This is a genomic window from Variovorax flavidus (assembly GCF_030317145.1).
Lineage (GTDB): Bacteria > Pseudomonadota > Gammaproteobacteria > Burkholderiales > Burkholderiaceae_C > Variovorax > Variovorax flavidus.
The window spans coordinates 843634-898560 of sequence record NZ_JASZYE010000003.1; the positions used below are offsets into that span (position 1 = coordinate 843634).

At 66.7% G+C, this 54927-nt stretch carries 56 protein-coding genes (2 of these 56 cut by a window edge); 27 read left to right on the forward strand and 29 right to left on the reverse strand.

The window, feature by feature from the left end:
• The 3 genes in view from QTH90_RS19245 to QTH90_RS19255 are tightly spaced (at most 52 nt apart) and all read left to right on the forward strand, a layout consistent with a single transcriptional unit that may run on beyond the window.
• Positions 1–616 carry the 3' portion of a glutathione S-transferase family protein gene (locus QTH90_RS19245; RefSeq protein ID WP_286666157.1) on the forward strand. Its footprint begins 77 nt before the window's first position, so the window shows 616 of its 693 coding nt (coding positions 78–693); its start codon lies beyond the left edge, outside the window; its stop codon occupies positions 614–616.
• A 52-nt stretch (positions 617–668) separates the two neighbouring features.
• Positions 669–1544, forward strand: a complete 876-nt coding sequence (locus QTH90_RS19250) for a hypothetical protein (protein WP_286666158.1) — start codon at positions 669–671, stop codon at positions 1542–1544.
• A gap of 28 nt (positions 1545–1572) precedes the next feature.
• Positions 1573–2469: a RibD family protein gene (locus tag QTH90_RS19255; protein ID WP_286666159.1), complete on the forward strand. Its 897-nt coding sequence runs from the start codon at positions 1573–1575 to the stop codon at positions 2467–2469.
• On the opposite strand, the gene QTH90_RS19260 is transcribed toward QTH90_RS19255, so the two are convergent.
• From QTH90_RS19260 to QTH90_RS19275, 4 genes are all read right to left on the reverse strand, one after another.
• Complete coding sequence (locus tag QTH90_RS19260) at positions 2466–3215, reverse strand: class I SAM-dependent methyltransferase (protein ID WP_286666160.1); 750 nt, start codon at positions 3213–3215, stop codon at positions 2466–2468. The genes QTH90_RS19255 and QTH90_RS19260 overlap by 4 nt on opposite strands.
• A gap of 128 nt (positions 3216–3343) precedes the next feature.
• Positions 3344–4408 carry a glycosyltransferase family 4 protein gene (locus QTH90_RS19265; RefSeq protein ID WP_286666161.1) on the reverse strand — a complete coding sequence of 355 codons (1065 nt, stop codon included), beginning with the start codon at positions 4406–4408 and terminating at the stop codon, positions 3344–3346.
• Positions 4405–4818, reverse strand: a complete 414-nt coding sequence (locus QTH90_RS19270; RefSeq protein ID WP_286666162.1) for a 6-pyruvoyl trahydropterin synthase family protein — start codon at positions 4816–4818, stop codon at positions 4405–4407. Before QTH90_RS19270 ends, QTH90_RS19265 begins: the two co-directional genes overlap by 4 nt.
• 26 nt (positions 4819–4844) lie before the next feature.
• Positions 4845–5843 carry a zinc-dependent alcohol dehydrogenase gene (locus tag QTH90_RS19275; RefSeq protein ID WP_286666163.1) on the reverse strand — a complete coding sequence of 333 codons (999 nt, stop codon included), beginning with the start codon at positions 5841–5843 and terminating at the stop codon, positions 4845–4847.
• On the opposite strand from QTH90_RS19275, the gene QTH90_RS19280 reads away from it, so the two are divergent.
• The 4 genes from QTH90_RS19280 (at position 5842) to QTH90_RS19295 (ending at position 9249) form a co-directional block, all read left to right on the forward strand.
• Positions 5842–6693, forward strand: coding sequence for a CDP-alcohol phosphatidyltransferase family protein (locus tag QTH90_RS19280; RefSeq protein ID WP_286666164.1), 852 nt, complete (start codon positions 5842–5844; stop codon positions 6691–6693). The genes QTH90_RS19275 and QTH90_RS19280 overlap by 2 nt on opposite strands.
• Positions 6690–7283: a YceI family protein gene (locus QTH90_RS19285; protein WP_286666165.1), complete on the forward strand. Its 594-nt coding sequence runs from the start codon at positions 6690–6692 to the stop codon at positions 7281–7283. Before QTH90_RS19280 ends, QTH90_RS19285 begins: the two co-directional genes overlap by 4 nt.
• On the forward strand, positions 7280–8950 hold the full coding sequence (locus QTH90_RS19290; RefSeq protein WP_286666166.1) for a sulfatase-like hydrolase/transferase: 1671 nt from the start codon (positions 7280–7282) through the stop codon (positions 8948–8950). Before QTH90_RS19285 ends, QTH90_RS19290 begins: the two co-directional genes overlap by 4 nt.
• A 71-nt stretch (positions 8951–9021) precedes the next feature.
• Positions 9022–9249, forward strand: a complete 228-nt coding sequence (locus tag QTH90_RS19295) for a hypothetical protein (protein WP_286666167.1) — start codon at positions 9022–9024, stop codon at positions 9247–9249.
• Positions 9250–9259: 10 nt separating this feature from the next.
• Here the strand turns inward: QTH90_RS19295 and QTH90_RS19300 are convergent, their stop codons facing one another.
• The 7 genes from QTH90_RS19300 to QTH90_RS19330 are packed head-to-tail and all read right to left on the reverse strand — an operon-like array spanning position 9260 to position 16836.
• Positions 9260–10267 carry an XdhC family protein gene (locus QTH90_RS19300; RefSeq protein WP_286666168.1) on the reverse strand — a complete coding sequence of 336 codons (1008 nt, stop codon included), beginning with the start codon at positions 10265–10267 and terminating at the stop codon, positions 9260–9262.
• Between the two features lie 26 nt (positions 10268–10293).
• Entirely contained in the window at positions 10294–10890 is a 597-nt protein-coding gene (locus QTH90_RS19305) for an SRPBCC family protein (RefSeq protein ID WP_286666169.1), read from the reverse strand.
• Between the two features lie 42 nt (positions 10891–10932).
• Positions 10933–12138, reverse strand: coding sequence for a vWA domain-containing protein (locus tag QTH90_RS19310; RefSeq protein ID WP_286666170.1), 1206 nt, complete (start codon positions 12136–12138; stop codon positions 10933–10935).
• On the reverse strand, positions 12135–13064 hold the full coding sequence (locus QTH90_RS19315; protein WP_286666171.1) for an AAA family ATPase: 930 nt from the start codon (positions 13062–13064) through the stop codon (positions 12135–12137). The genes QTH90_RS19310 and QTH90_RS19315 overlap by 4 nt, the downstream gene beginning before the upstream one ends.
• A gap of 9 nt (positions 13065–13073) precedes the next feature.
• Positions 13074–13865 (reverse strand): FAD binding domain-containing protein, encoded by a 792-nt coding sequence (locus QTH90_RS19320; RefSeq protein ID WP_286666172.1) that lies wholly within the window; start codon positions 13863–13865, stop codon positions 13074–13076.
• Positions 13866–13886: 21 nt separating this feature from the next.
• Positions 13887–16331: a xanthine dehydrogenase family protein molybdopterin-binding subunit gene (locus QTH90_RS19325; RefSeq protein ID WP_286666173.1), complete on the reverse strand. Its 2445-nt coding sequence runs from the start codon at positions 16329–16331 to the stop codon at positions 13887–13889.
• Between the two features lie 10 nt (positions 16332–16341).
• Positions 16342–16836: a (2Fe-2S)-binding protein gene (locus QTH90_RS19330; RefSeq protein WP_286666174.1), complete on the reverse strand. Its 495-nt coding sequence runs from the start codon at positions 16834–16836 to the stop codon at positions 16342–16344.
• A 180-nt stretch (positions 16837–17016) separates the two neighbouring features.
• On the opposite strand from QTH90_RS19330, the gene QTH90_RS19335 reads away from it, so the two are divergent.
• From QTH90_RS19335 to QTH90_RS19345, 3 genes are all read left to right on the forward strand, one after another.
• Positions 17017–18153, forward strand: a complete 1137-nt coding sequence (locus QTH90_RS19335; protein WP_286666175.1) for a helix-turn-helix domain-containing protein — start codon at positions 17017–17019, stop codon at positions 18151–18153.
• A 166-nt stretch (positions 18154–18319) separates the two neighbouring features.
• On the forward strand, positions 18320–19480 hold the full coding sequence (locus QTH90_RS19340; protein WP_286666176.1) for an ABC transporter substrate-binding protein: 1161 nt from the start codon (positions 18320–18322) through the stop codon (positions 19478–19480).
• A 157-nt stretch (positions 19481–19637) separates the two neighbouring features.
• Positions 19638–19967, forward strand: coding sequence for a thioredoxin family protein (locus QTH90_RS19345; protein WP_286666177.1), 330 nt, complete (start codon positions 19638–19640; stop codon positions 19965–19967).
• A 23-nt stretch (positions 19968–19990) separates the two neighbouring features.
• Here QTH90_RS19345 and QTH90_RS19350 read toward each other — a convergent pair whose 3' ends face one another.
• From QTH90_RS19350 to QTH90_RS19375, 6 genes are all read right to left on the reverse strand, one after another.
• Positions 19991–20368, reverse strand: coding sequence for a nuclear transport factor 2 family protein (locus tag QTH90_RS19350; protein WP_286666178.1), 378 nt, complete (start codon positions 20366–20368; stop codon positions 19991–19993).
• A gap of 109 nt (positions 20369–20477) precedes the next feature.
• Positions 20478–21866: an FAD-dependent oxidoreductase gene (locus QTH90_RS19355; RefSeq protein ID WP_286666179.1), complete on the reverse strand. Its 1389-nt coding sequence runs from the start codon at positions 21864–21866 to the stop codon at positions 20478–20480.
• Positions 21867–21872: 6 nt separating this feature from the next.
• The gene (locus tag QTH90_RS19360) at positions 21873–22442 is read right to left on the reverse strand and encodes a phosphonate degradation HD-domain oxygenase (protein ID WP_286666180.1); all 570 of its coding nucleotides are present in this window, start codon (positions 22440–22442) and stop codon (positions 21873–21875) included.
• A 2-nt stretch (positions 22443–22444) separates the two neighbouring features.
• Positions 22445–23881, reverse strand: coding sequence for a phosphonoacetaldehyde dehydrogenase (phnY, locus tag QTH90_RS19365; RefSeq protein WP_444814738.1), 1437 nt, complete (start codon positions 23879–23881; stop codon positions 22445–22447).
• A 32-nt stretch (positions 23882–23913) separates the two neighbouring features.
• Positions 23914–25140: a phosphonoacetate hydrolase gene (gene phnA / locus QTH90_RS19370; protein WP_286666182.1), complete on the reverse strand. Its 1227-nt coding sequence runs from the start codon at positions 25138–25140 to the stop codon at positions 23914–23916.
• A gap of 1 nt (position 25141) precedes the next feature.
• Positions 25142–25870: a phosphonate utilization associated transcriptional regulator gene (locus tag QTH90_RS19375; RefSeq protein ID WP_286666183.1), complete on the reverse strand. Its 729-nt coding sequence runs from the start codon at positions 25868–25870 to the stop codon at positions 25142–25144.
• A gap of 143 nt (positions 25871–26013) precedes the next feature.
• On the opposite strand from QTH90_RS19375, the gene QTH90_RS19380 reads away from it, so the two are divergent.
• The 4 genes from QTH90_RS19380 (at position 26014) to QTH90_RS19395 (ending at position 31227) form a co-directional block, all read left to right on the forward strand.
• Complete coding sequence (locus QTH90_RS19380; RefSeq protein ID WP_444814739.1) at positions 26014–27060, forward strand: putative 2-aminoethylphosphonate ABC transporter substrate-binding protein; 1047 nt, start codon at positions 26014–26016, stop codon at positions 27058–27060.
• Positions 27061–27192: 132 nt separating this feature from the next.
• Complete coding sequence (locus QTH90_RS19385; RefSeq protein WP_286666184.1) at positions 27193–28323, forward strand: putative 2-aminoethylphosphonate ABC transporter ATP-binding protein; 1131 nt, start codon at positions 27193–27195, stop codon at positions 28321–28323.
• Positions 28320–30053, forward strand: a complete 1734-nt coding sequence (locus QTH90_RS19390) for a putative 2-aminoethylphosphonate ABC transporter permease subunit (protein WP_286666185.1) — start codon at positions 28320–28322, stop codon at positions 30051–30053. The genes QTH90_RS19385 and QTH90_RS19390 overlap by 4 nt, the downstream gene beginning before the upstream one ends.
• 43 nt (positions 30054–30096) lie before the next feature.
• Complete coding sequence (locus tag QTH90_RS19395; protein WP_286666186.1) at positions 30097–31227, forward strand: 2-aminoethylphosphonate--pyruvate transaminase; 1131 nt, start codon at positions 30097–30099, stop codon at positions 31225–31227.
• A 516-nt stretch (positions 31228–31743) separates the two neighbouring features.
• Here the strand turns inward: QTH90_RS19395 and QTH90_RS19400 are convergent.
• A complete protein-coding gene (locus QTH90_RS19400; RefSeq protein ID WP_286666187.1) occupies positions 31744–33054 on the reverse strand; it encodes a D-amino acid dehydrogenase in 1311 nt (436 codons plus the stop codon).
• A gap of 129 nt (positions 33055–33183) precedes the next feature.
• Between QTH90_RS19400 and QTH90_RS19405 the strand changes: the two genes are divergently transcribed.
• Positions 33184–33651, forward strand: coding sequence for an Lrp/AsnC ligand binding domain-containing protein (locus QTH90_RS19405; RefSeq protein ID WP_286666188.1), 468 nt, complete (start codon positions 33184–33186; stop codon positions 33649–33651).
• A gap of 22 nt (positions 33652–33673) precedes the next feature.
• Positions 33674–34183 carry a molybdopterin-binding protein gene (locus tag QTH90_RS19410; RefSeq protein WP_286666189.1) on the forward strand — a complete coding sequence of 170 codons (510 nt, stop codon included), beginning with the start codon at positions 33674–33676 and terminating at the stop codon, positions 34181–34183.
• Between the two features lie 9 nt (positions 34184–34192).
• Here QTH90_RS19410 and QTH90_RS19415 read toward each other — a convergent pair whose 3' ends face one another.
• Genes QTH90_RS19415 through QTH90_RS19430 form a run of 4 tightly spaced genes read right to left on the reverse strand, consistent with a single transcriptional unit; the run spans position 34193 to position 37314 of the window.
• A complete protein-coding gene (locus QTH90_RS19415; protein ID WP_286666190.1) occupies positions 34193–35020 on the reverse strand; it encodes a molybdate ABC transporter substrate-binding protein in 828 nt (275 codons plus the stop codon).
• Entirely contained in the window at positions 35007–35852 is an 846-nt protein-coding gene (locus tag QTH90_RS19420; RefSeq protein ID WP_286666191.1) for an ABC transporter substrate-binding protein, read from the reverse strand. Before QTH90_RS19420 ends, QTH90_RS19415 begins: the two co-directional genes overlap by 14 nt.
• Positions 35849–36568 carry an ABC transporter ATP-binding protein gene (locus QTH90_RS19425; protein ID WP_286666192.1) on the reverse strand — a complete coding sequence of 240 codons (720 nt, stop codon included), beginning with the start codon at positions 36566–36568 and terminating at the stop codon, positions 35849–35851. The genes QTH90_RS19420 and QTH90_RS19425 overlap by 4 nt, the downstream gene beginning before the upstream one ends.
• Entirely contained in the window at positions 36565–37314 is a 750-nt protein-coding gene (locus QTH90_RS19430) for an ABC transporter permease (protein WP_286666193.1), read from the reverse strand. Before QTH90_RS19430 ends, QTH90_RS19425 begins: the two co-directional genes overlap by 4 nt.
• A 128-nt stretch (positions 37315–37442) precedes the next feature.
• Here QTH90_RS19430 and QTH90_RS19435 point away from each other — a divergent pair, with 128 nt between their 5' ends.
• A complete protein-coding gene (locus tag QTH90_RS19435; RefSeq protein WP_286666194.1) occupies positions 37443–38543 on the forward strand; it encodes a substrate-binding domain-containing protein in 1101 nt (366 codons plus the stop codon).
• A gap of 6 nt (positions 38544–38549) precedes the next feature.
• On the opposite strand, the gene QTH90_RS19440 is transcribed toward QTH90_RS19435, so the two are convergent.
• A complete protein-coding gene (locus tag QTH90_RS19440; protein WP_286666195.1) occupies positions 38550–39842 on the reverse strand; it encodes an SUMF1/EgtB/PvdO family nonheme iron enzyme in 1293 nt (430 codons plus the stop codon).
• A gap of 161 nt (positions 39843–40003) precedes the next feature.
• On the opposite strand from QTH90_RS19440, the gene QTH90_RS19445 reads away from it, so the two are divergent.
• Genes QTH90_RS19445 through QTH90_RS19455 form a run of 3 tightly spaced genes read left to right on the forward strand, consistent with a single transcriptional unit; the run spans position 40004 to position 42613 of the window.
• Complete coding sequence (locus QTH90_RS19445) at positions 40004–40543, forward strand: TRAP transporter small permease subunit (protein WP_286666196.1); 540 nt, start codon at positions 40004–40006, stop codon at positions 40541–40543.
• Between the two features lie 55 nt (positions 40544–40598).
• Positions 40599–42134 (forward strand): TRAP transporter large permease, encoded by a 1536-nt coding sequence (locus tag QTH90_RS19450; protein WP_286666197.1) that lies wholly within the window; start codon positions 40599–40601, stop codon positions 42132–42134.
• Complete coding sequence (locus QTH90_RS19455; protein WP_286666198.1) at positions 42131–42613, forward strand: hypothetical protein; 483 nt, start codon at positions 42131–42133, stop codon at positions 42611–42613. The genes QTH90_RS19450 and QTH90_RS19455 overlap by 4 nt, the downstream gene beginning before the upstream one ends.
• Before the next feature lie 96 nt (positions 42614–42709).
• On the opposite strand, the gene QTH90_RS19460 is transcribed toward QTH90_RS19455, so the two are convergent.
• The 4 genes from QTH90_RS19460 to xseB form a co-directional block, all read right to left on the reverse strand.
• Positions 42710–43789: a TRAP transporter substrate-binding protein gene (locus tag QTH90_RS19460; protein ID WP_286666199.1), complete on the reverse strand. Its 1080-nt coding sequence runs from the start codon at positions 43787–43789 to the stop codon at positions 42710–42712.
• Positions 43790–43879: 90 nt separating this feature from the next.
• The gene (gene dxs / locus QTH90_RS19465; RefSeq protein WP_286666200.1) at positions 43880–45763 is read right to left on the reverse strand and encodes a 1-deoxy-D-xylulose-5-phosphate synthase; all 1884 of its coding nucleotides are present in this window, start codon (positions 45761–45763) and stop codon (positions 43880–43882) included.
• An 18-nt stretch (positions 45764–45781) separates the two neighbouring features.
• Positions 45782–46699, reverse strand: a complete 918-nt coding sequence (locus tag QTH90_RS19470) for a polyprenyl synthetase family protein (protein WP_286666201.1) — start codon at positions 46697–46699, stop codon at positions 45782–45784.
• Positions 46696–46962 (reverse strand): exodeoxyribonuclease VII small subunit, encoded by a 267-nt coding sequence (xseB, locus tag QTH90_RS19475; protein ID WP_286567250.1) that lies wholly within the window; start codon positions 46960–46962, stop codon positions 46696–46698. The genes QTH90_RS19470 and xseB overlap by 4 nt, the downstream gene beginning before the upstream one ends.
• A 257-nt stretch (positions 46963–47219) precedes the next feature.
• Here xseB and QTH90_RS19480 point away from each other — a divergent pair, with 257 nt between their 5' ends.
• The 7 genes from QTH90_RS19480 (at position 47220) to QTH90_RS19510 (ending at position 53465) form a co-directional block, all read left to right on the forward strand.
• Positions 47220–48356, forward strand: a complete 1137-nt coding sequence (locus tag QTH90_RS19480; RefSeq protein ID WP_286666202.1) for an aromatic ring-hydroxylating oxygenase subunit alpha — start codon at positions 47220–47222, stop codon at positions 48354–48356.
• A 133-nt stretch (positions 48357–48489) separates the two neighbouring features.
• Positions 48490–49425 carry a DMT family transporter gene (locus QTH90_RS19485; RefSeq protein WP_286666203.1) on the forward strand — a complete coding sequence of 312 codons (936 nt, stop codon included), beginning with the start codon at positions 48490–48492 and terminating at the stop codon, positions 49423–49425.
• 10 nt (positions 49426–49435) lie between these two features.
• Positions 49436–50341 carry a sulfurtransferase gene (locus QTH90_RS19490; protein WP_286666204.1) on the forward strand — a complete coding sequence of 302 codons (906 nt, stop codon included), beginning with the start codon at positions 49436–49438 and terminating at the stop codon, positions 50339–50341.
• Positions 50338–50892: a DUF2796 domain-containing protein gene (locus QTH90_RS19495; RefSeq protein WP_286666205.1), complete on the forward strand. Its 555-nt coding sequence runs from the start codon at positions 50338–50340 to the stop codon at positions 50890–50892. The genes QTH90_RS19490 and QTH90_RS19495 overlap by 4 nt, the downstream gene beginning before the upstream one ends.
• A gap of 7 nt (positions 50893–50899) precedes the next feature.
• Positions 50900–51604: an ABC transporter ATP-binding protein gene (locus tag QTH90_RS19500; protein WP_286666206.1), complete on the forward strand. Its 705-nt coding sequence runs from the start codon at positions 50900–50902 to the stop codon at positions 51602–51604.
• Positions 51601–52863: an ABC transporter permease gene (locus QTH90_RS19505; RefSeq protein ID WP_286666207.1), complete on the forward strand. Its 1263-nt coding sequence runs from the start codon at positions 51601–51603 to the stop codon at positions 52861–52863. The genes QTH90_RS19500 and QTH90_RS19505 overlap by 4 nt, the downstream gene beginning before the upstream one ends.
• Before the next feature lie 2 nt (positions 52864–52865).
• Complete coding sequence (locus QTH90_RS19510; protein ID WP_286666208.1) at positions 52866–53465, forward strand: DUF3299 domain-containing protein; 600 nt, start codon at positions 52866–52868, stop codon at positions 53463–53465.
• A 12-nt stretch (positions 53466–53477) separates the two neighbouring features.
• Here the strand turns inward: QTH90_RS19510 and QTH90_RS19515 are convergent, their stop codons facing one another.
• Together QTH90_RS19515 and QTH90_RS19520 are read right to left on the reverse strand one after the other, a co-directional pair.
• A complete protein-coding gene (locus QTH90_RS19515; RefSeq protein WP_286666209.1) occupies positions 53478–53933 on the reverse strand; it encodes a GNAT family N-acetyltransferase in 456 nt (151 codons plus the stop codon).
• Positions 53934–53950: 17 nt separating this feature from the next.
• Positions 53951–54927 carry the 3' portion of a glutamate carboxypeptidase gene (locus QTH90_RS19520; protein ID WP_286666210.1) on the reverse strand. The gene runs 286 nt beyond the window's last position, so the window shows 977 of its 1263 coding nt (coding positions 287–1263); its start codon lies off the right edge, out of view; its stop codon occupies positions 53951–53953.

Sequence of the window (54927 nt, forward strand, 5' to 3'; positions counted from 1 at the left end):
CGAGCTGCGCATGCTGCCCTTTCCGCCGCGCGCGCTGCAGCGCTCGTACCTCGACATCAACCCGCTGGGGACCGTGCCCTATCTGATCGACGGCGACACCCGCATGTCGGAGTCTGCCGCGACGTGCCAGTACCTGGCGCAACGCTGCGATCCGGCCAACACGCGAGGGCTCGCAGTTCGCGCAGACGAACCCGGCTTCGGCGCCTGGCTGAACTGGCTGCACCACGGCGAGGCCACGCTGACCTTTCCGCAGACCATCGTGCTGCGCTACGGCCGCTTCGAGCCGGACGAGCGCAAGCTGCCGCAAGCCGCCGACGACTACGCCAGGTGGTTCATTGCGCGCCTGCGCGGCATCGATGCCGTGCTGGCGAAGCACGAATTCCTCTGCGCCGACCGCTTCACGGCCGCGGACATCTCGGTCGGCTACGCGCTGATGCTGGCCGAAGAAACCGGCCTCCTCCCGCGCGTTCCTCCCGCGGTTTCGGCCTATTGGGAGCGCCTGAAGCTGCGCGATGGCTACCAGCGCGCGCTGGCCGCGCAGCACGAAGCGGCACTGGCGCAGGGTGTGTCGCCCTCGTCTTCGCCGGGTCCCTGGCCTTCCGCGCCAAGCGCTTGACGCGAGGCGCCGCCATTGACTGAACCGCCCTCGCGCCTGCATAACCGCGGGAATGGATTTCCACCACCCGCTCTTCCGGAGCCTTGCGCTGCCGCTGGTACTTGCGTTCGCGGCAGCCGGCCTGCTGCGGGGTGGACTGGGGCCGGTCCACGGCCGGCGCTGGGCCTCGGCCGGCACAGGCATCGCGATCGTCGTGGCATCCGTGTGGTTGCTGGGCTGGGACCTGTGGCCCCGCACCCTGACGGAGGAGCTGCCCTGGATCTACATGGCCGCCGCCTTGCTGGGCCTCGGCCTGGAAGCCATGCGGGCCGCCACGCGAACCACCTGGCTCGCCACCTGCGTCCTCTGGACGCTTGTGCTCGCAGGGTTGAGCGACCAGCCGCTCGCCGTGCAGGCCGCGACCTGGCTGGTCGGCATTGCGGTGATTGCGGCAGTGCTCGGCCAACCCCCGGAGAGCGCCCATGCATCGGCAAGCCTCGTCATCGCCGGCCTCGGACTGGCCGTGGTCGCCTTTGTCAGCGGCTCGGCGCTCCTGTTCGAACTGAGCCTGTCGATCGCCGCCGCAGTCGCGGGCTGTGCGCTGTGGCTCTGGCCCGTGGCGCGCATCGCCTTCGGCGCTTGCGGGGCGGTGGTCTCGGTGATCGCCTGGCTGGCCGTGGCGGAAGGCGTTGCGTTGCTGTCGCCCGTGCGGCCCCTGGTGCTCTTGCTGCTGGCGTGCGCCTTCCTGTCCGGGCCGATCGTGCAATGGGCGGGTCGATGGCTTCGGCAGGCGCCGCCCGGTGTCTCGAGACGCAAGGGGCTCGCTGCACTGATCGTGGCCGTGCTGGCCGCAATCTGGGTGACAGGCGCGGTGGCGCTGGCTTGGCACGACGATGCGAAGGCACCGGCCAGCGGCCTGGACGACCCCTACTACACGCCTCGATGGTAGAAGTGGCAAAGGACACGGATCGACGCCGATGATGCCCACCCAATCCTCCATTCCGGGCGTCGACGCCCTGTGGCCCCTGTGCCTTGACATCGTGGCTCAGCGCCGGGCGCGCGCTGCACCGCAGCAATGGGACGCGGGTTCGCCCCTCGCCTGGGACGCATCGCAGGGCTTTGCCCTGCGCGGCGTCTGGGACGCCGACGCGGTCGAGTTGTTCGACCTGCTCAAACCCCTGCTGGACCGCCCGCGCGAAGGCAGGCCCTGGCTGATCGGCCAACTCGGCCAGAGTCTCGACGGATGCGTGGCAACGCACGGGGGCGACTCCAACTACGTGAATGGCCGCGAGGTGCTGGTGCACCTGCATCGACTGCGCGCGTTGAGCGACGCGGTCATCGTGGGCGCCGGCACGGCCGCCATCGACAACCCGCAACTCACGACGCGTCATGTGGCGGGCGCCCATCCGGTGCGGGTGCTGCTTGATCCGGAACTCAGCCTTTCACCGACCTTGCGTGCTTTCTCGGACAGCGAGGCCGCCACCTTGCTCGTGTGCGATGCGGCCCGTGCGGTCGAAGCGGCAGAACGGGTCGGCGCCCATCAGGTCCTCGGCGTGCGCGGTCTGACGGGAGCCGACGGTTCGTTGAACCTCCACGCGCTGACGGCCGCACTGGAAGCGCGCGGCCTTCGGGTGCTGTTTGTCGAAGGCGGTGGCGTCACGGTCTCACGCTTCATCGCGCAGGGGTGCCTGGATCGGCTGCACCTGAGCATCGCACCGGTGATCATCGGCGCCGGTCGACCCGGGCTGCAGTTGCCGAGGAGCGCCGCGATGCGGGATTGCATGCGGCCCTCGGGGCGCATCTTTCACATGGGGGCCGACGTGCTGTGGGATCTCGACCTGCGCGCGGCCCAACCCGCAGCGCCGCGCAGCTAGGTCGCGAGAATTTCCTGGTGCCCGATGCACAGGGAGGTGTGATCGAGGACGTCGATCCGTCTCTGCATCCACTCGCTCACCGAGGCTCTTGCCGTCGGGTCCTGTTCGATCGCCGCGGCGCCCATGCCTTCCACCATGGCGGTCAGCATCGCCGTGCCGCTTGCGTTTTCGCCGGCATCGATGCGCCAGTCACTGGCGGCTTGAGCTACCTCATATTTCAACGCGCGGAGACGACTGACGGCAAAGCTCACCGCTGTGCCACCAAGCGCGGGTCCGAATCCCTTGTCTCGGCGCTGATGCGAAGCGAAGAGCCGATCGACCTCCGCGTCACCCGCAACCGGCGGATTCCAAGCGATCCGGCCGTCGACATTCAGGGCGAACAGCATGGCCGCGCCCGCCATTCGAGCATGAGCGAACAGCGCGTCGAGCCAGGATGCGGACACGAGGTCCAGCAGCGCAGATGCGGTGACGAGCCTCGTTCCCGCAAAGGGAACAGCGCCGAGTTCAAGCGCAAGGTCGATGCACACGGGCCGCACCTCTGCGTTCCAGCCCGGACCTTCGATGTGCATGCGCGTTGCGCCAGCCTCCAGGACGAAGCCGTTCGCCTGCGTCCATGCGGCGAGCACGCCGGGCAATGCGCCCAGCAGCGCCGGGTCGTGATCAACCAGAGTCCAGCATTGCGAACCGCCCAGACGCGGAGCGAGCTCGCGCAGATTGGCGCCCGTTCCGCAGGCCAGGTCGAGCACTGCGAGCGTCGGATCTCCACCGCGCAGGCGGGTGGCGAGTGCGTTTCGTGCCAGCGAGTGTGCCGCGCTGGCGCGTGCCTCGCGGTCAAAGGGTTCGCGCAGCGCGAGCCAGTCGGCGCTGAAGCCGGTCATGTGCGAGGCGCGCCCTGAAACATGCCAAGTGCCGTCGCGAAACGCCCGGCGCTTTCCGCCCAGCTCGGCAACCGTTGCCGCGCCGCGCGAGCGCCCTCCGACAGCTGCGCGCGCCAGTCGGCGTCGTCCATCACCCGCTGCAAGGCCGCCCGCAAGGCCAGGCCGTCACCGGGCGGAACCAGCACGCCCGCTTTGGCGGGCACGGTGTCCGGGATGGCGCCGGCGTTCGTGCTGATCACTGGCAAACCATGCGCCAGGGCCTCGGCCAGCGCCATGCCGTAGCCTTCGTGGAAGGACGGCAGCACGAACGCGTCGGCGTTTCCATAGAGCGCCCTCAAGCCGGCCTCGTCCTGCTCGCCGTGCAGCACGACTCTGTCGGCCATGCCATGGCGTTCGATGGCTTCGATCAAGGCAGCGGCGCATGCGGGGTCCATCGTGAGGCTGCCGGCGCAATGCAGCGTCCAGCGTCGGTCGCGCAATCCGGCAAGCGCTTCGATCAGCAGGGCGTGGCCCTTGCGCGGCGTCACGGTCGCCACGCAAAGCAGCGACAAGCCGGCAGCGTTGGACCCGATCGCGAGCGGTGCCGGCTCGGTCCCGGGCTCGACCACGGCGATGCGGGACGCGGGCACGTCGAACGCCGCGAGTGCGCGTGCGGTGGAGGGGCTGGTCACGATCACGCCGCAGGCGGTCGCGAGCGCACGTCGCTCGCTCTCGAACAGTGCGCGCTGCACGGCAGGGGCGAGACCGGTTTCGAGCGACAGCGGGTGGTGAACCAGCGCGACCCATCGGAGGCGTTGTGCGTGGGCTTCAGCCAGTGCAGGCATCGCTCCGAATGCAAGGGCATCGACCACCGCAAGTTCGCCATCGGGAATGGCCTCCACGATGCGATGCGCCAGCCCCTGCGACGATGCGTCCGGCATGGGCCAGCCCTCACCGAGCGAACGGACATCGACCTGCCACTGGCGCGCGCACAGCCCGTCGATGATGTGGCGGTCGTAGGTATAGCCACCGGTCCGGGTGTTCAGGTCACCCGGCACGAGGAAGCTGCAGCGACCGTTCAACCCGCACGCGCCGGCAAGGCGCCCTCGTAGGCCGCCCAGGCCACGTGCGATTCGTTGAGTCGCACGCGCATTGCCGAAAGACCGTTCGCATGGGGGCCCAGTTCGCCCTTGGCGATGCTGTCGGCGATGCGATCGAAGATCACGCGCGCCATGAACTCGGTGGTCGTGTTCTTTCCCTTGAACGCCGGATCGTCGTCGAGATTGCGCAGGTTGAGTTCACCCAGCACGCTGCGCAGCACCTCGGTCGCGAGCGCGATGTCGACCACCACGCCATCGGCGTCCAGCTCGGCGCGGCGAAGTTCGAGATCGACCACGTAGGTCGCGCCATGCAGGCGCTGCGCGGGGCCGAACGCCTCGCCGCGAAAGCTGTGGGCGATCATGAAGTGGTCGCGGACGTTGACGCTGTACATGGGGGCCTTTCGGGTTGCGATGGGGTTCAGGGGTAGTCGATACGCTGGCACAGGGTGTCGGGTGCACCTGCGGCAAGGCGCGCGAGCACATCCGGCAGCTCGTCGAATGGGGCGCTGTCGGTGATGAGCACGTCGAGCACCGGATCGCGCAGCAGCGACAAGGCCAGCGCGAGCCTGCGGTGATGGTTCCAGCGCGCGCGCTGGGCACCGGCCACATGGCCCACTTGTGAACTCTTCAGCGTGAGGCGCCGCGCGTGGAAGGCTTCTCCCAACGGAAGCGCGACTTCGCGACTGCCGTACCAGCTCATCTCGATCACGGTGGCCTCGAACGCCGCCAGATGCAATGCGGTGACAAGCCCTTGCGCACTGCCGCTCGCATGCACGACGAGGTCGGCTTCCGGCTTCGCATCCTGCGGGCTCGCAAATGCCAGGCCCAGTGCTTCCGCCACCCCGCGACGCGAGGGGTTCAAGTCGATCAACTCGACCGCGCAACCCGGCAACCGCGCAGCCAGCCACGCCACGAGAAGCCCCACCACGCCCCCGCCCACCACGGCGATGCGATCGCCGATGCGGGGCGTCGCATCCCACAGGGCATTGACGGCCGTTTCCATGTTGGCGGCCAGCACGGCACGCGCGGCAGGCACGCCTTCGGGAACCAGGTGCAGGGCATTGGCCGGCACGACGTAGCGGGTCTGGTGCGGATAAAGGCAGAAGATGGTACGGCCCAGGAGCGCGTCCGCCCCCTGCTCCACCACTCCCACACTGGCATAGCCATACTTCACCGGCGCCGGGAAGTCGCCCTCCTGAAACGGCGCCCGCATCCGGTCGAACTCGGTGGCCGGCACCTCGCCGCCATAGACGAGCATCTCCGTCCCGCGGCTGATGCCGCTGTGCAGCGCCCGCACCAGCACGTCACCGGCGGCGGGTGCATGGACTTCGGCACTGCGGATCGCCGCCCGGCCGGGCGCCTCGATCCAGCAAGCCCTTGACTCACCTGAAAACACGTGGGACGGATATGCTGGCATGCTGCTTTTGGCGCTCGCTGGCCGCGAGCGATCCCTGTTCAAGCCGATGGAAGGCGATCTTAAGACGATGACTTCGCAGTCCTCCAACGACCGTCGCGTATTCCCGTCGAGCCCCGCGGCAGCACTGCGGCATGACGCCTGGCGCGAGGCCCTGGCCTGCCTCGTGCTGCTGACGCTGCTCGCCGGCGGCGCCGGGCTGCTGGCTGGACTGGGTCCGTGGTTTCACGTCAAGGCTGTGGGGCTGTTCATCGCGGCCTTCGCCATCGTCCAGCGCGGTCTTCTGGAGCATTCGCCCAATCTGCGCTTCGGCCCCGCCAACCGGGTGACGCTGGTGCGCCTGGCGCTCGTGGCACTGCTCGCAGCCGGCGTCGGCGAACCGTCTGCCGACGCCGCTGCAATCGCCTGGGCGACCATCGTCATCGCCACGACCGCCGCGCTGCTCGATGCACTGGACGGACCGCTGGCACGGGCGCGCGGATTCGCCAGCGAATTCGGCGCGCGCTTCGACATGGAGACGGATGCGCTGATGGTGCTCGTCCTGTGTCTGCTGGTGCTTCATTTCGACAAGGCCGGCATGTGGATCATGGCGGCCGGTCTCATGCGCTACGTGTTCGTGCTGGCCGCCGCGGCCTGGCCCTGGCTGGCCCGACCGTTGCCGGCGAGCCAGCGGCGCAAGGCCGTGTGCGTGGCGCAGATCACCAGCCTGATCGTGTGTCTCGGCCCCATCGTCCCGGTCGCCTGGAGCCAGGTCATTGCCGCCGCCAGCCTGGCCGCCCTGAGCGCGTCCTTCGGAATGGACATCGTCTGGCTGGCCCGTCGTCGCCATTCCCCCCTGGAGGCTGCACCATGAATGCTTCGCCCATGCGGCTGCTGTGCCTTGCCCTGCTCCCGCTGATGGTGCTGGCCTCGCGGGCGCGGGCCGAACCGGCGCGCTACGAGCTCGACCCGAATCACATCACCGTCGCCTTCATGGTCGACCATCTCGGCTACGCCAAGGTGCTCGGGATGTTTCGCGCGGCGCGCGGCAGCTACAGCTTCGACGAAAGCACCGGCACGCTCGGCAACGTGCGCATCGAGGTCGACACGCAGAGCGTGTTCAGCAACTACGCCAGGCGTGACCAACATCTGAAAAGCGCGGATTTCCTCAACGCCAGCGAGTTCCCGCGCATGGTGTTCACGGCGGCCACCGCCCGGCGGACCGGCGACCGCAGCTTCGAGATCCCCGGCCAGCTCGAACTGCTGGGCCGGCCGCAGCCGCTGACGCTCACCGCGACCTGGAACAAGAGCGGCCCCTCGCCGATCGACAAGGTCTACACGATGGGCGTGTCGGCGCGCGGCAGTTTCAAGCGCAGCAGCTTCGGCATGAACTACGGCGTGAGCAACGAGTGGGTTGGCGACGAGGTGCCGCTCATCATCGAATTCGAGGCCCAGCGCAAGTGACTGCCGGCGGCCGGCATCCCCCGCCGCCTGGCGCCGTGCCCTGGCCCGGATGGGCGCGATGGCTCCTGCGCTTTGGCCTGCCCTTCGTGGTGCTTGATGCGATGTTCACGCTCGAGAACATCTGGCCGACGTTGTGGGCGCGACCGGGCCTGCGCCTGTCCTTCGAGTTGTGCATGGCGGCGCTCGCGCTCACGGCATGGCTGGCCGCGCGCGGCACCGCAAGCGCGCGGATGTTGCGCGCGCTGGCGCTCCTCACCACCTTCTGGGTCGTCACGCGCTATGTGGAGGTCACTGCATCGGCGGTCTTCGGCCGGCAGATCAACCTGTATTGGGACGGCCGTCATCTGTTCGACGTGCTTCGCATGGGCAACGTCGCGGGATGGCAGATCGCGCTGGGTGCGGCCGTTGCGGTGGCGGTGGTGTGGCTCGTGTACCGGATCGCTCACCGGTGCTGGGCGGCCATCGCGCGCGAACTCGCGTGGCGCCGGCCGCGTCCGGCGATCGGCGTCGTCGGCGTCCTTCTGCTGGCGACTTTCACGGCGCACGGCATGGGAGGACGCGACACACGCTGGTTCTTCTCGATGCCGGTGACGCCCATCATTGCCAGACAGGCCGGATTGCTTGCAGCCCAACTGTGGCCCGACGGCGGCTCGACGCGGCTCTCGCCCAGCCCGACCTTCGACACGCATCTGGGCGCACTCGGCGGCGCCGACGTTCTGCTGATCTTCGCGGAGTCCTACGGCGTCACGACACTCGACGACCCCGCCCAGGCTGCCGCGCTCGCACCGCACCGTGCGCGGCTCGCCGAAGCCCTGCGGGCAGGCGGACGACAGGTGGTGTCGGCGCGGGTGCGTTCACCCACCTACGGTGGCGCTTCATGGCTCGCCCACGCCGAACTCCTGAGCGGTGTCGACATGCAGAAGCCTGGGGACTACGAACTGCTGCTCGCTACGCAACGACCCACCCTCGTGCGGCACTTCAAGGCCCATGGCTACCGCACCGTGAGCTGGATGCCGGGACTGCAACGGCCCTGGCCCGAAGGCAGCTTCTATGCCTTCGACCGCTACGTCGATGCGAACAACATGGGCTACGGCGGCCCGGGTTTCGGCCACTGGCGCATTCCGGACCAGGCGTCGGTCGCGTTGATGCAGTCACAGGAGCTGGCCATCACACCCGCCCCGCGCGCACCGCGCCTGATTGTCTTCCCGACATTGGCCAGCCACGCGCCGTTTCGCCCCCTGGCGCCCTACGTGCCCGACTGGGACCGGCTGCTTGGCGCCGATGCCTTCACACCGGACCAGGTGGCGCGGGCCGTCGCCGAGCCGCTGTCATGGCTGGAGCCGGTCCGCGCCTATCTCGATTCGCTGGCCTACACCTTCGAGTGGCTCGGCGACTACCTGTCAGGCCGCGCCCCACCGAACATGCTGACGATCGTGATCGGCGACCACCAGCCGATGGCGAGCGTGAGCGGCCGCGGCGCATCATGGGATGTGCCCGTTCACATCATCAGCGACGACCCGCAGCTCCTGAAGCGATTCGAAGCTGCCGGCTTCACACGAGGCCTCCTGCCAATGCAGGCTTCCACCATGTCGATGCATGGCCTCACGTCCGTGCTGCTCCACGCATTCGACGACTCGGCGCGCCATCCTGCGGGCGCCGCCGAATAACCCGGAGGGCCTGCCGTTTTGTGCACTATTTCACGCGGTCTGCCGGGGCTTCTCTGATAGCCTGCTCCGCCATGCGCGCCATCATCCTGCTTGCCAATCTCGGCGTCCTTGCCCTGGCCTACTACCTGGGATCGTGGATGGGCCTGTTGATCGCGGCCGGCGTCTGCGTCGTGCTCGTCGCAGCCTTCTTCGTCTTCTCGATGGCCAGGCTCGAAGCGCGCGAATCCAAGGACACGCAAAGGGCCATGGGGCGGAGCAGCACCTTCCTCGGCGGGCTCTTCCACCCCAGCAAGCACTGATTCCCCGCGGTTATTCGACGGCCGCCTTGGCCACGGCAACGGCCGCCTCGCGCGGCAGCGCGACCGCATTCTTCACAGCCAGGATCTCCGCCATCACGCTCACCGCGATCTCGGGCGGCGTCTTGCTGCCGATGTAGATGCCGATCGGCCCGCGCAGGCGCGCGAGCGATGCCTCGGTCTGGTCGAAGTGATCGATCATGCGTTCGCGCCGCGCCTCGGCATTCCGGCGGGAGCCTATGGCGCCGACGTAGAAGGCCTCGCTGTTCAAGGCTTCGAGCAATGCGAGATCGTCGAGCTTGGGGTCGTGCGTGAGTGCGACCACGCAGGTCCGGCGATCGGGCTTGAAAGCCGTCACGGCGTCGTCGGGCATCTCGGTGGTGATCGCCACGCCCGGCAGGGACCAGGCGGTGTGGTACTCGGTGCGCGGGTCGCACAAGGTCACCGCGAAGCCGCTGAACTTCGCCATCGTCGCGAGGTATTCGGCCAGTTGGCCGGCGCCGATCAGGAGCATGCGGTACTCGGGGCCGAAGGTGTTGACCAGCTCGGTGTCGTTGACCGACAGCTCGGCAGGCGATGCTGCCTCGGCGAGCGTGACGGCGCCGTCGGCAAGCGCCACCGTGCGCTGCATGAGCAGGCCCTGCTCGAGCGCCGCGACCAGCTTCTCCAGCGAGGCGGGATCGGGGTCGTACTCGAGCAGCAGTTCCAGCGTGCCGCCGCAGGGCAGCCCGAAACGATGCGCCTCGTCGGCGGTGATGCCGTACTTGACGAGCGCCGGTGCACCGGACGGCATCGCGCCATCGCCACCGTGCGCACGGCTGTAGCGCGCGATCAGGTCGTCTTCGATGCAGCCGCCCGAGACCGATCCGACGACCGCGCCGTCCTCGGCCAGCGCCATGATCGAGCCAATGGGACGGGGCGACGATCCCCAGGTGCGAACCACGGTGGAGAGCAGCGCGCGACGACCGGCCAGACGCCAGTCGCGCAGGGTGCGAAGCACCATGACGTCGAGGTTTTCCATATCTGTATCCCGCTTTCCGAGGCGCCTTATTCGCCTGGCTTCTCGTCTGTCTTTTCGTCGGCAGCCTTGTCGGACTTCCTGCCGATGCCGAGCTTCTGCATGAAGCCGGCCACGGCGCCCGTCTTTTCCGCCGGCGCTTCCTCCGCGGGCGCTTCAGCGGGCGGCGGGCCGTAGCGGCTTTGCATCTCGGCTTCGAAGCGCTTGAAGAAATCGTCGGCGGTCGACTTGGCCGCGCCGTCGATCAGGCGCTGGCCGAGCTGGGCGATCTTGCCGCCGACCTGGGCCTGCACCGTGTAGTCGAGTTCGCAGCCTTCGCCGCCATCCGCGACCGGCTTGAGCGACACGCTCGACGCGCCCTTGGCGAAACCCGCGACGCCGCCCTGCCCTTCGAAGGACAGCTTGTAGCTGTCGGGCGGTGCGATGTCCGCCAGGCTGACCTTGCCGTTGAACTTGGCCGACACGGGGCCGATCTTGACGGCGAGCGCGACGGTGTACTGGTTCTCGCCGGTCAGCTCGAACTTGTCGCAGCCGGGGATGCATTTCTTCAGCGTTTCAGGATCGTTCAGTGCTTCCCACGCCTGCTGCTGCGTGACGCCAAGCCTGCGATTGCCGAGCATTTCCATGGTGGATTCCTTTTTTTGGTGGTGTGTTGCGCGGCGCCGCCGCTATCGGCCGGACCGCATCAACCTGGCCAGGCTCGTGGCCAGTTCTTCCAGAGCACTGAGATTGTGGACTGCGAGCATCGCGTCTGCATGGCGGTGCAACATGGCCGCGCCGCGCGCCAGCGGCGCGTAGCCCTCGTAACGCAGCAGCGGGTTGAGCCACAGCACGCGTCGCGAATGGCGCTTGAGCCAGAGCAACTCGTTCTCCAGCGTTTCGGGCTCGCCGGTGTCCAGGCCGTCGCTGATCACCAGCACGAGCGTGCGACGGCCGGTGAGGCGGCGCGCATGACGCCGGCGCAGCTCGCCGAGCGATGCCCCCAGGCGCGTGCCGCCCGCAAAGTCGTCGATGGCTTCGCTGGCCGCGGCCAGCATCGCATCGGTGTCGGCAATGCGGAAGGCCGGGGTCAGGTCGGTCAGGTGCGTGCCGAATGCGAAGACGTCGCGCCGACCGGAGCGCCGCGTCGAAGCGTGGAGAAAGGCGAGCAGCAAGCGCGCATAGCGCTCCATCGAGCCGGACACGTCGACCAGCACCAGCAGCGGCAGGGGTTGCTTGCGGCGCGACCACCGCGGCAGCCGCATGATCTCGCCGCCAGTGCGAGCCGCCTCGTGCAGCACGCCGGGCCAGTGCATGCGCGAATGGGCGCCGGCGTCACCGATCAGACGCAGGCGGCGCGCGGGCAGCGTCGGGATCGGCAGCGCGATGTCGCGGGCCAGACGCTCCACCAATCGGTACTCCGCAGCGCCGAGCGCGTTGAAGTCGGCGTGGTGCACCCGCAGCCGGTCGCTCGCCGTCATGGCGGCATCGAAGTCGACCTCGCGATCGGTCTGTGCGGGCTTGACGGTATCGCGCGGCGCAGCGAGCGCCTCGCGAACGCGTGGCCGGCGCTTCGACGGCTCGGCCTTGCCTTCGGCGCTCGGCAGCATCTGGGCCAGCAGCTTGTTGGCAAGCTCCGGGTCGCGAAACCAGGCATCGAAGAGTTCGCGGAACACCAGCCGGTCCTCCTCGCGGCTGATCATCACGGCCTCCATCGCGGCCGCGAGGTCGAGACGGTTCTCGACGCCGACCAGCGTGGCCGCCTCGGCGGCGAGCGCGATGCGCATGGAATCGGTGCGCACGCCGGCACGCCGCAGCGCGCGGCCGAAGCCCAGCAGGTTGCTCGCGAGCTTGCCTCGCCGCGCATCACCCAGCTGCTGGACGCGGGTGCTCAAGGGGCGGCCTCCTCCTCGGGCTTGAGGAGATCCGACGCAAGCTCGTGCGTCAGCGCGGCGACGTCGTCGCGCTGCTTGAAAAGGATGCCGGCGGTGTCGACCACGATCTCGGGATCGAGCTCGATGGTGTCGAGCGCGACCAGCGCCTTGGCCCATTCGACGCTCTCCGCGATGCCCGGTCCGCGCTGGAATGCGCTCGCGAAGGGGGCGCTGCGCAGCCGTCCGACGAAGGCCGCGACCTGCCCGGAAAGCACTTCCCCCGCCTGCGGCACCTGCGCCCGCACGATCGCCAGCTCGCGCTCGCGCTCGGGGTAGTCGAGCCAGTGGTAGAGGCAGCGCCGCTTGACGGCATCGTTGAGTTCGCGCGTGCGGTTGCTGGTCAGCAGCGTGACCGGCGGCACCAGCGCGCGCACCGTCCCCAGTTCGGGAATGCTGACCTGGTACTCGCCCAGGTATTCGAGCAGGAAGGCCTCGAAAGGCTCGTCGGCACGATCGACCTCGTCGATCAGGAGCACAGCGCCGGGTGCCGGCGCCTGCAACGCCTCCAGCAGCGGCCTGCGGATCAGGTAGCGCGGCTGATAGACCTCGGATTCGATGTCGCTCGAAGCACCGTGGGCCTCGGCCGCGCGCATGTGCAGGAGCTGCGCCGCGTAGTTCCATTCATAGAGTGCCTCGCGCTGCTCGAGCCCGTCATAGCACTGCAGGCGCAACAGCTCCCGCTGGAGCGCAGTCGACAGCGCCTTGGCGAGTTCGGTCTTGCCGACACCGGGCTCGCCTTCCAGCAGCAAGGGACGCTGGAGCTTGAGCGCGAGATACACCGCCGTCGCAAGCCGCCGATCAGCGTAATAGCCGGCGCCTTGCAGCGCCTGCACAACCGCGTCGATGGTGGGGAACGGTGCGGTCGTGGCAGGCGTGGTCTCGGTCATTTCTACAGCTTAGCCGAGCGCCTTGGCGACCGCTCGCTGCGTCAGCACGCTGATCAGGTTGCCACGGTAGGCGGCCGAGGCGTGCAGGTCGCTGTTGAGATCGCTCGAATCGATCTTCACGGCGGCCGCCGATTCGGACGTGAAGCTCCTTGCCAGCGCGTCTTCCAGACCCTTGTGCCGGAACACGCCGTTGCCCGCACCCGTGACCGCGACGCGCACTCCGCCGTCGTACTGTGCGACGAAGACGCCGACCAGCGGGAAGTTCGAGGCCTTCTGGCGCAGTTTTTCATACGCGGCGCGCTTCGGGATCGGAAAGCGGATGGCCTTGATCAGCTCGCCATCCGTCAGGGCGGTGGTGAAGAGGCCCAGGAAGAAATCGTCCGCAGCGATTTCCCGCTGCGTGGTGACGATGGTCGCTCCCGAGCCGAGCACCGCGCTGGGATAGCAGGCGGCCGGATCGTTGTTGGCAACGGAACCGCCCAGGGTGCCCATGGCGCGTACCTGCCGGTCGCCGATGCGCGAAGCGAGATCGGCCAGCGCCGGGTAAGCGGCCTTGATCTCGGCGTTGTTCGCGACATCGAGATGCCGCGACATCGCGCCAATCAAGAAGGCGTTGCCCTCCTTGGTGATGCCGGTGAGCTCCTTGACGCCGCTCAGGTCGGCGAGTTGCTCGGGCGCAGACAGGCGCAGCTTCATCGAGGCCAGAAGGGTCTGGCCGCCGGCCAGCGGCTTGGCACCCGCAGCGGCGAGCTTGACGGCGTCCGCCAGGGTGGTGGGGCGTTCGAGGGTGAAGGCGTACATGGTGTTTTTTCCTTCTGGTGTTCAGGGCGCGGGACGGCCTTGGGTGCTGGCGGCCAGCGACGGCTGCTGCGGCTGCTGCGTGGCGCTCACGCTGCCCTTCTGCATCGCCTCCCAGACGCGATGCGGCGACGCCGGCATGTCGAAGTCCTTGACGCCGAGCGGCGCCAGCGCGTCGAGCACGGCATTGATCACCGCCGGCGGCGAGCCGATGGCGCCGGCTTCACCGCAGCCCTTGGTTCCGAGCGGGTTGTGGGTACAGGGCGTGCACACCGTGTCCAGCTTGAACATGGGGAAGTCGTCGGCACGCGGCATGGCGTAGTCCATGAAGCTGCCGGTGAGCAGCTGGCCGGTCTCGTTGTCGTAGACGCAGTTCTCCATCAGCGCCTGGCCGATGCCTTGCACCAGCCCACCGAGAACCTGCCCTTCCACGATCATCGGATTGATGATGGTGCCGAAGTCGTCGACCGCGGAAAAGCGGTCGATCTTGACTTCGCCCGTCTGCTTGTCGATCTCAACTTCACAGATATAGGTGCCGCCCGGGAAGGTGAAGTTGGTCGGGTCGTAGAAGGCGGTTTCGTTCAGGCCCGGTTCCAGCTTGTCGAGCGGATAGTTGTGCGGCACGTAGGCTGTCAGCGCAACCTGGCCGAAGGGGATCTTTTTGTCGGTGCCCTTCACCGTGAACTCGCCATTGGCGAACTCGATGTCGGCATCGCTCGCCTCCATCAGGTGCGCCGCGATCTTCTTGGCCTTGGCTTCGATCTTGTCGAGCGCCTTCATGATCGCCGCACCGCCGACCGAGATCGACCGCGAACCGTAGGTGCCCATGCCGAAGGGCACGCGGCCGGTGTCGCCGTGCACCACGTCCACCGCCTCGACGGCGATGCCGAGCCGCGCTGCGACGACCTGCGCGAAGGTGGTTTCGTGGCCCTGGCCATGGCTGTGCGAGCCCGTGAACACCGTGACGCTGCCCGTCGGATGCACGCGGATCTCGCCGCACTCGAACAGGCCGGCGCGCGCACCGAGCGCGCCCGCGATGTTCGACGGGGCGATGCCGCAAGCCTCGATGTAGCTGGAGTAGCCGATGCCCCTGAGCCGCCCCCTGGCCTCGCTCGCGGATTTGCGTTGCGCAAACCCCGCCACGTCGGCCAGCGCCTTGGCCTTGTCCATGCAGGCATGGAAGTCGCCCGTGTCGTACTGCAGCGCCACCGGCGTCTGGTAGGGGAAGCTGCTGATGAAGTTGCGCTTGCGGATCTCGTCCTGGCCCTGGTTCATTTCCCAGGCGCAGCGCGACACCAGCCGTTCGAGCAGATAGGTGGCTTCAGGCCGGCCCGCGCCGCGGTAGGCATCGACCGGCGCGGTGTTGGTGAACCACGCATCGACCTCCACGTAGATCTGCGGCGTGGCGTACTGCCCCGCGAGCAAGGTCGCGTAGAGGATGGTCGGCACCGCCGTCGCGAAGGTCGACAGGTACGCGCCGAGATTGGCGTCGGTGTGCACGCGCAGCGCGAGGAACTTGCCTTGCGCATCCATCGCCATCTCGGCATGGCTCACATGGTCGCGGCCATGCGCGTCGGAGAGGAAGCACTCGGAGCGCTCGGCTGTCCACTTGATGCTGCGGTTGAGCTGCTTCGCGGCCCAGGTCAGGCACACGTCTTCCGCGTAGAGGAAGATCTTGGAACCGAAGCCGCCGCCCACGTCGGGAGCGATCACCCTCACCTTGTGCTCGGGCAGGCCGAGCACGAAAGCCGTCATCAGGAGCCGCTCGACGTGCGGGTTCTGGTTGGCAACGTAGAGCGTGTACTCGTCGTTTCCGCGGCTGTAGTTGCCGATGGCGACGCGCGGCTCGATCGGGTTGGGGATCAGGCGGTTGTTGACCAGGTCGAGCTTGGTGACGTGCGCCGCGGTGGCGAATGCGGCATCGACAGCCGCCTTGTCGCCGATTGCCCACTTGTAGCACTGGTTGTCGGGCGACTCGTCGTGGATGGTGACGCCGCTCTGCTTCTTCGCGGCATCGGCCACGCTGACCAGCGGGGTCAGCACTTCATAGTCGACGACCACGGCTTCGGCGGCGTTCTTCGCCTGCTCCACGGTCTCGGCCACCACCATCGCGACGTGGTCGCCCACGTAGCGCACCTTGTTGATCGCGAGGATCGGGTGCGGCGGTTCCTTCATCGGCGTGCCGTCAGGATTGTTGATGAGCCAGCCGCAAGGCAGGCCACCCATCTTGCCCTCGATGTCCTTGCCGCTGAAGATGCCGACCACGCCCGGCATCTTCGCGGCTTCGGCGATGTCGACGGACTTGATCTTCGCGTGCGCATGCGGCGAGCGCACGAACACGGCGTGGCTCTGGTTGCCCATCGTCACGTCGTCGGTGTACTGGCCTGCGCCAGTCAGGAAGCGATAGTCTTCCTTGCGCCGGAGGGCCTCGCCGATGTGCGGGAGGCCTGCGAAATCGGATGCACCCATGTCGTGCTCCTCAGGCCGAAGCCGTTGCCTTGGCAGGGGCAGCGGCCATCGCTTCGCCGCCCATCTGCACGGCCTTCACGATGTTCTGGTAGCCGGTGCAGCGGCACAGGTTGCCGTCGAGCAACTCGCGGATTTCGGTTTCGCTCGACTTGGGATGGTGCGTGCAGAGGTCGATGGCACTCATCACCATGCCGGGCGTGCAGAAGCCGCATTGCAGGCCGTGGCACTCCTTGAAGGCGGCCTGCATGGGATGCATCGTGCCGTCGGGCTGGGCGATGCCTTCGATGGTGGTGATGTGAGCGCCAGCCACCTGCGCGACCAGCACGTTGCACGACTTGATCGCGCGTCCGTTGACGTGCACGGTGCAGGCGCCGCACTGCGCGGTGTCACAACCGACATGCGTGCCGGTGAGGTGCAGATGCTCGCGGATCGCGTGCACGAGAAAGGTGTTGGGGGGCGCGTCGACCGTGACCTCGCGGCCGTTGACCGTGAAAGGAACCTGCATGTGGCTGTCTCCGTTGTAGGTGATGGCTGATTTCGGCCAATTGAATCTTGGCCGTGCGACCTGACCATCATCCTAGGCAAAACCCTAGCCGCTTGCGCCTTGGTCCTTAAATTCTCAAAATGAAACAGCTCGCTCTTCGGCGAGCCCAGACACGGCGCCGCTTCAGGCCCGAACCACACGATGACCGTTTCCTCCGCTTCGCCCCTGCCCGAGCGTTCTCTCTCCATCGCCCAGGCACGGCGCGAATGGATCGAAGGCGAACCCGCGTCCGGCATGCCGGTTGCACGGGTGGAGCCCTGGCTGGTGCGCTCGTGGCAGCGCTGCCTGGCGGTGGGCCACGACCCCCGGCAGCGCGTGAGCTTCGATCCGGTCTCGGCATCGTCAGCGCGGCATGTTGCCGAGCGCAACCGGGCGCTGGTCGCGGCCGCACGGCCGGTGCTCGACCGCTTGTCCCGCGCGATCGCCGACACGCGCTACTTCGCGATCCTGACCGACGCCGACGGCATCGTGGTCGACGTCGGCGCCCTGCCGGGCGGCAGCGACGCGGCGGCCCAACATGCGCGCGACATCGCGCGGATCGGGGTCGACCTGTCGGAGCGCGCGGTCGGCACCACGGCGATCGGTGCGGCACTCGCCGAGCATGAGTCCGTATGGCTGCACCGCGGGGAACACTTCTTTCATGACACCAGCATCTACAGCTGCGCGGGCGCCCCCCTGTTCGGGCCGCAAGGCGAATGCATCGGCATGCTGGACCTGACCGGCGTGCAGGTGGTCGAACGGCCCGAGTTGCGACACCTGGCTGCGCTGTCGGCACGCAGCATCGAGAACACGCTCGTGCAGAGCCATTCATGCGACCTGCTGCTGCGCATCGGCTGGCCGGGCTGCGCGACCGGCGCGGACACCGAAGGGCTGCTCTGCATCGATGCAGACGGCAATGTGACGGGCGCCAACGCCGCGGCGCGCCACATGCTCCATCAGCCGCTGGGCGCTCGTCCTGCGCTGAACTGCAACGACCTCTTCGCACTGCCGCCGCAGATGCTGTTCGACGCAGCACGACGCGGCGACGCGGTGCTCGAAGTACCGCTCTGGTCGGGCCTGCGCGTCCAGGCCCGGCCACAACTCGGCAACCGGTCCTTGCCGGCGTCGGCTGCGGTTGCCGGAACGCCCCGGCCGCGCCTGCGCGACGTCGAAACCGAGCTGATCCGCAAGGCGGTGGACGACGCGCGCGGCAATGTCGCGGAAGCGGCGCGCGCGCTGGGCATCAGCCGCGCGACCGTCTATCGCAGGCTGTCACCGAGCCGGCGCCCGGGTTCCTGAGCCTCACGGCCGCCGTCGCCGGCGGAAATCTCACACTTTGGTTCGTGCTCTTCGCCACACGGCACTTTCCTTCCGCGCTCGACTCATTTACATTTAGTTTCTATTGTTATCGTTTGTCTATAACTACCTGCGCGCCGGATCGGCGGCATGACTGGGACGTTTGACCATGAGCGCATCCGAGGCCCGTACCTTTTCCTTGTCGCCCAAGCCGACGAGGCGCCAAGTCCTGACCCGGATGACCGGCGTCGCCGCGGCGGCCAGCATGGGACTGCCGGTGTTTGCGCAGGCCAAGTCCATCCGCATCGGCGCGACCTTCGACAACAGCAGCGTCGAGAAAGCCAACGGCACGGGACTGTTCCTCGGGTCGTCTGCATACTTCAATGCGCTCAATCGCGCAGGCGGGATCAACGGCACCAAGGTCGAGCTCGTACTGGCCGACGACCAGTTCAAGCCCGACCTCGCCAAGTCCAACGCGCTGGCCTTCCACGCCGACAACTCGGTGCTCGCCATGATCCATCCGCTGGGCACGCGCCAGACGGCGGAGGTGAGCGATGCGGTTCCCGGCATGGCGGTGGTCGGCCCGAACACCGGAACGGTGTCGCTGCGCAAGAAGGCCGCGCCCAACACCTTCTGGGTGCGCGCCAATTACGACCAGGAAATCGACAAGCTCATCGCGACCGCAGCCGTGCTCGGCCAGTCGCGCATCGGCATCGTCTATTCGAACGATCCGCTGGGGCAGTCGCTGCTCGCCGGATTCAAGGCTTCGCTGGCCAAGGCCAAGCTCGAGCCGGCGGTGATCGCCAGCACGCCGAGCACCACCAGCATGGAAGTCGAGGCCGCGGCGAAGCAGATCGCCGAGGCAAAGCCGCAGATCGTCATCATCGGCCTGGCCGGCACCGCGCCCGCCTTCGTGCGTGCATTCCGCGCCGCGGGCGGCAAGAGCAGCGCCTACGGCCTGTCGATCACGGCCGGCTCGCTGGGCGCGATGGGCGACCTCGCCCATGGGCTGGGCTTCGCAATCGTCGTGCCCTCGCCTTACGCGACCAAGTTCGAGCTCGTGCGTCGCTATCAGGCCGACATGCTGGCGAGCGGCGCCAAGGAGTTTTCGCTGCCGAGCCTGGAGGGCTACATGGACGCGTACGTGCTGGCCGAAGGCCTGCGCCGCGCGGGCCCGTCACCGACGCGCGCCGCCGTGCTGGCGGGTCTGGAACGCATCGAGGGCTTCGACCTTGGCGGCGTCAAGATCAATTTCGGGCCCAGGAACCGCGAAGGCAACCAGTTCGTGGATGTGGCGGTCATCAGTGCCAATGGAAGACTGATCAGTTAGGCTCGCCCCCAGGCTTGCCCACTTCGTGTGGCCGCCTACCCCCGACCGGGGGCAACGCCTGCGGACCGGCGGAGCCGGTTCCGCGGCGTTTCCTGATGGGGCCGGGCATTCGCCGGCCGGGCGAGCGGGGTTGCTGATGGTCGCGCAGAATCTTGCGATGAATCAAAGCTACGCAAACGTTGAACCTTCGCGCGCCGAGGTCGACGCCCTTCCTGGTCTCACGTTGGTCGAATTTGGAACGCCGTGGTGCGGGTTCTGCAAGGCGGCGCAACCGCTGCTCGCCGATGGACTGGCCGACGCGCCAGGGCTGCGTCATCTCAAGATCGAGGATGGGAGCGGGCGGCCTCTGGGTCGGTCGTTCCGGGTCAAGTTGTGGCCCACGCTGATCTTCATGCGGGATGGCAAGGAGGTCGGGCGCCTGGTGCGGCCGGAGAGCGCTTCGCTGATCCGGCGGGAACTCGAACAGGCGCAAGCCGTCGGGCTGTAGATCCGACCGCCTGCGCCCTTGCATCAGGCTCCGGTCGGCACCTTGTCGAGGAAGCCCGTGACCGAGCGCAGCTTGCCGGCCTCGAGTTGCACGAAGTCGGTTCCCTCGATCAGATCTTCCGAGCCGCTCGGGCCGAGGGTCCACGAGAAGCGCAACTGGTCGCCATGGCCGTCGGGCTGGCCCTTGAGTGCAAAGCGGAAGCCCGGGTAGCGCTGGTGCACGCCGCCGACCAGCGCGCTGATCTGCGTGCGGCCGCTGCCCTGCATGATGGGATCGACGTACTGCGCATCGTCGGCCCAGTGGGTTTCGAGCAGCTTCAGCCGACGGGCTTCGTCGGTCTCGTTCCAGACGGCGATGTAGTGCTCGGCGACATGGCTGGCATCGGGAGTGGCGGTGTTCATGGCGATTCCTTTCGGTGTTCACGACCCGCAACGGCGCGGGGTGAATGAATGGTCGCAACGACAGCGCCGCGGGTCGATGACGTGGGAGGTCATGTCCCTCCCTCGAGGCTCAGGCCTTGTCGGACTTGCCCGCAGCGTTCGCGAACTTGCTGAGCATCCGGTCGACGAGCCACGGTTGGCGGTTTTCGTCTTCCGCCCGCTCCTTGCGGCGGATCGCGTTGCGAACCACGATCGATCCGACATAGCGGATCGGCTCCGGCGGAAAGTGCCCGAGCGGCCCCTTCGTCAGGGGGCTCCGGGTCCAGGCGTTGTCCTGGTCGAGCAGCATGGACGACAGGATCTGGCCGCCCATGTAACTCGGCCCGACGCCGTTGCCCGAATAGCCGAACCCGTAGAGGATGTGCGGCGCGCCATCCAGCTTGCCGAAGAAGGGGAATCCCGTGACGGACCGGTCCGACGGACCGTTCCAACTGGCAGTGATGGGCGTGTCCCGCAAGGCCGGGAAGAACGAATGCAGCGCATCCGTCAGCTCCGCCTCGTAGGGCGACCGCTGGTCGAAGACCGGCGCGATGCGCCCGCCCCACGAGAAGGTGTTGCCGCCCTTGCCCAGCATGAGCCGCCCGTCGACCGTGCTGCGGTAGTAGTAGACAAAGGTGCGTGAATCAAGAACGGAGACACCGTCGACCAGACCGCTCTGCCGGAGCAGCTCCGGGCATCGTTCGGTGATCACCATGTCGCTCGACACAACTGCGATCGTGCGCTCGAACTGCGGGAAAGTGCTCGCCATCCAGGCGTTGATCGCCAGGACCAGCTTCTTCGCCTCGATGCTGCCGCAGGGCGTTCGCACTGTGACGGGATGGCCGGTGCTGAAATCCAGCATCGGGCTGCGCTCGTAGATCCGGATGCCCATCGCCAGCGCGGCGCGACGCAGGCCGCGGACCAGCTTGCCGGGATGCACGGTCGCGGCGATTGGTGAATACACGCCCGCCAGGTTGCGCGCAGAGCCCGAGCGGCGCGCAACCTCTTCCGGCGGGAGCGCGTGGTAGGACTTGATGCCGCAACTCTCCAGCGCCTGCATCACAGGGTCGAGGGTGCCGATCTGGGCCTGCGAGGTCGCGGTGTAGAGCGTGCCGTCCTGGCGCAATTCCGCATCGATGCCGTGCTCGCGGCAGAAGCGGGCGATGTGATCCACCACCGCCTCCGAGGCCTTCACCAGACGGATTGCCTCCGCTTCGCCGAAGAGCCGGCGCAGGGTGAAGAACTTCGCCGACCAAGTGAGGAGGCAGCCGCCGTTGCGCCCACTGGCGCCAGCGCCGCAGAGATCGCTCTCGACGATCGCGATATCCAGGGAAGGGTCCTGCTGCTTGGCCTGGATCGCCGTCCAGAGCCCGGTGAAGCCGCCTCCGACGATGCAGATGTCTGCACGCTGCGCGCCTTGCAAGGCCGGCGCCAGTTCGCCATCCTTGAAGAGCGCCTGCTCGATCCAGAAGGGACGCATGCCGGACTAGGCCGCTACGGCACGCCGATGATCGGCAGCGCAGGATTCCATGTGCCGGACGAAGTGCGCCAGGTCCGGCACCATGGCGTCGGCGGACTTGGCCGTGTCGTCCCAACGGCGCAGGCGCACCGCATCGCTGGCGAAGGGCTGAGCCTCGAAGGCCTTGGCCTGCGCGTCGTCGAACACGCCACCTTGCAGCGCCAGGCTGCGCTTCGAGTCCGGCGACAGCGATTCGAGATATCCGGCCACGCGGGCGCAGAGGAAGCGCTTCGCGTCCACGTGCATCCGGATCGGCTCCAGCGTTGCCGGACCGAACAGCGGACGGAGAAAAGGCAGGCAGCGGTACTGGTGCAGATCGTCCAGGCCCTGCTGCGTCGGCGTACCGCCGAAGTCATGCAGCAGATGGCCGAGGTCGTGCAGCAGCGAGGCCGTGATCAAGGCGCTGCCGGCGCCCTCCTGCTCGGCCAGATGGGCGGACTGCAGTGCATGCTCCAGTTGCGTCACGGGCTCGCCGTCGTACTGGGCGTGGCCTTTCGATTCGAACAGGCCGACGATGTCGGAAATGGTGAGGCTCATGGTTACCAGGGGAGCGAATAGGTCTTGCTGTTGGTGAAGCTCTTCATCGCCTCGAGCACACCTTCCTTGTAGCCCAGGCCCGAGTCCTTGATGCCGCCGAAGGGCGTGAGTTCCAGCCGGTAGCCCGGCACCTCGCGCACATTCACGCTGCCGACGTTGAGCTCGCGGATGAAGCGCGTGATGTAGTCGAGCCGGTTGGTGCACACCGACGACGACAGGCCGTAGGCCGTGCCGTTGGAAATGCGGATCGCCTCCTCGATGCTGCCGAAGCGGATGACGGGCGACACCGGGCCGAAGGTCTCGTGTTTGGCCACGGTCATTTCCGGATCAACGCGGTCGAGCACGGTCGGCGAATAGAGTGCGCCGCGGCGCACGTTGCCGCACAGCAGCTTGGCGCCCGCGGCGATGGCTTCGTTGACCACCGATTCGAACTGGATCGCGGCGGCTTCGTCGATCACCGTGCCCATGTCCATGTTCGTATCCATGGGGTCGCCGTACTTGAGCGCCTTGGTCTTCTGCACCAGCAGTTCGACGAAGCGGTCCGCCACGGCCTCGTGCACGAGCATGCGCTTGATCGCCGTGCAGCGCTGGCCCGAGTTCTTGTAGGAGCCGCTGGCGGCGAGCGTCGCAGCCTCCTCGATGTCGGCGTCTTCCATGACGATGATGGGATCGTTGCCGCCGAGTTCGAGGATCTGGCGCTTGTACGTGGCCTTGCCCGCGATGTACTTGCCGATCGCGACGCCGCCGGTGAAGGTCACGAGATCGACGTCGGGGTGGGTCAGCATCTCGTCGGCGATCTCGCGCGGGTCGCCTGTGATGACCGAGAGCATCTCCGGCGGCAGCCCCGCTTCGTACAGGATGTCGGCGAGGACGAAGGCCGTCAGCGGTGTCTTCTCGCTGGGCTTGAGCACGATGCGGTTGTTGGTCGCGATGGCCGGCGCCACCTTGTGGATCACCTGGTTCAACGGGTGGTTGAAAGGCGTGATGGCCGTGATGACACCCAGCAGCGGCTCGCGCAGCGTGTAGACCTTGCGGCTCTTGCCGTGGTGCGTGAGATCGCAGGAAAACACTTGCCCGTCGTCGACCAGCGCCTGGTTCGCGGCGAAGAGCAGCACATCGGAGGCGCGGCCGACCTCGTACAGCGAATCCTTGCGGCAGAGTCCCGATTCGAGGGTGATCGTGCGCGAGATCTCGTCGAGGCGCGAAGCGATGAGCTCGCCGGCGCGCATCAGGATCTTGTAGCGCTCGTAGCGCGTCAGCGTCGGCTTGTAGTCCCGCGCGATGCGGTAGGCGCGGCGCACATCTTCCAGCGTCGCCTTGGGCACGGTGGCGACCACCTCGCCCGTGTACGGATAGGTGACCTCGATCACCTCGTCGCGATAGACGCGCTCGCCGGCAATGCGCAGTGCTTCGATGTGGATGTCGGCTGGCTTCGGCATGGGCTGGCTCATCGTGATGCTTCCGTGCGACGTTACTGGGCGTGGTTCAGGGCGAGGTCGAGCGCGTCGAAGTTGCGCAGGCGACGGCTGCTCGCGATGCCGTTGACGGGCCGGTTGCAGATCAGCGGCACGCGCTGCTCGGAGACGCCGCCATGCGAGCGCAGCGGCACTTCGAGCGCGGAGAGATCGTGACGGCTGGCGGAGGTGCCGATCACGGTGTTGCGTTCGCTCACGACAACGATGTCGCCGATGCGGTCCGGCGGCAGCTCGAAGCGCTTGGCGGCTTCGGCGCGGGAGAGCACCGACTCCATGCCCTGCACTTCCTTGATACGCAGGATCCATTGGGCGGCGGTGGCCTCGTCAGGCGCATAGACGGTCGCGAAGGACCCGAGCGCGCCGTGGTGCACCACGTAGGGATCGGTGATCGGGAGGATCACGCGCGCCTTGTCGACGCCGTACCAGCCGTCCAGCACGTCCTGCAGGTAGATCACGTTGGGCTTGCCTTCGCTGTCGTGCTTGTCGTTCATGCCGTGGTCGGCCGTGAGCACGATGGTCGCGCCGAGTTCGTCGAGCTGCGCGAGGTAGCGGTCCATCATCGCGTAGAAGGCATTCGCGGCAGCGCTGCCGGGGGCGGCCTTGTGCTGCACGTAGTCGGTGGTCGACAGGTACATCAGGTCGGGGCGGCGCGTCTCCATGAGCTTGACGCCGGAGGCGAAGACGAACTCGGACAGCTCGGCGCTGTACACCGAAGGCACCGGCATGCGGACGAGATCGAGCACGTTGTCGATGCCGTTCTCTGCCATCGTCACCTGGTCGGCCTTCTCGGACGAGAAGCAGATGCCCTTCATATGGTTGCCGAGCAGCTTGCGCAGCTTGTCCTTGGCCGTGACCACGGCCACCTTGGCGCCCGCGTCCGCGAATGCGGCCAGGACGGTGCCGGCGCGCAGGTACTTGGGATCGTTCATCATGACTTCCTCGCCCAGCTCGCGGTCGAAGAAGTAGTTGCCGCAGATGCCATGCACCGCCGGCGGTGCGCCCGTGACGATGGACAGATTGTTGGGGTTGGTGAACGAAGGGACCACGCAATCCGCCAGCAGATTGGCGCCCGTCTTCATCATGCGCGCGAGGTACGGCGCCACGCCTGCCGCGACTGCGGCGTCGAGATAGGCGGGCTCGCAGCCGTCCACGCACACCACGACCACGGGCCGGCTCATCCAGCGGTAGTTCCTGGCGTTGACTTCGATGGTCTCCGTTGTCATTTCAAGCTTCCTTGGTAGGTGAGTGAGTCAGGGGCGCGGTTGGCGCCGAATCAGTGCGGCCCAACGCCTTGTGCATTCGCGAGCGGCTGCCGGCGACGTGCTCGCGCATCACGCGGCCCGCCCGCTCGGCATCGCCGGAAGCGATGGCTTCGACGATCTCGCGGTGTTCGTCGACCGACACGCGCAAGCCACCGCCGCCGTCGAGCGCACGCATGCGAAAGAGGGACAACTCCTTGATGAGGCGCTTGTAGGTCTCGGTCAGCTTCTGGCTGCCGGCGGTGTCGAGCAGGATTTCGTGGAACTGGAGGTTGAGTTGCGCGTACTGCTCCAGGTCCTCCGCCTGCGCGGCGGATTTCATGGGGTCGAGCATGGCCTTGAGGCGCTCGAGCGCATCCGGTGCGATGGCGCGCGTGACGCGGCGGCCGATGATTTCTTCCAGCGCCTCGCGCAGTTCGTAGATCTCGTCGGCTTCCTCGAACGCGATCTCGCGCACGAACACGCCGCGGTTCTTCTCGTTGCGCACGAGGCCCGCTTCTTCCAGCGCGCGCAGAGCCTCCCGGATAGGGCCGCGGCTGGTGCTGAAACGCAGCGACAACTCGCTCTCGTTGATGCGGCTCCCGACCGCCAGTTCGCCCGTCATGATCAATCGCTCGATCTCCTCCTGCACCAGCATCGGCAGCGAACTGGATTGCAGGAAAGCCAGGGCGGCGGTCGATTTGTTCGTTTGCATGGAACGCATTTTTCGCCCCATATCGTCAACTGTCAACAATTTTTTATTGACAGTCTCCAATCGACAACCTACATTGAACCCACCGAAGCCAGTCAAGAGCTTGGGCCGTGATCACTCCAACCCCCTCTCTACCGGAGAAAACGATGAACACACGAAAGAGCGCGCGTCCTCTCGCGATCGCCCTGTGCGCCGCCATGCTTGCCTTTGCCACGGGTGCCGCGCTGGCCCAGCAACGGACGCCACTTCTCGTCTACACCGCCCTCGAAACCGATGCGATGAAGCTCTACAAGGACGGCTTTGAGAAGGCCAATCCCGACATCGAAGTGAAGTGGGTTCGCGACTCCACCGGCATCGTGACCGCCAAGCTGCTGGCCGAGAAGGCCAATCCCCAGGCCGATGTGGTGGCCGGGGTCGCAGCCAGCAGCCTCGCCCTCCTTGACCAGGAAGGCATGCTCGCCGCGTATGAGCCGAAGGGCTTCAAGGCGCTGACGCCCGCCTATTCGGACAGCAAGAGCCCGCCCGCCTGGGTCGGCATGGACGTCTGGGCCGCGACGATCTGCTTCAACACGGTCGAAGCCCAGAAGCGCGGCCTGCCCAAGCCCGAGAGCTGGAAGGACCTCACGAAGCCCATCTACAAGGGCGCGATCGTGATGCCGCACCCGGCTTCCAGCGGCACCGGCTACCTCGACGTGGCCGCGTGGCTGCAGATGTGGGGCGAGCCCGAGGGCTGGAAATACATGGACGCCCTGCATGAAAACATCGCGCAGTACGTGCATTCGGGTTCCAAGCCCTGCAAGCAGGCCGGCGCCGGGGAATTCCCGATCGGCATTTCCTTCGAATTCCGCGCGCATCAGGTGAAGAAGTCGGGCGCACCGGTCGAACTGGTCTTCCCCAAGGAAGGCCTGGGCTGGGACATCGAGGCCACCGGTGTCATGAAGACCACCAAGAAGATGGAACAGGCCAAGCGCCTGGCCGACTGGATGGCCAGCAAGGAAGCCAACCAGGTCACCTCCAACTGGTGGGCGATCGTCGCCTATCCCGGCGTGGCAAAGAAGCTGGAAGGCATTCCGGAGAACTACGAAAAGCTGCTGGCCAAGAACGACCTGAACTGGTCAGCCAAGAATCGCGAGCGCATCCTTGCCGAATGGAGCAAGCGCTACGAGGGCAAGGCCGAAGCCAAGAGCAATTAGCACCCCTCGGGTTGGCTCGCTTCGTGTAGCCGCCCACCCCCTCGCCGGGGGCAACACCCGCGGCCCGGCAGAGCCGGTTCCGCGGTGTTCCTGGCAGGGGCTTGTGTCCCTTGCGTTCCGGAGTTGCTGTAAATGGATATGACCGCCGCCAAGTTCATCGCAGACGAGTTGCAACAGACCGCCGCCCTAGAGGTCGTCGGCATCCGCAAGGACTTCGAGTCCTTCAGCGCGCTGCGCGACGTGCACCTACGCGTGAGGCCCGGCGAGATGCTGTGCTTCCTCGGCCCCTCCGGCTGCGGCAAGACCACGCTGCTGCGCATCATCGCGGGGCTCGAAGCGCAGACCTCGGGGCAGATCCTGCAGAACGGGCGCGATGTCTCCTGGCTGCCGCCCGACAAGCGCGACTACGGCATCGTGTTCCAGTCCTACGCCCTCTTCCCCAACCTCACGATCGCGGACAACGTGGGCTACGGCCTGGTCAACGGCAAGGCGAAGAAGGCGGAGATCAAGTCGCGCGTCGACGAGTTGCTCGCATTGGTCGGCCTGCCGACCTCGGGGCAGAAGTATCCGAGCCAGCTCTCGGGCGGGCAGCAGCAGCGCGTGGCGCTCGCTCGCGCGCTCGCCACGCGGCCGGGCCTGCTGCTGCTGGACGAACCGTTGTCGGCGCTCGACGCACTGGAGCGGATTCGCCTGCGCGGCGAAATCCGCCGGCTGCAGAAGCAGGTCGGCATCACGACCATCATGGTCACGCACGACCAGGAAGAAGCCCTGTCGATGGCCGACCGCATCGTGGTGATGAACCATGGCGTCATCGAGCAGGTCGGCACGCCGATGGAAATCTACGAGCGCCCTGCCACGCCTTTCGTCGCGGACTTCGTCGGCAAGGTGAACGTGCTGCGCGGGCATGCGCTCGGCGGCAATCTCTTCCGCGTGGGCGACATGGAGCTGCAGTGCGACGCCTGCGACACGGGCTTCGAGCCCGGCGATGCGGTGAACCTCTACCTGCGGCCGGAAGACCGCGTTGCCGAACACCTCGGCCCCGACACGCCCAACCGCCTCAATGCACTGGTCACGAAGGTCGAGTTTCTCGGGGGGCTTTGCATCGCCGAAGTCACGGCCGACGCGCTGCACGGGCAGACGCTCGGCCTGCATTTCTCGCTCAACCAGCTGCACGACCTCGACATCCGCGAAGGCAATCGCATCGATATCGCCCTGCGTGCGAACCGCATCCGGGCCTTCTGCGAGAGGACCACGAAAAGATGAATACGCTGGCACACGCCCAACCCGTGCGGGCCGCGTGGTACGGCCGCCCCGGCATGCGCTGGAGCCGCGACGAACTCATCGCGCGCGGCGTGCTGCTTCTCGTGATGGCGATGCTTTTCGTGTTCCTGATCGCGCCGCTCTTCACGATCCTGGTCAACGCCGTGCTGGACAAGGAGGGCCGCTTTGTCGGCCTCGCCCACTTCATCACCTACTTCCAGACGCCGAGCCTGATGCGGGCCGCATGGAACTCGATCTGGGTCTCGACGGTCGTCGTGTTGATCTCGGTGCCGACGGCCTTCGTCTGCGCCTATGCGCTGACGCGCACATGCCTGCCGACGCCGTTCAAGGCCACGTTCCGGCTGATTGCGCTGATTCCTCTGCTGGCCCCTTCGCTGCTGTCCGCCATCTCCTTCGTGCAGTGGTTCGGCAACCAGGGCGCGCTCAAATTCCTGCTGGGCGGTGCATCGATCTACGGGGCGCCGGGGATCATCCTGGCCGAGGTCTACAACACCTTTCCGCATGCACTGATGATCCTCGTCACCGCGCTCTCGCTCGCCGATGGCCGGCTGTACGAGGCAGCCACGGCATTGCGCACGCCCGCATGGCGACAGTTCACGACGATCACGCTGCCTTCGTGCAAGTACGGCCTGATCAGTGCGGCGACGGTCGTCTTCACCTATGTGGTCAGCGACTTCGGTGCGCCCAAGGTGATCGGCGGCAACTTCAACGTGCTGTCGGTGGACGTCTTCAAGCAGGTGGTCGGGCAGCACAACTTCTCGATGGGTGCGGTGGTCGGCATGCTGCTGCTGGTGCCGTCCATCATTTCGTTCGTGATCGACTACACGGTTCGGCGCAAGCTCAAGGCGCAACTCACGGCGCGCTCGGTGCCCTACAGCCCCAAGCCGAGCCGGCTGGGCGACGCGCTGCTGGCGCTGTTCTGCACGGTGGTGTGCCTGCTGCTGCTGGCCACGATCGGCATGGCGGTCTACACCTCGCTGATCAAGCTCTGGCCGTACGACTTGTCGTTCACGCTCAAGCACTATCACTTCGCGCTGGTCGAGAGCGACATGGCTGCGGCCTACACCAACAGCCTGATCCTGGCGATCTCGACTGCTGTCGCTGGCTCGCTGATCGTCTTCGTGGGCGCGTACCTGATCGAGAAGACGCGCAACATCGGCCTGATGCGGCGAACGATGCATCTGATGGCCGTGCTGTCGATGGCCGTGCCGGGGTTGGTGCTGGGCCTGGGCTACGTGATGTTCTTCAATCATCCGGCCAATCCGCTCAACTTCATGTACCAGACGATGGCGATCCTGATCGTGTCGACCATCGTCCACTACTACACGTCGAGTCATCTCACCGCGGTGACGGCGCTGAAGCAGATCGACAACGAGTTCGAGGCGGTGTCGGCCTCGCTGAAGGTGCCGTTCTTCAAGACCTTCGTCCGCGTGACGGTGCCGGTCTGCCTGCCGGCCATCCTGGACATCGGCCGCTACTTCTTCGTGGTGTCGATGGCGAGCCTGTCGTGCGCGATCTTCCTGTATTCGCCGGAGACGATCCTCGCTTCGGTCGCGATCATGCATCTGGACGAGGCCGGCGACATCGGCCCTGCCGCCGCGCTGGCGAGCCTGATCGTGGCGACCTCGACCATCGTCTGCATTGCCTATTCGCTGCTCACGCGCGTGATGTTGACCCGCACGCAGGCGTGGCGCAACTTGCGGCGCGCCTGAGCTTTGTCCTTTTCCTGCTGACCTTCCCTCACCTGGAGACACCATGAGCCAAGCCTCCCACCCGATCCTTCTCACGCCCGGCCCGCTGACGACGTCCGACCGCACGCGGGCCGCCATGCTGCGCGACTGGGGTTCATGGGATTCGGATTTCAACCAGATCACCGGACGCATTCGCCAGCAGGTGCTGCGCATCGTCCACGGCGAGGGCACGCACGAATGCGTTCCGCTGCAAGGCAGCGGCACCTTTTCGGTCGAGGCGGCCATCGGCACGGTAGTTCCGCGCGACGGTCATGTGCTGGTGCCGAACAATGGCGCGTACTGCCAGCGCATTGCGCGCATCTGCAAGGTGCTGGGGCGCAAGCTGACGACGATCGACTACACGGAGGACAAGCAGGTGTCGGCGGCCGACGTCGACCGCGTGCTGGCAGCCGATCCGACGATCACGCACGTGGCGCTGGTGCATTGCGAGACCGGAACGGGCGTGCTGAATCCGCTGCACGAGATCGCGCTGGTTGTGGCGAAGCATGGCCGTGGGTTGATTGTCGATGCGATGAGTTCATTCGGTGCGTTAGAGATCGATGCGCGCAAGACGCCCTTCGATGCGGTCATCGCAGCCTCCGGCAAGTGTCTCGAAGGCGTGCCGGGCATGGGCTTCGTGGTCATCAAGCGAAGCACGCTGGAGAAATGCGAAGGCAACTGCCATTCGCTCGCGATGGATCTGTACGACCAGTGGGTCTACATGGGCAAGACGACGCAATGGCGCTTCACGCCGCCGACGCACGTGGTGGCGGCGCTTGACGAAGCGATCACGCAGTACTTCGAGGAAGGTGGCCTGGAGGCGCGTGGCGGTCGGTATGCGCGCAACTGCAACGCTTTGATCTCGGGACTGGGTGCGCTGGGTTTTCGCACCTATCTAGATCCCGCAATCCAGGCGCCGATCATCGTGACCTTTCACGCGCCGGACGATCCGAAGTACGACTTCAAGACGTTCTATCAAGAGGTCAAGAAGCGTGGGTACATCCTCTATCCAGGCAAGCTGACGCAGGTGGAGACCTTCCGCGTCGGCTGCATGGGGCATTTTGGCGATGCGGGGATTCCGGGGGCCGTGGCGGCTGTCGCGGATACGTTGAAGGCGATGGGGATTCGGCAGGTTTCTGCTGTTGCCCTGGCTTAGGTCTTTGTGTGTGGGTGCTTGTCCTTGTTGGGGCGGGCGCCCGGTAGGCGGTGCGGGCCGGTCGACCCCGCTGCGCCGGCCCTTCGGGCTTCCGTGCGGTGCTCGCTTCAGGCGGGGTCCGCGCAAACTCGCTTCGCTCAAACACGCGCGGCCCTGATCCGCCTGAAGCTGCGCTCCTCAGCGGCGCAGAGGGGTCGCCCAACCCGCACCGCCTACCGGGCTCTGGGGTGTGCAACGGATGCGCACGCCTCTAACGTCCCAGCCTGCGCGCATCACAACCGTTGAAGCGGACAGTTCAACCGCAGCGTCCCGCGTCGTCGGGCGGTGTGCCCTGGGCCGGCCGTTGAGGCACCGCCGAGCAGCGCAGCGGTACGCGGATCAGGGCCGCGCGTGTCTGAGCGAAGCGAGTTTGCGCGGACCCCGCGTACCGCGAGCAGCGCAGGGAAGCCGCGAAGCGGCCGGTGACGTCGGCCAGCCCAGGGCACACCGCCCGACGACGCCCGCCCCGCCCTCAGTTCAGGCAGGAACCCCAGCCGGCCGAGCTGTACCCCGCGGCCCAGAACTAGGCGCCAGGTAGCGATCAACCGAAAGACCATCCGTGCGAATGTCCGGCCGACGCCCCATCACCTGATCCGCCACCACCTTGCCCGAACCGCAGGCCATGGTCCAGCCCAAGGTGCCGTGTCCGGTATTGAGGTACAGGTTGGCATAGGGCGTCGCGCCGACGATCGGCGTGCTGTCCGGCGTCATCGGCCGCAGGCCCGTCCAGAACGTGGCACGGGGCAGGTCACCACATGGGAACAAGTCGGTGATCACGCGCTCCAGCGTCTCGCGTCGGCGGGGATTGAGGCGCAGATCGAAGCCGCCCAGTTCGGCCATGCCGCCGACGCGGATGCGGTCGTCGAAGCGGGTGACGGCGACCTTGTAGGTCTCGTCGAGCACGGTGGATTGCGGCGCGGCCGATGGGTCGACCAGAGGCACCGTCAGCGAATAGCCCTTCACCGGATACACCGGAATATCCAGGCCCAACGGCGCGATGAAGTCGCGGGAATAGCTGCCGAAGGCAAGCACGTAGCGGTCGGCCGTCAGCACTTCACGGGACGCGCCACCAAGGCGAACGCCCGTGATGCGACCACCTTCGGTGATCAGGCCATCCACCGCCTGCTCGAAACGGAAGTTCACGCCGAGCCCGCGGGCGATATCGGCCAGGCCTCGCGTGAACAGGTTGCAGTCGCCCGTTTCATCGTTCGGCAAACGCAGACCACCGGCGAGCAGACCGCCCGTGTGCGCCAAAGCCGGCTCGACCGTCGCAAGCTGGCTGCGATCGAGCAGTTGATAAGGAACCCCGCACTCCTGCAGCACTGCGACGTCACGCTGCACGGCATCGAGTTGCGCCTGCGTGCGAAAAAGTTGCAACGTGCCCTGCGTGCGGTGCTCGTAGTGGATGCCCGTCTCGGCGCGCAACTCGCGCAGGCAATCGCGGCTGTACTCGGCCACGCGCATCATCCGTTCCTTGTTGACGGCATAGCGTTCCGGCGAGCAGTTCTTCAGCATCGCGGCCATCCAGCGCAGTTGGAAGAGCGTGCCGTCAGGACGGATCGACAGCGGAGCGTGCTTCTGGAACATCCACTTCAGTGCCTTCAGCGGGATGCCAGGCGCTGCCCAGGGCGTGGAATAGCCGGGCGACACCTGCCCGGCGTTGGCGAAGCTCGTCTCCTGCGCGGGGCCACCCTGGCGATCGACCAATGTCACCTCGGCACCGGCACGGGCCAGGTAATAAGCGGTCGTGACACCGATGACACCGCCGCCCAAAACGATCACCTTCATCGCAAAACCCCCCATGTGCAGGAAAGGAGTCAAGCGTATTCTTACGAACGCCATAAACTCCACTGAAAACTGAACCGCACGCAGTGGTTTTGACTGATTTTGGAGCCCAATCGGGCCTGGAGGAGTGAAATGATCGATCTCGACCGCACCGACCGAAAAATCCTCGACATCCTGCAGCGCCAGGGACGCATTTCGATGACCGATCTGGCCGAGCAGATCGGGCTGTCGACCTCCCCCTGCTCCGAGCGGGTACGGCGCATGGAACGCGACGGTGTGATCACGGGCTATCACGCCCGCATCGATCCGCAGGCCGTCGGCAAGACGCTGCTCGTGTTCGTCGAGATCACCCTGTCGTCCAAATCCGGCGACGTCTTCGACAAGGTGCGCCAGGAACTGCTGCACGTGCCGGAAGTGATGGAGTGCCACCTGGTGTCCGGCGGTTTCGACTACCTCATCAAGGCGCGGCTGCGGGCGATGAGCGACTACCGCAATCTGCTGGGTGACTTGCTCAAGAAGCTACCGGTCACGGCAGAGTCGCGCAGCTATATCGTGATGGAAGAAGTCAAGGAAAGTCTGTACCTTCCGATGGACCGATGAACCGCCACCCCGGAGTCGACCCATGCGCTTCTTTCGACATGCTGTTCGCCTGATCCTGCTGTGTGCCATCTGGACGGTCGCCTCGGCCCAACCCAGCCAGCAACTCGAGGTCGGCGGTGCGCTCAAGCAGACCCTGAAGCTCGACGCGGCATCGCTCGCCGCGTTCCCCGAAAAAGAGATCGGTCGCTTCACCCAGACGCGCAGCGGACAGGGCACGGACGCGCAGTCCACGGTACGCGGCGTGAAGCTTTCGGCCCTGGTCGAACGTGCCGGCCTCGCCGCTGGGGGCCGCAACGACTGGAAGACGCTCGTGGTCGTCGCGACCGCGACCGATGGCTACCGCGCCGTCTTCTCGTGGCCCGAGATTTCCAATACCGCCGTGGGAGATGGCGTGCTCGTTCTGTTCGAACGCGACGGCAAGGCGCTCAACGAGCGCGAGGGCCGCATCGCGCTGATCTCGACCGCGGACCAGCGCCTCGGACCGCGGCATGTGCGCAACCTCGCGCGCATCGAGGTCCGCGCGCTCGATTGACAGCGTTGGTCAGGGGGCCATGAATCCGGCCTGACGCAGCGCCTGCTGCCCGGCACCGCTTCGCAGATCGTCCGCAAACGCCTGCGCCGCCTGGGGCGCACCCTTTCGCACGGCGAGGCCGTACTCCGCGCTCACGTTGATCGCCGGCGGTACGTCGACCATTTGCAGGCCCGGTGCCTCGGCGACGGCGAGCACTGCGTTCGTGCAGTACGTCAGGAACACATCGGCCTGCCCTTGCGCGACCAGCATGCCGTACACGTTGCGGCCCGCAGGTGGCGCTGGGGAGTTCGGACCGCCGGTCAACTGCAGGGCCTTGTCGGCCAGCGACCTGGCAGAACCCGCCGGCGCAACGCCGCTGCGCTCCACCTTCTCGAACAGTTCGAACGCGTAGTCACCCGAGGGATCAGCCTTCGGCGTCGACGTGCCGAGCTTGATCCCGGGATCGAGCAGCGTCTTGACCAGCGTGTCACGCGTCACCACGAGGCCGGGCCGCGCGAGCGCACACAGCGCGTTGCGGGCGAAGGCCGAGGTGGGGCCCCAGGCGCCGCTCGCGGACAGCGATTGCGGGTGCGCCATGTTGGCCGATGCGAACACATCCACGCTCTCTCCCGCCGCGATGCGATCGCGCAGCAGCCCCGAAGCGCCGAAAGTCAGCGCGACGCGCGTGCCCGGGTTCGCCTTCTCGAAGGCCTGCACGGCCTGCGTGATCGGCCCGCGCAAACTGCCGGCGGCAAAGACCGTCAAGGTCCCGCCGGACGCGCCAGGCTGGGCGCCGGTCGCGCCCGCAGTCAGGCCCGACGCGAGCACCATGGCGCGCAGTGCCCTACTTGGTTGCATTGGGGAAGAACAACTGCTCGCCGCCAATCTTGTAGCCGGCGATGGTCGACTGCCCGGCCGGCGAGATCACCCAATCCACGAACTTCTGCGCACCCGCACTGTTGAGCTGCGGAAATTTCGTCGGGTTCACGACCATCACGCCGTACTGGTTGAACAGCCGCTTGTCGCCTTCGACCAGCACCGCCAGGTCCGCGCGGTTCTTGAAGCTCAGCCAGGTTCCGCGATCGCTCAGCACGTAGGCGCCGCTCGATACCGCGATGTTGAGCGCCGGGCCCATGCCGCATCCGCACTCCTTGTAGCCCGTGCCCTTCTTTTCGTTGGGCACCGGCTGGCCCGCCTCGCCGATACTGGTTTGCGTCCAGAGCCGCCGCTCGGCGGCGTCCGTGCCGCTCTTGTCGCCGCGCGAAACGAAAGGCGCATTGGCGGCGGCGATCTTCTTCAGCGCCGCGACGATGTCGCTGCCCTTCACGCCCGCTGGATCGGTCTTCGGCCCCACGAGCACGAAGTCGTTGTACATGACCGGAAAGCGCCGTGCCGCAAAGCCCTCGGCGACGAACTTCTCCTCCGCAGCCGTGTCGTGCACGAAGAGCACATCCGCATCGCCGCGCTTGGCCATGTCGATCGCCTGGCCGGTGCCGACGGCAACCACCTTGACGTCGATGTTCGTGGCCTGCTTGAACGCCGGCAGCAAATGAGCGAACAGGCCCGATTGCTCGGTCGACGTGGTCGAGGCCATCGTGATGGTCTCGGCATGCGCAGCCAGCGCGCCCGCCGCGAGAACGATCGCGCCGAACGCGGAACGCGCGCTGCGGGACAGGTTGAAAAAGCTCATACCAACTCTCCTTTGACAAAAAGACGGGCTTCCTCGGGCAAGGGCCCGGTGAAGAAATCGCGTGCCGGAAGATCCGCGAGGACGCGGCCGTGTTCCAGATAGACGACGCGGCTTGCGAGCCGTTTGACCTGCCCGAGGTTGTGGCTGGCAAACACCAGCGTGCGCCCTTGCGCGGCGTCCGCAATCAATGCCTCAACCTCGCGCTTGGCGGTGGGGTCCAGGCTGGCGGTCGGCTCATCGAGAAACAGCACGTCGGGATGCAGCACCCAGGCCCGCGCGAGCGCCATGCGTTGCTGCTGTCCGCCCGACAGCGTGCGCGCATTGCGCCCCGCGAGATCGGCGAGCCCGACCTTCCCGAGCGCGACGACGGCCTCCTGCCGCGCATCGCGCCAGCGGGCGCCATGCAGCCAGAGGGCGAGCGCGACGTTGTTGCGCACGCTCGCGCGCAGCATGTGGGGCCGCTGGAACAACATCGCCTGCGCGCGGGGCGGCACCCGGGTGACGACCGCGCCGGCGGCATGCGGCATGAGGCCATGCAATACGCGAAGCAAGGTGCTCTTGCCGCTGCCGTTGGCGCCGATCAGCGCAACGCGTTCGCCGGGATGGATCGATAAGGTGGCACCCGCCAGCGCCTGGACGCGGCCGAAGCGCACATCGACACCGTGAAGGCTGAAGAGCGCCTCATCGTTCGAGGGCCCGACGTCTGTCCGGTTCACGAAGCCACCTCCAGCCGTCGCACCGCGGACGCATCGGCTGCGCCGCCATCGACCCGCTCGCGCCAGCCGCGCAGGGCCGCGATGGCAAGGTTGAGCACCAGCACCACGCCGAGCAGTACGAGCCCGAGGGCCAACGCGAGGGGCAGATCGCCCTTGCTGGTCTCCAGCGCGATGGCCGTGGTCATCACCCGCGTGAAGCCGTCGATGTTGCCGCCGACGATCATCACCGCGCCGACCTCCGACACGGCACGTCCGAAGGCGGCAATCACCACGGTGACCAGCGCATAGCGCTCGTCCCACACGAGCAGCAAAGCGCGCGCGAAGGCACCGGCGCCGAGCGAACGGAACTGCTCGCCGTGCGCGCGGTCGGCGTCATCGATGGTCTGCCGCGTGAGCGCCGTGACCACCGGGAGCACGAGGATCGTCTGGGCGAGCACCATCGCCTTGAAGCTGAAGAGCCAGCCCAGGAAGCCGAGCGGCCCCGAGCGCGAGAGCAGCAGGTAGATCACCAACCCCACCACCACCGAGGGAAGCGCCAGCAGTGTGTTGAGCAGCGTGAGAAGCAAGCCCCGGCCGCCGAACCTGCTCACTGCCAGCCATGCGCCGAGCAGCAGGCCGAAGCCGCAGGCCAGCAGGCAGGCCGTGGCACTGACCGCCAACGACCGGCCGACGATGGCAAGCAGGACGGGATCGCCGGAAACGACGAGATGTCCAGCGGCGGCAACGCTATCGGCAAAGGTATTCATGCAAGGGGGTTCTGAAAAAGCGCACGCAGTATGGGCAAGCGAGGCCAGGCAACTTATGCAAACCCTTGCATAGGTCGCAAGCGGCATCTGCATAATCCTTCGCGCACTTTTCGCGTCCCCACCACCCCGTGCAACAGATCGAACTTTCCTACGTCATCGGGCCACGCCGCAGTGGCCGTACGCTGATCCGCAACCCCCTCATGGAACTGCTGCACGCGGTACGCGAGCACGGCTCGATCTCCGCCGCGGCGCGTGCGCTCGGCTTCTCCTACCGGCACGTGTGGGGCGAACTGAAGCGTTGGGAGCAGGCCCTGGGCCATGCGCTGGTGACGGGCGATCAGGGCCGCTCGGCACAGTTGTCCGAGTTCGGCGACAAGCTGCTGTGGGCGGAGCGGCAGGCCCAGGCCCGGCTGGCCCCTCAGATCGAAGCACTGCACGCAGACCTCGAACGCGCCTTCGCGCTCGCCTTCGACGACCGCACGCATGTGCTGAGCCTCCATGCAAGCCATGACGACGCGCTGGTGCTGCTGCGCACCCATGCGGCCGCGACGGCGCAACTGCAACTGGATATCCGCTTTACCGGCAGCGTGGATGCGATCAGCGCACTCAATCAGGGCCGATGCGTGATGGCCGGCTTTCACACGCTCGAGCGGCCGCCGATCGGCTCGCTCGCGCAACGCACCTACAAGCCCCTGCTCAAGCCGGGCCTGCACAAGGTCATCGGCTTCGCGCGGCGCACGCAGGGCCTCATCGTCGCACCCGGCAATCCGCTGGGCCTGAACAGCCTGTCGGACGTCGTCGCGCGTCGCGCGCGCTACGTGAACCGGGCCCTCGGCACCGGCACGCGGGTTCTGCTCGACGAACTGCTGGCCCGCGACGGCCTCGACGCAGATGCAATCGACGGCTACGCGAAGGACGAGCCGTCGCACGCAGCCGTGGCGCACGCGGTCGCGGCGGATCAGGCCGATGCGGGGCTCGGGCTCGAGTCTGCGGCGCGCAGTGCGGGTCTTGGCTTCGTGCCATTGGTGAACGAGCGCTACCACCTCGCCTGCCTCAAGTCGGCATTGGAACAACCGGCGATCGAGGCCCTGCTCAAGCTGTTGCGCGGCGCCGCATGGCAGCACCAGCTCGGCACCTTGCCAGGCTACGAAAGCGCCAGCAGCGGCGAGGTGCAATCGCTGAGCGCGTTGCTGCCGTGGTGGAATTTCAGGTCGAAGAAGACCGGCTGAGCCGCATCAGAGCGAGCAGGTCCGGAAGCCGAAGAATCCATCGTCGCGCCCAGGCAGTGCAAAGCCGCGGCGCTTCGGTGAACGCAGGCGTGCCCGCGTCGCGAAGGATGCGCCGCGCAATACGCGGGCCTTGCCAAAAGCAGGCTGCGGATCGAACTCGCTGCCCTCGCTCCACGGATCGATCGTGAAGCCCTCCCATGGCTGCAAGGTACCCGCTGTCCACTCGTGCACGTCGGCCCATCGGAAGCCGCGCCGACCCAAGGTGTGCGCAGCTATCTCCCACTCGACCTCGGTAGCGATTCGACGACCGGCCCAGCGTGCCCATGCATCGGCCTCCCACCAGCTCACGTGTACGGCGCTCTGGTTGCCCGCCGCGCGCACGGTCCGGCCGAAGTGCTGTTGCAGCACCGAGCCGCCGGTGCCATGCCGTGCCGCGCCGATCTGCTCGACGTGTCGCGGCCCGCGCCGTCCATCGATCTGGCGTTCGAGCCATTGCAGTCCCTCGGGGCGCCACAGTTCGGCACGGTCGTAGCCGCCGTCGTCGACGAACTCCACGTACTGGTCCCAGGTCACCGGCTGCGCATCGATCTCGAATTCCGGCACATCGACGTGCTGCACGCCGCGCTCCTGCGCGAATGCAAATCCCGCGTCGGCCAGGCCGAGACCCCACGGCGTCGCAGGCACCAGCAACGACTCCCGCGTGACGGTGGCCGCTGGAAGCTCGACGCCCAACGGCAAGCCGAGCGTCTGCGCCATCACGACCAGTTGCTCGCCGCGCAAGTCCTCATGAAACAGCGCAAGCCGGTAGAAATACAGGCCGGCGTCGGTTTCCGCTGCGTGCTCGAGCAACTCGAGCGTGCTCTCCAGCGTTTCGAGCAGATAGGCCTTGGTCTGAATCAGGTCGGGCATCTCGGGCGACCAGCGCTCCTGCACGTCGATCTGAAGCGGGTTCCACCACGCGTCGGCATTCGGCTCGATCGCGGCTAGGCGCGTGGGCCGCACCGGACATTCCGCGCCGAACGCGCGCTGCGTATTGCGCGCGATCCACCACTCCGCGAACCAGCCGATGTGCCCGGCCAGCCAGACAGGCGGATCGACCCCCTCGACCCGGGGCACTGCCAGTTCCGCCGAACCGAGCGCCTGCTCGTAGAGCGACAGGAGATGCAGCGTGTGATTGCGCGCGTCGATCAGCGCCAGCGAGAGCAACTCGCGGCCCGCGCGACGCATGTCCGGCGAGTCGATGGAATGCGGCAAGCCGGGCGTGCTGAACGGCGTCGAAGACGGCGGGCTCGAAGGCATGGGCCATTATGGCGACGCGCCGAGCCCGGGCGCAGTGAGGGTCCGCTTCGGGTAAACCCGGCATGGGGCCGGGGAGAGCGGCAGCAACAGAGCGTTACCATTGTCAACTTTGCGCCGAACGATCGGCGCCACTGTATTTCATCCCTCAGGGAGACAAGAAGTTGCCAGCATTTCTCAAATTCGCGCTCGCCATGGACTGGATCAGCGCCCAGTTCGGCAAGGTGGCCGCCTGGGCCGTGCTGGCCGCCTCGGTCATCTCTGCCGGCAATGCCGTCATCCGCTATGGGCTGGATCTCAGCAACAACGCGTGGCTCGAGATCCAGTGGTATCTGTTTGCCGCCACCGTCATGCTCGGGGCACCGCTGGTGCTCAAGCTCAATGAGCACGTTCGCGTCGACATCATCTACGGCAAGCTCAAGCGCAACGGGCCCGTCTATGTCGACCTGTTCGGCCTGGTGTTCTTCCTGCTGCCGGTGATGGGCCTGCTGTTCTGGCTCACCTTCCCCTTCTTCCTCAACATGCTGCGCACGGGCGAGATCTCCGGCAACATCGGCGGCCTCATCCGCTGGCCTGCCGCCTTGATGATGCCCCTGGGCTTCGGCGCGATGTTCCTGCAAGGCGTGGCTGAAATCATCAAGCGCGTCGCCTACCTGCGCGGTTTGATCGAGATGGATACGCACTACGAGAAGCCCGTGCAATGAGAGCCGCCCCCACGAGCCCCACCCGACTCTCGCATCGCTTCGCAGGATAAGAAAAATGGAAATGGAAAACTTCGCCCCGATCATGTTCGCGGGGCTGGTCGTGATCATGCTGATCGGGTTCCCGGTCGCCTTCTCACTGGCGGCACTGGGTCTGTTCAGCGGCTTCTTCGCGATCGAGATGGGCTGGTTCCCGGCCGGCTTCATGGCCAACCTGCCGCTCAACGTGTTCGGCATCCTGTCCAACGAAACGCTGCTGGCGATTCCGTTCTTCACGCTGATGGGCGCGGTGCTCGAGAAATGCGGGCTGGCCGAAGACATGCTCGATTCGATGGGCCAGCTCTTCGGTCCGATCCGCGGCGGCCTGGGCTACTCGGTGATCATCGTCGGCTTCATCCTCGGCGCCATCACCGGCACCGTGGCCGGCCAGGTGATCGCGATGGCCATGATCTCGCTGCCGGTGATGATGCGCTACGGCTACAACATGCGCTACTCGACGGGCGTGCTGGCGGCCTCGGGCACCATCACGCAGCTCGTGCCGCCTTCGCTGGTGCTGATCGTCATGGCCGACCAGCTCGGCACGGACGTGGGCCAGATGTACAAGGGCGCCTGGGGCCCGTCGATCCTGCAGGTGCTGATCTTCGCGATCTATACCTTCCTGGTCGCGCGCATCCGCCCGAGCTACGTGCCGGGCGTGCCGGCGTCGGCGCGCACGCTCACGGGCTGGGCACTGTGGGGCAAGTGCCTGCGCGGCATCATCCCCTCGGCCATCCTGATCTTCGCGGTGCTCGGCTCGATGGGCGGCCTGCCCTTCATGGACCACGCGATCGCCACGCCGACCGAAGCCGGCGCGATGGGCGCCGTGGGCTCGCTGATCCTCGCCGCGATCCACCGCCGCCTGAACTGGCAGATGCTCAAGGAAGCCATGGACGGCACCATGCGCCTCACGGCCATGGTGGTCTTCATCCTGATCGGCTCGCGGATGTTCTCGCTGGTCTTCCAGGGGGTGGACGGCGCGAAATGGATCGAGCACATGCTCTCCGGCCTGCCGGGCGGACAGATCGGCTTCCTGATCGTCGTCAACATCTTCGTCTTCTTCCTGGCCTTCTTCCTCGACTTCTTCGAGATCGCCTTCATCATCCTGCCGATGCTGGGCCCGGTCGCTGCCAAGCTCGGCATCGACATGGTCTGGTTCGGTGTGCTGCTGTGCGTGAACATGCAGACCTCGTTCATGCATCCGCCTTTCGGCTTCGCGCTGTTCTATCTGCGAGGCATTGCCGACACGCTGTTCAAGAACGGCGCGCTGCCGCGAAAGATCGAGTCGCGCGACATCTACCTCGGCGCGATCCCATGGGTGGGCCTGCAGTTGCTGCTGGTGGCGATCGTGATCTTCTTCCCGCAGACCGTGACCGTCTTCCTCGACAAGAAGGTGGTTGTCGACGTGGACAAGGTGCAGCTTGAGATGCCGGCCGAATCCCAGGGGTCCGACAACAGCGGCATGAACATGGAAGATCCGTTCGGCAACCAGAAGCAGGCCACGCCGGAAGAGCCGGCGCCGGCCAGCCCGGCGCCGAACGCCGACACCAAGCAGTGAGCGCGACCGAGGCAGAACACACCGTCACGCAGGGCGAGCACCCGGCCGCGCTCGAGAGCCCCGCCTACCCGCCCTTCGTGCGAATTCTGGCGGTCATCCTGGTGGTCGACCTGATCGGCTTCGGCATCTGGAGCCTGCCTGCACTCAGCGGCGCGTCGTGGTCCGTCGGAAGCATCGTGCTCTTCGGGTTGGCGGCGCTGTGCATCGCTTGGATGGGCTTCTGGATCGTCAACAGCCGCACGCGCCTCGATGGCGATGTGCTCACGCAAACGTGGTTGTGGAACAAGCGCGAGAACGCAGCCGATGTGGCGCATCTCAAGCTCGTGCACTGGCGCTGGCTCGAACGCATCATTGCGCCGCGCCTGCTGGTGCGCCGTCGCAATGGCGCCGTCACCTGGATCCATTCGGCGGATGCGCGCCTGCTGACGGGCTTTGCCGAGCGCGTCGCGGCGCGGAGTTTCCCCGGCGCCAAGCCCTGAGCTTCGAGCTCCGATCGGCGCCCCATGGAAAAAAAGCCCCGCTGTTGCCAGCGGGGCTTTTTGCTTTTGGAGGCTACCGGCCTGAGCCGGACCCGCTCACAGCTTCTGTTGCTGCATGAAGCGGTCGAAGGTGCCTTCGGTGAAGCGGAACCAGGCGTTCTGGTCGGCCAGGAACTTCGAGTAGTCGGAATAGACCTTCTTCCACTCGGGATTGCTGCCGTTCAGATCGGAGTAGATCTGCTGGGCCGACTTGAAGGCCGCGTTCATCACGTCCTGCGTGAAGGGACGCAGCTTCGTGCCCGAGCCGACGAGCTGCTTCAGCGCGACGGGGTTGCGCGCGTCGTACTTCGCCGTCATGCCGATGTTGGCCTGCGCGGCGGCCGCGGTGACGATCGCCTTGTACTCGGCCGACAGGCCTTCCCAGGCCTTGGTGTTGATGTAGAAGTCCAGTTGCGGACCGCCTTCCCACCAGCCGGGGTAGTAGTAGAAGGGTGCGACCTTGTTGAAGCCGAGCTTCTGGTCGTCGTACGGGCCGACCCATTCGAGCGCGTCCAGCGTGCCCTTCTCGAGGGCCGGGTACAGGTCGGCGCCGGGGATCGACTGGGGAATCACGCCGAAGGGTTCGAGCACGCGGCCCGCGAACGGGTTGGTGCGGAACTTCAGGCCCTTGAGGTCGGCGACCGACTTGATTTCCTTGCGGAACCAGCCACCCATCTGTGCGCCCGTGTTGCCGCCCGGCAGGTTGTAGATGTTGTACTTGGCGTAGAAGTCGCGCATCAGCTTCAGGCCGTTGCCTTCGTACATCCACGCATTCATCTGGCGGGTGTTCAGGCCGAAGGGCACCGCGCAGCCGAGGCAGAAGGTCGGGTCCTTACCGTAGAAGTAGTAGGGCGCGGTGTGCGCCATTTCGACCGAGGCGTTCTGCACGCCGTCGACCACGCCGAAGGCGGGCATCAGTTCGCCGCCGGCATGCACGGAGATCTGGAACTTGCCGCCGGTCATGTCGCTCACGCTCTTGGAGAACGTTTCAGCCGTTCCGAAAATGGTGTCGAGGGACTTGGGGAAGCTCGATGCCAGGCGCCAGCGGACGGCTGCCTGCGCGTGAACTGCCGGCGCGATGCCGGCAGCGAGGACGCCGGCGATGCCAGCGTTTTTGATGAGGGAACGACGATCCATTGAATTCACTCCGAGTGCTTTTAGAAAACGAGAACGCGGCTTGTGGCCGCGTTACTGACTTTTTGAGTCGACAGCGATTGTAAAAAGCGCTTACAAGCTGCCGGGGGGGGTTTTCCCTGCGGCAGGCGCTTCGAATCGCTGGCGAATGGACTGTTCGATGCCCGATGCGTCGAGCCCGATGCTGGCCAGCAGCTTGGCCGGATCGCCATGCTCGATGAAGCGATCGGGCAAGCCGAGCTGGAGCACAGGCTTCTGGATGCCGGCGGCCTGCAGGGCTTCCAGCACCGCACTGCCTGCGCCACCCATGATGGCACCCTCTTCCACGGTGACGATCGCATCGTGCGTGCCGGCGACCTTCAGCAGCAGTTCGACGTCGAGCGGCTTGGCCCAACGCATGTTGACCACCGTGGCATCCAGTGCCTCGGCGGCCTTCAGCGCCGGATAGAGCAAGGTGCCGAACGCGAGGATCGCAATGCGCCGGCCTTCACGGCGAATCTCGCCCTTGCCGAAGGGCAGCGCCTCGAGCGTGAGATGCGGCGTGACGCCGGCACCGGCGCCGCGCGGATAACGCACCGCGACCGGATGGTTCTGCTCGTAGGCCGTCGTCAGCAACTGACGGCATTCGGCTTCGTCAGCCGGACACGCCACGCTCATGTTCGGAACGCAGCGCAGGAAGGGAATGTCGTACGCGCCGGCATGCGTCGCGCCATCGGCGCCCACGAGGCCGGCACGATCGAGCGCGAAGACCACCGGCAGGTTCTGGATCGCGACATCGTGAATGAGCTGGTCGTACGCCCGCTGCAGGAAGGTCGAGTAGATCGCCACCACGGGCTTGAGACCTTCGCATGCGAGTCCGGCCGCGAAGGTCACGGAATGCTGCTCGGCGATGCCTACGTCGTAGTAGCGATTGGGAAAGCGCTGCTCGAACTCGACGAGCCCCGAGCCTTCACGCATGGCGGGCGTGATGCCGACCAGGCGACCGTCCTGGGCCGCCATGTCGCACAGCCAGGTGCCGAAGACTTGCGTGAAGGTCTGCTTGGGCGCAGTCGCCGGCTTGACGAGGCCGACGGCCGGATCGAACTTGGCGGGGCCGTGATAGGCCACCGGATCGGCCTCGGCCAGCTTGTAGCCCTGGCCCTTCTTGGTGACCACATGCAGGAACTGCGGACCCTGCAGATGCTTGAGGTTCTCGAGCGTGGGCACCAGCGAATCGAGGTCGTGCCCGTCGATCGGCCCGACGTAGTTGAAGCCGAACTGCTCGAACAGCGTGGCCGGCACGACCATGCCCTTGGCATGCTGCTCGAAGCGCTTGGCCAGCTCGAACAGCGGTGGCGCCGCACGCAGCACGCTCTTGCCGACGTTCTTGGCGGCGGCGTAGAAATTGCCGCTCATCAATTGCGCGAGGTAGCGGTTGAGCGCGCCGACCGGCGGGCTGATCGACATGTCGTTGTCGTTCAGGATCACGAGCAGCTTGCAGTCGTCGCACACGCCCGCGTTGTTCAGTGCCTCGAAGGCCATGCCGGCGGTCAGGGCGCCGTCGCCGATGATCGCGACGGAATGGCGGTCTTCGCCCTTCTGCCGTGCAGCCAACGCCATCCCGAGCGCTGCCGAGATGCTGGTCGAGGAATGGGCGGTGCCGAAGGTGTCGTACTCGCTCTCCGTGCGTTGCGGAAATCCGGAGATGCCGCCGATCTGCCGCAGCGTCGGCATGCGCTCGCGCCGGCCGGTCAGGATCTTGTGCGGATAGGTCTGATGGCCCACGTCCCACACCAGGCGGTCGTGCGGCGTGTTGAACACGTGGTGCAGCGCGACCGTGAGTTCCACCGTGCCGAGGTTCGAGCTCAGGTGCCCGCCGGTGCGCGACACGTTGTCGAGCACGCAGGTCCGTACTTCGTCGGCCAGCTGCTTGAGCTGGGCGCGGTCGAACTGCCGCAGGACGGAAGGATCGTGGATGGTGGGTAGCAACGGGGCCATGGAGTGTGTTGTTGTTATCTATCGATCGCGGTCCACGACCATGTGGGCCAGCGCCCGGAGGGCGCCGGTGTCGGCCAGTGTGCTGCGTTCCAGCGCGGCGAGCGCCTGGGCCAGCAGTTCGCGGGCCTCGGCGCGGGCGCCGTCGAGGCCGAGCAGGGATACATAGGTGGGCTTGTCGCTCGCGGCATCCTTGCCGGCCGTCTTGCCGAGCGTCTCCGAATCGGCGATGACGTCGAGGATGTCGTCCACCACCTGGAAGGCGAGGCCCATGGCTGCGCCGTATTCGCGCAGCGCGTCGAGGGCGCGGGGTGCGAGCGCATCGCCACAGGCCGCGCCCATTTCCACACTGCCCTGCAGCAGGGCCCCGGTCTTCAGTCGATGCATTTCGCGCAGTTGCGCTTCATCGAGCGCGATGCCGACGCTCGCAAGATCGATCGCCTGGCCACCCGCCATGCCCTGACTGCCGGCAGCGCGCGCCAGCAGCCTGCACAGGCTGGCCTGCACGGCCGGTGCGATGGCGTCGCCATCGGGCGTGAGCAATTCGAAAGCCAGCGCCTGCAAGGCATCGCCGGCCAGCAGCGCGCCGGCTTCGCCGAACTTCACGTGCACGGTCGGCTTGCCGCGGCGCAGAACGTCGTTGTCCATGCACGGCAAGTCGTCGTGGACCAGCGAATAGGCGTGGATCAGTTCGACCGAGCAGGCCGCGCGCAACGCGGCTTCGGCGTGACCGCCGACGGCCTCGCTCGCGGCGAAGACCAGCATCGGCCGCAGCCGCTTGCCGCCGTCGAGCACGGCATAGCGCATCGCGTCGCCGAGCTGCACCGGCGCATCGACGCCGACCCATTCGGACAATGCGGCTTCGACACGGGACAGCTTCGGCTCACTCCACGCGGCAAGGCGGGCGGCGTCCCAGCGCAAGGTGTCGGCGACCGTCATTCGGCCGCCCAGACCTTGAGGCTGCCCGCATCGAGCACCTTGATCTGGTCTTCGACCGCCTGCAGCTTGTCGCGGCAGAACGCAAGCAGCGCCGCGCCCCGCTGGTAGCTGCCGAGCAGCTGGTCGAGCGGCAATTGGCCCGACTCGAGTTCGGTGACGAGTTGTTCGAGTTCCTGGAGCCCGGCTTCGTAGCTCGCGGGCAGCGCGCCGGTGTCTGGCGCGTCAGGCGAGGCCGACGGGGAGGAGGAAGGCACCTTGGGCATTCGGGCGGATCGTGGATGAAACACAAGATTTTAAGTTCACCCCCAAAAGCTCTTGCTTACCCCCAGGCTTGCCCACTTCGCGTGGCCGCCCGCAGCCGCCCCCTTGAAACCTGAATGACCGCCTCGGAGAAATTTCTCCGGGGTACAATCCGCGGTCCTTTCCGGCACGAGCCGGCGCAACTTCGGGCCGTCCCGCACCTTTGACGGCAGCCTTCCGTTCTATCTTTCTCCCTGTGGGGAGCTTGGTCAGGTCACCCATGTCTGATTTAAGTCTTCAACTGCAGCAGGCTTCGAGCCAACTCCCGGTTTCCGCGTACTTCGACGAGGCACTCTATGCCCGCGAGCTGCAAACGCTCTTTGCCGCGGGGCCGCGCTATGTCGGCCACCGGCTCACGGTGCCCGAGCCGGGCAACTTCCACACCCTCCCGCAGGAGCAGCAGGGTCGGGCACTGGTCCACACGCCGAAAGGCGTGGAACTGATCTCCAACGTCTGCCGCCATCGCCAGGCCCTGATTCTCAAGGACCGCGGCGAGCTCGACACGCAGACGGGCGGCAACATCGTCTGCCCGCTGCATCGCTGGACCTACGCAGCTGCGGATGCGCGGACCACCGGCACGCTGATCGGTGCGCCGCATTTCGAGCAGGACCCCTGCCTCAACCTGCACAACTACCCGTTGACCGAGTGGAACGGCCTGCTGTTCGAGAAGAACGCCGCCGGCAAGGGCCGTGACGTCGCAGCCGACCTCGCGAACCTCGGTCCGCGTGCGGACCTGGACTTCGAGGGCTACGTGTTCGACCGCGTCGAGCTGCACGAGTGCAACTACAACTGGAAGACCTTCGTCGAGGTGTACCTCGAGGACTACCACGTCGGCCCCTTCCACCCAGGCCTCGGAAGTTTCGTGACCTGTGACGACCTGCGCTGGGAATTCAACCGCCATTTCTCGGTTCAGACGGTGGGCGTCGCCAACCGCCTCGGCCGTGCCGGCAGTCCGGTCTACCAGCGGTGGCAGGAACAGTTGCTGAACTACCGCGAAGGCAAGCCGCCGAAGTACGGCGCGATCTGGCTGCTCTATTACCCCCACGTGATGATCGAGTGGTATCCACACGTGCTGACCGTCTCCACGCTGCATCCCATCGGGCCGCAGAAGACGCTCAACATGGTCGAGTTCTTCTACCCCGAGGAAATCGTCGCCTTCGAACGCGAATTTGTCGAAGCGCAGCAGGCTGCCTACATGGAAACCTGCGTCGAAGACGACGAGATCGCCGAGCGCATGGACGCCGGCCGCCGCGCCCTGATGCTGCGCGGCGACGACGAAAGCGGCCCGTACCAGAGTCCGATGGAAGATGGCATGCAGCAATTCCACGAGTGGTACCGCCGCGAGATGTCGTCCTGATGCAATCGATGCTCCTCACACCCGCTGTGTCAGGAACACAGCGGAAGCGGCTCTGCCGGGCCGCCGGTGTTTCCCCCTGCAAGGGGGGTCGCGAAGCGACACGAAGTGCGCGAAGCCTGGGGGTGAGCTCCTGATGCAAGCGCTCTGGATGGTTCTGGGGGCGCTCATCTTTGCCACGATGGGCGTGTGCGTGAAGATTGCCTCGGCCTGGTTCTCCAGCGCCGAGCTGGTGCTCTACCGCGGCCTGATCGGCATCGTGTTCCTCTGGGTGCTGGCGCGCAGCCGCGGCGTCACGCTCGCCACCCGATACCCCGGCATGCACGCCTGGCGCAGCCTGATCGGCGTGGTGTCGCTCGGCGCCTGGTTCTTTGCGATCGCGCACATGCCGCTCGCCACGGCGATGACGCTCAACTACATGAGCAGCGTCTGGATCGCAGCCTTCCTCGTCGGCGGCGCCCTGCTCGCGTGGGTGCCGGTTCCCGGACGCGACGGCAGCGCGCCGCGCCCGCCGCTGCAGGGCCCGCTGGTCCTGACGGTGCTTGCGGGCTTCGGCGGCGTGGTGCTGATGCTCAAGCCCACGGTCGGCGACAACCAGGGTTTCGCGGGCCTGATGGGACTGCTGTCGGGCCTCACCGCCGCCTTCGCCTACATGCAGGTGGTGGCGCTTTCGCGGCTCGGCGAACCCGAGGCGCGCACGGTGTTCTATTTCGCGGTTGGCTCGGCCGTGGCCGGCGGCCTCGGGACGTTCCTGCTCGGAGAAGCCACCCCCTGGTCGAGTTGGACCTGGTCGCATGCGCTCTGGCTGCTGCCCGTCGGCGTGCTGGCCGCTCTCGGCCAGCTTTGCATGACGCGCGCCTATGCCAGCGCCAAGACCGAAAGCGGTACGCTGCTGGTTGCCAATCTCCAGTATTCGGGCATCGTCTTTGCCGCGATGTACAGCGTGCTGCTGTTCGGGGACCACATCGATGCCGCGGGCTGGGCCGGCATGGCGCTGATCGTCGCGAGCGGCATCGCGGCCACGGTGCTGCGCCAGCGCTCGCTGCCGAAGGCGCCGGCCGAGGAACATTGAAGGAACTCGCATGTACACGACCCTGATTTCCGCCGAAGAACTCATCGCCTTGCAGGCCAGCGACTCTCCGCTCATGGTCTTCGACTGCACCTTCGACCTGATGAAGCCCGAAGCCGGCGCGCAGCAGTACCGGTCGGCGCACATCCCCGGCGCGGCGTACGCCAATCTGGACACCGATCTCAGCGCGAAGCACGGCGTGGCTGGCGCCCACGGCGTCGTCGTGGCGCAGGACGAGGGCCCTCCCGCATCGGGCGGGCGCCATCCGCTGCCGAGCCGCGAGAAGTTCGCGGGCTGGCTGTCGAGCGTCGGATTCGCCAACAACATGCAGGCGGTGGTGTACGACCGCAACGGGGCCAACTACTGCGGCCGGCTCTGGTGGATGCTCAAGTGGATGGGGCATGAAGCCGTGGCCGTGCTCGATGGCGGGCTGCAGGCCTGGCAGGCGGCGGGAGGCGTAGTCACGGGCCGCGAGGAGCCCTCGCACTTCCAGTCGAACTTCGTCGCCGACAAGCCGCTCCTCACGCTCACGAACACGAAGACCGTGGCCGCGCACCTCGAGCAAACTGACCAGACGCTGATCGACGCGCGCGCGGCAGCAAGATATCGCGGCGAAGTGGAACCTCTGGACCCGATCGCCGGTCACATCCCGGGGGCCCTGAACCGGCCCTTTACCGAGAACCTCGGTCCGGACGGGAAGTTCAAGCCGGCCGCGCAGTTGCGCGCCGAATTCGAAGCACTGTTGGCGGGCCGGGATCCCACCACGGTCGTCCACCAGTGCGGCAGCGGCGTGAGCGCGTTGCCCAACCTGCTCGCCATGCAGATCGCAGGGCTCGGGCCGACCGCGCTCTATGCCGGCAGCTGGAGCGAGTGGAGCAACACGCCGGGGCTGCCGACCCGGCAAGGCGCACAACCATGATCCTGATGAGCAGGCCGCTTTCGACGCTCGCACTGACCGCTCTCTTCGTACTCCCAGCATTCCCCCTCGCCGCCTCGGCTCAGGCCCAGCACGCCCACGTGCATGGACAAATCAAGCTCGACGTCGTCGTCGAAGGCCCCACCGTCGTGATCGAGATGGGGTCGCCGCTCGACAATTTCGTCGGCTTCGAACGCGCACCGCGCACCGACGCCGAGAAGAAGGCCGTCGACGATGCCGTCGCGCAGCTTCGCGCGGCGGACCATCTCTTCAAGATCGATCCGACGGCCAATTGCAAGCTCGGCCCCGTGACGCTGCGTTCCGCAGCCCTGGGCATGGGCAAGCCCGACGCCGGCGCCGCCGAGGGCCATGCCGACCTCGACGCCACCTTCGCGTTCAACTGCACCAACGCGGCGGCTGCGAAATTCATCGACATCGATCTCTTCAATGCCTTCAAGGGGCCGCGCCAGATCGACGCCCAGATCGCCTCGCCCCAAGGCCAGTTCAAGCGCACGCTGAAACGGCCGGCCACGCGACTGACCTGGACCAAGTGATTCGCTCGTGACCCTCGTCCTTTCAGCCGAATCGCTGCGCTTCACCTGGCCCGGCGCCCGGACGCCCTGCATCGACATCGAGCGGCTCGACATCTCGGCCGGCGAAGCCGTGTTCCTGCATGGCCCCAGCGGCTGCGGCAAGAGCACGCTGCTGTCGCTGCTGGCCGGCGTGCTGGTGGCCGACGCGGGGCGCATCACCCTGCTCGGGCATGACTGGGCGGCACTGTCGGGCGCCGCTCGCGACCGGTCGCGCGTCGCGCACGTCGGCTACATCTTCCAGCAGTTCAACCTGCTGCCGTACCTGAGCGTGCTCGACAACGTGCTGCTGCCCTGTCGCTTCTCGGCGCGGCGCATGGCGCGGGCGTCGCGCGACGGCACAGCACGCGCGCAGGCAGAAGAGCTGCTCGCGCAGATGGGCCTGGATGCCAGCCTGTGGCAGCGCCAGGCGATGCAGCTCTCGGTCGGCCAGCAACAGCGCGTGGCCGCCGCACGCGCGCTCGTCGGCCATCCCGAAGTCGTGATTGCCGACGAGCCGACCTCGGCGCTCGACGAAGACCGCCGTGAGGCCTTCCTCGATGTGCTGCTGTCTGCGTGCAGGACGAACCACAGCGCGCTCGTCTTCGTGAGCCACGACCAGCGCATTGCCGAGCGCTTCTCGCGCCATGTGCTGCTGCCCGAGATCAACCGGGCGGCTTCGGTGGAACCGGCATGAAGGCTTTGTTCGGCATCGCATGGCGCAGTGCCTGGAACCGGCGCTTCACTCTTGCACTGACCGTGCTGTCGATCGCGCTGTCGACCTTTCTGCTCCTCGGCGTCGAACGCATCCGTACCGAATTGCGCGAGAACTTCTCGTCCTCGGTGTCGGGCACCGACCTGATCGTCGGCGCGCGCACCGGGTCGACCCAGTTGCTGCTCTATTCGGTGTTCCGCATCGGCGCCGCCACCAACAACGTGCAGTGGAAGAGCGTGCAGGCGCTTGCCGCGCACCCCGGCGTGGCCTGGGTCGTGCCGCTGTCGCTGGGCGACTCGCACCGCGGCTTCTCCGTGCTGGCCACCACGCCCGAGTACTTCGAGCACTTCCATTACGGCAATCGCCAGGCACTCCAGATGCGCGAGGGCAAGCCCTTCGGCGAACTCTTCGATGCCGTGGTCGGCGCAGAAGTGGCCGACAAGCTCGGCTACCACGTGGGCCAGAAGATCACGCTCGCCCACGGCAGCGGCGAGCTGAACGTGTCCGAGCATGCCGACAAGCCCTTCACTGTGGTGGGCGTGCTGGCGCGCACCGGCACGCCGGTCGATCGCACCGTGCACATCGGGCTTTCGGCCATGGAAGCCATTCACCTCGAATGGATGGGCGGCGCTCCGATGCCGGGCGTGAAGATTCCGGCCGAGCAGGTGCGCAAGTTCGACCTCACGCCCAAGAACGTGACCGCCGCGCTGGTCGGCCTGAAGAATCGCGCCGCCGTGTTCGCAGTGCAGCGCTGGGTCTCCACCTACGCGGACGAGCCGCTGATGGCCATCCTCCCCGGCGTGGCGCTCGACGAGCTGTGGGGCGTGATCGGCGTCGGCGAGAACGCGCTGCTGCTGATGTCGGCGCTCGTCGCGCTCGTCAGCCTCGCGGGGCTGGTGTCGGTGGTGATGGCCAGCCTCAACGAGCGGCGCCGCGAGCTGGCCGTGTTGCGCGCTGTCGGAGCCAGCCTGCGCCATGTGCTCGCACTGCTGGCGCTCGAAGGCGCGCTGGTCACGCTGCTGGGCGTGGCGATCGGCATCGTCTTTGCCGTGCTCGGTATCGCCCTGCTCTCGCCCTGGCTTCAGTCGCAGTTCGGACTGGCGCTGCACCTGTCCGAACCTACACTGAACGAATGGACGCTGCTCGCGGCCCTCGTCGTGGCCGGCTGGGTCGCCAGCCTGCTGCCGGGCATCCGCGCCTACCGGCTTTCACTCGCCGATGGCCTCTCTCCAAGGATCTGAACATGACATTGCGCCTTCCCGTTTCCTTCCTTCTCGCGGTCGTCATCGCCGGCAGCGCATGGGCCGCCGAGCCCTCGCCCCAGGCCACCTCCCCGACCAACCCGCTCGGCGGCAAGCCCGCCGACGCCAAGGCCGCGCCGGGCCAGCCGCGGGTCATCTCGTGGGAAGAACTGGTGCCCAAGGACTGGGATCCGATGAAGGAACTCAAGGGCGTGGACCTCAGCAAGCTCGACGACAGCGACCCACGCGCCAACGAGATGCTGATGAAACTGCAGGACATGTCGAACAACGCGCCGACCAACGCCGCGATGAACGGGGTCGAGGTGAAGATCCCCGGCTTCATCGTGCCGCTGGAAGAGAACAAGGGCGAGGTCACCGAGTTCCTGCTGGTGCCCTACTTCGGCGCCTGCATTCACACTCCGCCGCCCCCGGCCAACCAGATCCTGCACGTGCGCCCGAAGCAAGGCGCGAAGTTCCGCGCCATGGACACGGTATGGGTCACCGGCAAGCTGCAGACCCTGCGCAACGATTCGATGATGGGCGTGAGCGGCTATCACGTCACGGCCGACAGCGTCACGAAGTACACCGGCGGCGCGAAGTAGCAGGGGCCTGCGCTAGAGCGACTTCGTCATGAAGACGCTGTGCGGGTCATCGAGGTAGCTGCCGAAGGGAGCGCAGTACGTGAAGCCGAGCGACTCGTACAGCTTCTGCGCCGGTTCGAACGCCTTCATCCGGCCTGTCTCCAGACTCAACCGATCGTAGGTTCGCGCCCGCGCCTCCTCGATGATGCGCTGGAGCACGGCGCGTGCGACTCCTCGTCCGCGATGCGCTTCCGAGGTTCGCATCGACTTGACTTCGCCGTGTTTGGGCGAAAGCTCTCGAAGCGCACCGCAGCCCAGCAGCTCGGTGCCTTCCCACACGGTCCAGAACGTGACATCCGGCTGTCGCAGCTTGTCGATGTCCAGCGCGTGAATGCTGCCCGGCGGTGAAAGCTCGTGCATGCTGCGCAGGTGCGCCTGCAGCAACGCACGAATCTCCGGCCCCGAGAGATCGTCGAGCCTGATCTGCATCTCCGCCGCCGGGAGGCTCACTGCTTGCCGATCTCGGTCAACAGCCGCGTGACGAGGTACAGCCGCGGAACGATCGAATCGACTTCGATGTACTCGTCCTTCGCGTGGTAGCCGAAGCCCGCGAGGCCGAAGCTTTCGAGCACGGTCGCCTTGCCCGAACGGCCCGCGAAGCCGGCATCGGTACCCCCGCCCGTCATCGGGGCCAGTCCGAGGTCGCGGTCGATTTCCTTGTAGATGGCTTGCGCCTTGGCAGCGAGTGCTGCCCCCTTTTCGCCAGCGACGAATGCAGGGCGACCCACTTCGACCTTCAGCGTGGTTTCGGTGTCGGGAATCAGCTTGCCGCTGGCGAGCTTGCTTTGCAGCGCGGCTTCGAGTTTTTTCTCGGCGCCGGGCTGCGTGATTCGGATGTCGCCCAGTGCCTGCGCCTTGGCAGTGATCTGGTTGAGCGGCCCATTGGCGCTCGCCACCGTCCAGTTCAGCGTGGCGCCGGGCGTTTCCTTGGGAATGTCCTTGGTCTGCAGCATCTGGTAGGCCAATTCGTAAAGCGCATTGCGGCCCAGTTCGGGTGCGGCGCCGGCATGCGAAGCGCGGCCCTTGACCTCCAGCGTGGCCGTCGCAATGCCGGCGGCACCGAGCAGCAGAGACTCGCCCTTGGCCACCGACTTCGCCGCGGTCGGCTCGAAAGACAGGACGGTGTCGTGCTGGTCGGCCAGGGTGGAAATCAGGTCGCCCGAACCGACGGAGCCGACTTCCTCGTCCGGGTTGAACAGCACGGTGAGCGTGTCGTAGTCGCGCCAGCCTGCGTCGGCGAGGATCTTCAATGAAGCGAGCATGACCGCGATGCCGCCCTTGTCGTCGGCGATGCCTGGGCCATAGATGCGATTGCCGTCGACCTTGTACGGCTGCGTGCCAAGAATGCCCTGCGCGTACACGGTGTCCATGTGCGCCTGCAGCATGATCTTGCGTTTGCCTGTGCCCTTGAGCGTGCCCACGA

What these genes read in the sequence shown, in the direction of transcription:
- QTH90_RS19300 (WP_286666168.1), bottom strand. Translation starts at nt 10,267, where the DNA reads ATGGAAAACCTCGACGTCATGGTGCTTCGCACCCTGCGCGACTGGCGT.
- QTH90_RS19505 (WP_286666207.1), top strand. Translation starts at nt 51,601, where the DNA reads ATGAAGGCTTTGTTCGGCATCGCATGGCGCAGTGCCTGGAACCGGCGC.
- QTH90_RS19285 (WP_286666165.1), top strand. Translation starts at nt 6,690, where the DNA reads ATGAATGCTTCGCCCATGCGGCTGCTGTGCCTTGCCCTGCTCCCGCTG.
- QTH90_RS19325 (WP_286666173.1), bottom strand. Translation starts at nt 16,331, where the DNA reads ATGGGTGCATCCGATTTCGCAGGCCTCCCGCACATCGGCGAGGCCCTC.
- QTH90_RS19385 (WP_286666184.1), top strand. Translation starts at nt 27,193, where the DNA reads ATGGATATGACCGCCGCCAAGTTCATCGCAGACGAGTTGCAACAGACC.
- QTH90_RS19480 (WP_286666202.1), top strand. Translation starts at nt 47,220, where the DNA reads ATGTCTGATTTAAGTCTTCAACTGCAGCAGGCTTCGAGCCAACTCCCG.
- QTH90_RS19515 (WP_286666209.1), bottom strand. Translation starts at nt 53,933, where the DNA reads ATGCAGATCAGGCTCGACGATCTCTCGGGGCCGGAGATTCGTGCGTTG.
- QTH90_RS19495 (WP_286666205.1), top strand. Translation starts at nt 50,338, where the DNA reads ATGATCCTGATGAGCAGGCCGCTTTCGACGCTCGCACTGACCGCTCTC.
- QTH90_RS19395 (WP_286666186.1), top strand. Translation starts at nt 30,097, where the DNA reads ATGAGCCAAGCCTCCCACCCGATCCTTCTCACGCCCGGCCCGCTGACG.
- QTH90_RS19340 (WP_286666176.1), top strand. Translation starts at nt 18,320, where the DNA reads ATGAGCGCATCCGAGGCCCGTACCTTTTCCTTGTCGCCCAAGCCGACG.
- QTH90_RS19330 (WP_286666174.1), bottom strand. Translation starts at nt 16,836, where the DNA reads ATGCAGGTTCCTTTCACGGTCAACGGCCGCGAGGTCACGGTCGACGCG.
- QTH90_RS19315 (WP_286666171.1), bottom strand. Translation starts at nt 13,064, where the DNA reads ATGACCGAGACCACGCCTGCCACGACCGCACCGTTCCCCACCATCGAC.
- QTH90_RS19270 (WP_286666162.1), bottom strand. Translation starts at nt 4,818, where the DNA reads ATGTACAGCGTCAACGTCCGCGACCACTTCATGATCGCCCACAGCTTT.
- QTH90_RS19250 (WP_286666158.1), top strand. Translation starts at nt 669, where the DNA reads ATGGATTTCCACCACCCGCTCTTCCGGAGCCTTGCGCTGCCGCTGGTA.
- QTH90_RS19470 (WP_286666201.1), bottom strand. Translation starts at nt 46,699, where the DNA reads ATGACGGTCGCCGACACCTTGCGCTGGGACGCCGCCCGCCTTGCCGCG.
- QTH90_RS19305 (WP_286666169.1), bottom strand. Translation starts at nt 10,890, where the DNA reads ATGGAAATGCTCGGCAATCGCAGGCTTGGCGTCACGCAGCAGCAGGCG.
- QTH90_RS19420 (WP_286666191.1), bottom strand. Translation starts at nt 35,852, where the DNA reads ATGAGCTTTTTCAACCTGTCCCGCAGCGCGCGTTCCGCGTTCGGCGCG.
- QTH90_RS19295 (WP_286666167.1), top strand. Translation starts at nt 9,022, where the DNA reads ATGCGCGCCATCATCCTGCTTGCCAATCTCGGCGTCCTTGCCCTGGCC.
- QTH90_RS19460 (WP_286666199.1), bottom strand. Translation starts at nt 43,789, where the DNA reads ATGGATCGTCGTTCCCTCATCAAAAACGCTGGCATCGCCGGCGTCCTC.
- QTH90_RS19415 (WP_286666190.1), bottom strand. Translation starts at nt 35,020, where the DNA reads ATGCAACCAAGTAGGGCACTGCGCGCCATGGTGCTCGCGTCGGGCCTG.
- QTH90_RS19510 (WP_286666208.1), top strand. Translation starts at nt 52,866, where the DNA reads ATGACATTGCGCCTTCCCGTTTCCTTCCTTCTCGCGGTCGTCATCGCC.
- QTH90_RS19410 (WP_286666189.1), top strand. Translation starts at nt 33,674, where the DNA reads ATGCGCTTCTTTCGACATGCTGTTCGCCTGATCCTGCTGTGTGCCATC.
- QTH90_RS19360 (WP_286666180.1), bottom strand. Translation starts at nt 22,442, where the DNA reads ATGAGCCTCACCATTTCCGACATCGTCGGCCTGTTCGAATCGAAAGGC.
- QTH90_RS19380 (WP_444814739.1), top strand. Translation starts at nt 26,014, where the DNA reads ATGAACACACGAAAGAGCGCGCGTCCTCTCGCGATCGCCCTGTGCGCC.
- QTH90_RS19275 (WP_286666163.1), bottom strand. Translation starts at nt 5,843, where the DNA reads ATGCCAGCATATCCGTCCCACGTGTTTTCAGGTGAGTCAAGGGCTTGC.
- QTH90_RS19405 (WP_286666188.1), top strand. Translation starts at nt 33,184, where the DNA reads ATGATCGATCTCGACCGCACCGACCGAAAAATCCTCGACATCCTGCAG.
- QTH90_RS19390 (WP_286666185.1), top strand. Translation starts at nt 28,320, where the DNA reads ATGAATACGCTGGCACACGCCCAACCCGTGCGGGCCGCGTGGTACGGC.
- dxs (WP_286666200.1), bottom strand. Translation starts at nt 45,763, where the DNA reads ATGGCCCCGTTGCTACCCACCATCCACGATCCTTCCGTCCTGCGGCAG.
- QTH90_RS19255 (WP_286666159.1), top strand. Translation starts at nt 1,573, where the DNA reads ATGATGCCCACCCAATCCTCCATTCCGGGCGTCGACGCCCTGTGGCCC.
- QTH90_RS19490 (WP_286666204.1), top strand. Translation starts at nt 49,436, where the DNA reads ATGTACACGACCCTGATTTCCGCCGAAGAACTCATCGCCTTGCAGGCC.
- QTH90_RS19355 (WP_286666179.1), bottom strand. Translation starts at nt 21,866, where the DNA reads ATGCGTCCCTTCTGGATCGAGCAGGCGCTCTTCAAGGATGGCGAACTG.
- QTH90_RS19485 (WP_286666203.1), top strand. Translation starts at nt 48,490, where the DNA reads ATGCAAGCGCTCTGGATGGTTCTGGGGGCGCTCATCTTTGCCACGATG.
- phnY (WP_444814738.1), bottom strand. Translation starts at nt 23,881, where the DNA reads ATGCCGAAGCCAGCCGACATCCACATCGAAGCACTGCGCATTGCCGGC.
- QTH90_RS19375 (WP_286666183.1), bottom strand. Translation starts at nt 25,870, where the DNA reads ATGCAAACGAACAAATCGACCGCCGCCCTGGCTTTCCTGCAATCCAGT.
- QTH90_RS19440 (WP_286666195.1), bottom strand. Translation starts at nt 39,842, where the DNA reads ATGCCTTCGAGCCCGCCGTCTTCGACGCCGTTCAGCACGCCCGGCTTG.
- QTH90_RS19350 (WP_286666178.1), bottom strand. Translation starts at nt 20,368, where the DNA reads ATGAACACCGCCACTCCCGATGCCAGCCATGTCGCCGAGCACTACATC.
- QTH90_RS19320 (WP_286666172.1), bottom strand. Translation starts at nt 13,865, where the DNA reads ATGTACGCCTTCACCCTCGAACGCCCCACCACCCTGGCGGACGCCGTC.
- QTH90_RS19280 (WP_286666164.1), top strand. Translation starts at nt 5,842, where the DNA reads ATGCTGCTTTTGGCGCTCGCTGGCCGCGAGCGATCCCTGTTCAAGCCG.
- QTH90_RS19450 (WP_286666197.1), top strand. Translation starts at nt 40,599, where the DNA reads ATGGAAATGGAAAACTTCGCCCCGATCATGTTCGCGGGGCTGGTCGTG.
- QTH90_RS19430 (WP_286666193.1), bottom strand. Translation starts at nt 37,314, where the DNA reads ATGAATACCTTTGCCGATAGCGTTGCCGCCGCTGGACATCTCGTCGTT.
- QTH90_RS19400 (WP_286666187.1), bottom strand. Translation starts at nt 33,054, where the DNA reads ATGAAGGTGATCGTTTTGGGCGGCGGTGTCATCGGTGTCACGACCGCT.
- phnA (WP_286666182.1), bottom strand. Translation starts at nt 25,140, where the DNA reads ATGACAACGGAGACCATCGAAGTCAACGCCAGGAACTACCGCTGGATG.
- QTH90_RS19345 (WP_286666177.1), top strand. Translation starts at nt 19,638, where the DNA reads ATGAATCAAAGCTACGCAAACGTTGAACCTTCGCGCGCCGAGGTCGAC.
- xseB (WP_286567250.1), bottom strand. Translation starts at nt 46,962, where the DNA reads ATGCCCAAGGTGCCTTCCTCCTCCCCGTCGGCCTCGCCTGACGCGCCA.
- QTH90_RS19335 (WP_286666175.1), top strand. Translation starts at nt 17,017, where the DNA reads ATGACCGTTTCCTCCGCTTCGCCCCTGCCCGAGCGTTCTCTCTCCATC.